This window comes from Streptomyces sp. NPDC004609, assembly GCF_042873655.1.
GTDB lineage: Bacteria > Actinomycetota > Actinomycetes > Streptomycetales > Streptomycetaceae > Streptomyces.
Map to the genome: position 1 here is coordinate 57,318 of NZ_JBIALS010000006.1, position 56,386 is coordinate 113,703.

Annotated in this window: 57 protein-coding genes (1 of these 57 running past the window's edge); 8 read left to right on the plus strand and 49 right to left on the minus strand. The window is 69.5% G+C overall.

From position 1 onward, the window contains the following. Window positions 1-138: 138 nt before the first annotated feature. Both alr and ACFYT4_RS07840 read right to left on the minus strand, forming a co-directional pair. Window positions 139-1,293 carry an alanine racemase gene (alr, locus tag ACFYT4_RS07835; RefSeq protein WP_389266378.1) on the minus strand — a complete coding sequence of 385 codons (1,155 nt, stop codon included), beginning with the start codon at window positions 1,291-1,293 and terminating at the stop codon, window positions 139-141. A 450-nt stretch (window positions 1,294-1,743) separates the two neighbouring features. Beyond that, the gene (locus tag ACFYT4_RS07840) at window positions 1,744-3,249 is read right to left on the minus strand and encodes an NAD(P)H-hydrate dehydratase (protein ID WP_389266380.1); all 1,506 of its coding nucleotides are present in this window, start codon (window positions 3,247-3,249) and stop codon (window positions 1,744-1,746) included. Between the two features lie 184 nt (window positions 3,250-3,433). Between ACFYT4_RS07840 and ACFYT4_RS07845 the strand changes: the two genes are divergently transcribed. Further along, window positions 3,434-4,036: a hypothetical protein gene (locus ACFYT4_RS07845; RefSeq protein ID WP_389266382.1), complete on the plus strand. Its 603-nt coding sequence runs from the start codon at window positions 3,434-3,436 to the stop codon at window positions 4,034-4,036. A gap of 2 nt (window positions 4,037-4,038) precedes the next feature. Beyond that, window positions 4,039-6,123 (plus strand): endoglucanase, encoded by a 2,085-nt coding sequence (locus ACFYT4_RS07850; protein WP_389266384.1) that lies wholly within the window; start codon window positions 4,039-4,041, stop codon window positions 6,121-6,123. Between the two features lie 320 nt (window positions 6,124-6,443). Here the strand turns inward: ACFYT4_RS07850 and ACFYT4_RS07855 are convergent, their stop codons facing one another. Both ACFYT4_RS07855 and glmS read right to left on the minus strand, forming a co-directional pair. Continuing rightward, the gene (locus ACFYT4_RS07855; protein WP_389266386.1) at window positions 6,444-6,812 is read right to left on the minus strand and encodes a holo-ACP synthase; all 369 of its coding nucleotides are present in this window, start codon (window positions 6,810-6,812) and stop codon (window positions 6,444-6,446) included. Between the two features lie 107 nt (window positions 6,813-6,919). Further along, a complete protein-coding gene (glmS, locus tag ACFYT4_RS07860; RefSeq protein WP_389266388.1) occupies window positions 6,920-8,767 on the minus strand; it encodes a glutamine--fructose-6-phosphate transaminase (isomerizing) in 1,848 nt (615 codons plus the stop codon). A gap of 143 nt (window positions 8,768-8,910) precedes the next feature. Between glmS and coaA the strand changes: the two genes are divergently transcribed. Both coaA and ACFYT4_RS07870 read left to right on the plus strand, forming a co-directional pair. Then, on the plus strand, window positions 8,911-9,906 hold the full coding sequence (coaA, locus tag ACFYT4_RS07865) for a type I pantothenate kinase (RefSeq protein ID WP_389266390.1): 996 nt from the start codon (window positions 8,911-8,913) through the stop codon (window positions 9,904-9,906). A gap of 22 nt (window positions 9,907-9,928) precedes the next feature. Beyond that, window positions 9,929-10,876, plus strand: coding sequence for a DUF389 domain-containing protein (locus tag ACFYT4_RS07870; RefSeq protein WP_389266391.1), 948 nt, complete (start codon window positions 9,929-9,931; stop codon window positions 10,874-10,876). A gap of 274 nt (window positions 10,877-11,150) precedes the next feature. Here ACFYT4_RS07870 and glmM read toward each other — a convergent pair whose 3' ends face one another. The 4 genes from glmM to ACFYT4_RS07890 all read right to left on the minus strand — a co-directional run bounded on the left by glmM (window position 11,151) and on the right by ACFYT4_RS07890 (window position 15,829). Beyond that, complete coding sequence (gene glmM / locus ACFYT4_RS07875; RefSeq protein WP_389266393.1) at window positions 11,151-12,509, minus strand: phosphoglucosamine mutase; 1,359 nt, start codon at window positions 12,507-12,509, stop codon at window positions 11,151-11,153. Between the two features lie 160 nt (window positions 12,510-12,669). Further along, a complete protein-coding gene (rpsI, locus tag ACFYT4_RS07880; RefSeq protein WP_389266395.1) occupies window positions 12,670-13,188 on the minus strand; it encodes a 30S ribosomal protein S9 in 519 nt (172 codons plus the stop codon). A 41-nt stretch (window positions 13,189-13,229) separates the two neighbouring features. Continuing rightward, window positions 13,230-13,673, minus strand: coding sequence for a 50S ribosomal protein L13 (gene rplM / locus ACFYT4_RS07885; RefSeq protein ID WP_389266397.1), 444 nt, complete (start codon window positions 13,671-13,673; stop codon window positions 13,230-13,232). Between the two features lie 437 nt (window positions 13,674-14,110). Then, window positions 14,111-15,829, minus strand: a complete 1,719-nt coding sequence (locus ACFYT4_RS07890; protein WP_389266399.1) for an ATP-binding cassette domain-containing protein — start codon at window positions 15,827-15,829, stop codon at window positions 14,111-14,113. 55 nt (window positions 15,830-15,884) lie between these two features. Here ACFYT4_RS07890 and ACFYT4_RS07895 point away from each other — a divergent pair, with 55 nt between their 5' ends. Further along, the gene (locus tag ACFYT4_RS07895) at window positions 15,885-16,823 is read left to right on the plus strand and encodes a hypothetical protein (RefSeq protein ID WP_389266401.1); all 939 of its coding nucleotides are present in this window, start codon (window positions 15,885-15,887) and stop codon (window positions 16,821-16,823) included. Here ACFYT4_RS07895 and truA read toward each other — a convergent pair. From truA to rpsJ, 31 genes are all read right to left on the minus strand, one after another. After that, on the minus strand, window positions 16,794-17,669 hold the full coding sequence (gene truA / locus ACFYT4_RS07900; protein WP_389266403.1) for a tRNA pseudouridine(38-40) synthase TruA: 876 nt from the start codon (window positions 17,667-17,669) through the stop codon (window positions 16,794-16,796). The genes ACFYT4_RS07895 and truA overlap by 30 nt on opposite strands. 73 nt (window positions 17,670-17,742) lie before the next feature. Continuing rightward, a complete protein-coding gene (gene rplQ, locus ACFYT4_RS07905) occupies window positions 17,743-18,258 on the minus strand; it encodes a 50S ribosomal protein L17 (protein ID WP_389266405.1) in 516 nt (171 codons plus the stop codon). A gap of 241 nt (window positions 18,259-18,499) precedes the next feature. Next, window positions 18,500-19,522, minus strand: a complete 1,023-nt coding sequence (locus tag ACFYT4_RS07910; protein ID WP_010473911.1) for a DNA-directed RNA polymerase subunit alpha — start codon at window positions 19,520-19,522, stop codon at window positions 18,500-18,502. Between the two features lie 222 nt (window positions 19,523-19,744). Next, window positions 19,745-20,149 (minus strand): 30S ribosomal protein S11, encoded by a 405-nt coding sequence (gene rpsK, locus ACFYT4_RS07915; protein WP_003956432.1) that lies wholly within the window; start codon window positions 20,147-20,149, stop codon window positions 19,745-19,747. A gap of 97 nt (window positions 20,150-20,246) precedes the next feature. Then, complete coding sequence (rpsM, locus tag ACFYT4_RS07920) at window positions 20,247-20,627, minus strand: 30S ribosomal protein S13 (protein WP_389266408.1); 381 nt, start codon at window positions 20,625-20,627, stop codon at window positions 20,247-20,249. A gap of 196 nt (window positions 20,628-20,823) precedes the next feature. Beyond that, window positions 20,824-20,937 carry a 50S ribosomal protein L36 gene (gene rpmJ, locus ACFYT4_RS07925; protein WP_003956441.1) on the minus strand — a complete coding sequence of 38 codons (114 nt, stop codon included), beginning with the start codon at window positions 20,935-20,937 and terminating at the stop codon, window positions 20,824-20,826. Between the two features lie 66 nt (window positions 20,938-21,003). Further along, the gene (gene infA / locus ACFYT4_RS07930) at window positions 21,004-21,225 is read right to left on the minus strand and encodes a translation initiation factor IF-1 (protein WP_003956442.1); all 222 of its coding nucleotides are present in this window, start codon (window positions 21,223-21,225) and stop codon (window positions 21,004-21,006) included. Between the two features lie 223 nt (window positions 21,226-21,448). Next, window positions 21,449-22,285, minus strand: coding sequence for a type I methionyl aminopeptidase (map, locus tag ACFYT4_RS07935; RefSeq protein WP_389266410.1), 837 nt, complete (start codon window positions 22,283-22,285; stop codon window positions 21,449-21,451). 159 nt (window positions 22,286-22,444) lie between these two features. Continuing rightward, entirely contained in the window at window positions 22,445-23,098 is a 654-nt protein-coding gene (locus ACFYT4_RS07940) for an adenylate kinase (RefSeq protein ID WP_389266412.1), read from the minus strand. Then, window positions 23,098-24,417 carry a preprotein translocase subunit SecY gene (secY, locus tag ACFYT4_RS07945; protein WP_389266414.1) on the minus strand — a complete coding sequence of 440 codons (1,320 nt, stop codon included), beginning with the start codon at window positions 24,415-24,417 and terminating at the stop codon, window positions 23,098-23,100. The genes ACFYT4_RS07940 and secY overlap by 1 nt, the downstream gene beginning before the upstream one ends. A gap of 233 nt (window positions 24,418-24,650) precedes the next feature. Next, a complete protein-coding gene (gene rplO, locus ACFYT4_RS07950) occupies window positions 24,651-25,106 on the minus strand; it encodes a 50S ribosomal protein L15 (RefSeq protein ID WP_389266416.1) in 456 nt (151 codons plus the stop codon). Between the two features lies 1 nt (window position 25,107). Beyond that, entirely contained in the window at window positions 25,108-25,290 is a 183-nt protein-coding gene (gene rpmD / locus ACFYT4_RS07955) for a 50S ribosomal protein L30 (RefSeq protein WP_006347219.1), read from the minus strand. Further along, a complete protein-coding gene (rpsE, locus tag ACFYT4_RS07960; protein WP_016645168.1) occupies window positions 25,290-25,895 on the minus strand; it encodes a 30S ribosomal protein S5 in 606 nt (201 codons plus the stop codon). The genes rpmD and rpsE overlap by 1 nt, the downstream gene beginning before the upstream one ends. 46 nt (window positions 25,896-25,941) lie before the next feature. Beyond that, on the minus strand, window positions 25,942-26,325 hold the full coding sequence (rplR, locus tag ACFYT4_RS07965) for a 50S ribosomal protein L18 (protein ID WP_389266419.1): 384 nt from the start codon (window positions 26,323-26,325) through the stop codon (window positions 25,942-25,944). Window positions 26,326-26,328: 3 nt separating this feature from the next. Continuing rightward, window positions 26,329-26,868: a 50S ribosomal protein L6 gene (gene rplF, locus ACFYT4_RS07970; protein WP_389266421.1), complete on the minus strand. Its 540-nt coding sequence runs from the start codon at window positions 26,866-26,868 to the stop codon at window positions 26,329-26,331. 20 nt (window positions 26,869-26,888) lie between these two features. Beyond that, the gene (rpsH, locus tag ACFYT4_RS07975) at window positions 26,889-27,287 is read right to left on the minus strand and encodes a 30S ribosomal protein S8 (RefSeq protein ID WP_005313538.1); all 399 of its coding nucleotides are present in this window, start codon (window positions 27,285-27,287) and stop codon (window positions 26,889-26,891) included. A gap of 263 nt (window positions 27,288-27,550) precedes the next feature. Beyond that, window positions 27,551-27,736, minus strand: coding sequence for a type Z 30S ribosomal protein S14 (locus ACFYT4_RS07980; protein ID WP_003956452.1), 186 nt, complete (start codon window positions 27,734-27,736; stop codon window positions 27,551-27,553). Between the two features lie 5 nt (window positions 27,737-27,741). Next, complete coding sequence (gene rplE / locus ACFYT4_RS07985; protein WP_389266423.1) at window positions 27,742-28,299, minus strand: 50S ribosomal protein L5; 558 nt, start codon at window positions 28,297-28,299, stop codon at window positions 27,742-27,744. Further along, entirely contained in the window at window positions 28,299-28,622 is a 324-nt protein-coding gene (gene rplX / locus ACFYT4_RS07990; protein WP_389266425.1) for a 50S ribosomal protein L24, read from the minus strand. The genes rplE and rplX overlap by 1 nt, the downstream gene beginning before the upstream one ends. Before the next feature lie 2 nt (window positions 28,623-28,624). Continuing rightward, window positions 28,625-28,993, minus strand: coding sequence for a 50S ribosomal protein L14 (rplN, locus tag ACFYT4_RS07995; protein ID WP_003956455.1), 369 nt, complete (start codon window positions 28,991-28,993; stop codon window positions 28,625-28,627). Window positions 28,994-29,090: 97 nt separating this feature from the next. Continuing rightward, window positions 29,091-29,375: a 30S ribosomal protein S17 gene (rpsQ, locus tag ACFYT4_RS08000; protein ID WP_389266427.1), complete on the minus strand. Its 285-nt coding sequence runs from the start codon at window positions 29,373-29,375 to the stop codon at window positions 29,091-29,093. Further along, window positions 29,372-29,599 carry a 50S ribosomal protein L29 gene (rpmC, locus tag ACFYT4_RS08005; RefSeq protein ID WP_389266429.1) on the minus strand — a complete coding sequence of 76 codons (228 nt, stop codon included), beginning with the start codon at window positions 29,597-29,599 and terminating at the stop codon, window positions 29,372-29,374. The genes rpsQ and rpmC overlap by 4 nt, the downstream gene beginning before the upstream one ends. After that, window positions 29,599-30,018, minus strand: a complete 420-nt coding sequence (rplP, locus tag ACFYT4_RS08010; RefSeq protein ID WP_389266431.1) for a 50S ribosomal protein L16 — start codon at window positions 30,016-30,018, stop codon at window positions 29,599-29,601. The genes rpmC and rplP overlap by 1 nt, the downstream gene beginning before the upstream one ends. Window positions 30,019-30,023: 5 nt before the next feature. Next, window positions 30,024-30,860, minus strand: a complete 837-nt coding sequence (gene rpsC, locus ACFYT4_RS08015; protein ID WP_389266433.1) for a 30S ribosomal protein S3 — start codon at window positions 30,858-30,860, stop codon at window positions 30,024-30,026. Further along, window positions 30,860-31,207, minus strand: coding sequence for a 50S ribosomal protein L22 (gene rplV, locus ACFYT4_RS08020; protein ID WP_016645177.1), 348 nt, complete (start codon window positions 31,205-31,207; stop codon window positions 30,860-30,862). The genes rpsC and rplV overlap by 1 nt, the downstream gene beginning before the upstream one ends. A gap of 43 nt (window positions 31,208-31,250) precedes the next feature. Continuing rightward, window positions 31,251-31,532, minus strand: a complete 282-nt coding sequence (gene rpsS / locus ACFYT4_RS08025; protein WP_109295548.1) for a 30S ribosomal protein S19 — start codon at window positions 31,530-31,532, stop codon at window positions 31,251-31,253. A gap of 12 nt (window positions 31,533-31,544) precedes the next feature. Further along, window positions 31,545-32,381, minus strand: a complete 837-nt coding sequence (gene rplB, locus ACFYT4_RS08030; protein WP_389266436.1) for a 50S ribosomal protein L2 — start codon at window positions 32,379-32,381, stop codon at window positions 31,545-31,547. A gap of 49 nt (window positions 32,382-32,430) precedes the next feature. Then, window positions 32,431-32,754, minus strand: coding sequence for a 50S ribosomal protein L23 (gene rplW / locus ACFYT4_RS08035; protein WP_389266438.1), 324 nt, complete (start codon window positions 32,752-32,754; stop codon window positions 32,431-32,433). Further along, window positions 32,754-33,404 carry a 50S ribosomal protein L4 gene (gene rplD / locus ACFYT4_RS08040; RefSeq protein ID WP_389266440.1) on the minus strand — a complete coding sequence of 217 codons (651 nt, stop codon included), beginning with the start codon at window positions 33,402-33,404 and terminating at the stop codon, window positions 32,754-32,756. The genes rplW and rplD overlap by 1 nt, the downstream gene beginning before the upstream one ends. A 5-nt stretch (window positions 33,405-33,409) precedes the next feature. Next, entirely contained in the window at window positions 33,410-34,054 is a 645-nt protein-coding gene (rplC, locus tag ACFYT4_RS08045) for a 50S ribosomal protein L3 (protein ID WP_313944689.1), read from the minus strand. A 14-nt stretch (window positions 34,055-34,068) separates the two neighbouring features. Then, window positions 34,069-34,377, minus strand: a complete 309-nt coding sequence (gene rpsJ, locus ACFYT4_RS08050) for a 30S ribosomal protein S10 (RefSeq protein ID WP_003948644.1) — start codon at window positions 34,375-34,377, stop codon at window positions 34,069-34,071. Window positions 34,378-35,270: 893 nt separating this feature from the next. Between rpsJ and ACFYT4_RS08055 the strand changes: the two genes are divergently transcribed. Beyond that, the gene (locus tag ACFYT4_RS08055) at window positions 35,271-35,714 is read left to right on the plus strand and encodes a hypothetical protein (protein WP_389266443.1); all 444 of its coding nucleotides are present in this window, start codon (window positions 35,271-35,273) and stop codon (window positions 35,712-35,714) included. Between the two features lie 660 nt (window positions 35,715-36,374). Then, entirely contained in the window at window positions 36,375-38,408 is a 2,034-nt protein-coding gene (locus ACFYT4_RS08060; protein ID WP_389266776.1) for a PIG-L family deacetylase, read from the plus strand. A gap of 237 nt (window positions 38,409-38,645) precedes the next feature. On the opposite strand, the gene tuf is transcribed toward ACFYT4_RS08060, so the two are convergent. The 10 genes from tuf to ACFYT4_RS08110 all read right to left on the minus strand — a co-directional run bounded on the left by tuf (window position 38,646) and on the right by ACFYT4_RS08110 (window position 55,181). After that, a complete protein-coding gene (tuf, locus tag ACFYT4_RS08065) occupies window positions 38,646-39,839 on the minus strand; it encodes an elongation factor Tu (RefSeq protein WP_389266445.1) in 1,194 nt (397 codons plus the stop codon). 151 nt (window positions 39,840-39,990) lie between these two features. Next, window positions 39,991-42,117, minus strand: a complete 2,127-nt coding sequence (gene fusA, locus ACFYT4_RS08070; RefSeq protein WP_389266447.1) for an elongation factor G — start codon at window positions 42,115-42,117, stop codon at window positions 39,991-39,993. 38 nt (window positions 42,118-42,155) lie between these two features. Then, on the minus strand, window positions 42,156-42,626 hold the full coding sequence (gene rpsG, locus ACFYT4_RS08075) for a 30S ribosomal protein S7 (RefSeq protein ID WP_100108597.1): 471 nt from the start codon (window positions 42,624-42,626) through the stop codon (window positions 42,156-42,158). Between the two features lie 2 nt (window positions 42,627-42,628). After that, window positions 42,629-43,000 carry a 30S ribosomal protein S12 gene (gene rpsL / locus ACFYT4_RS08080; protein WP_003948652.1) on the minus strand — a complete coding sequence of 124 codons (372 nt, stop codon included), beginning with the start codon at window positions 42,998-43,000 and terminating at the stop codon, window positions 42,629-42,631. Window positions 43,001-43,825: 825 nt separating this feature from the next. After that, entirely contained in the window at window positions 43,826-44,278 is a 453-nt protein-coding gene (locus tag ACFYT4_RS08085) for a transcriptional regulator (RefSeq protein ID WP_389266449.1), read from the minus strand. Window positions 44,279-45,001: 723 nt separating this feature from the next. Next, window positions 45,002-48,919, minus strand: coding sequence for a DNA-directed RNA polymerase subunit beta' (locus tag ACFYT4_RS08090; RefSeq protein WP_389266451.1), 3,918 nt, complete (start codon window positions 48,917-48,919; stop codon window positions 45,002-45,004). Between the two features lie 97 nt (window positions 48,920-49,016). Continuing rightward, entirely contained in the window at window positions 49,017-52,499 is a 3,483-nt protein-coding gene (gene rpoB, locus ACFYT4_RS08095) for a DNA-directed RNA polymerase subunit beta (RefSeq protein WP_389266453.1), read from the minus strand. Window positions 52,500-53,102: 603 nt separating this feature from the next. Further along, window positions 53,103-53,486, minus strand: a complete 384-nt coding sequence (rplL, locus tag ACFYT4_RS08100; RefSeq protein ID WP_389266455.1) for a 50S ribosomal protein L7/L12 — start codon at window positions 53,484-53,486, stop codon at window positions 53,103-53,105. 110 nt (window positions 53,487-53,596) lie between these two features. Continuing rightward, window positions 53,597-54,127, minus strand: coding sequence for a 50S ribosomal protein L10 (gene rplJ, locus ACFYT4_RS08105; protein WP_389266457.1), 531 nt, complete (start codon window positions 54,125-54,127; stop codon window positions 53,597-53,599). A 454-nt stretch (window positions 54,128-54,581) separates the two neighbouring features. Beyond that, window positions 54,582-55,181 carry a TetR/AcrR family transcriptional regulator gene (locus ACFYT4_RS08110; protein ID WP_389266459.1) on the minus strand — a complete coding sequence of 200 codons (600 nt, stop codon included), beginning with the start codon at window positions 55,179-55,181 and terminating at the stop codon, window positions 54,582-54,584. Window positions 55,182-55,253: 72 nt separating this feature from the next. On the opposite strand from ACFYT4_RS08110, the gene ACFYT4_RS08115 reads away from it, so the two are divergent. Continuing rightward, window positions 55,254-56,386, plus strand: partial view of an MFS transporter gene (locus ACFYT4_RS08115; RefSeq protein ID WP_389266461.1) — the 5' portion only. 172 nt of this gene lie beyond the right edge of the window; only the first 1,133 of its 1,305 coding nucleotides appear in the window; its start codon is at window positions 55,254-55,256; its stop codon lies beyond the right edge, outside the window.

The window sequence follows — 56,386 nt, forward strand, 5'->3', positions numbered from 1 at the left end:
GCTCAGGGTTTCCCCCCGGTGTTCCCGCTCGGTGTTCCCGCTCGGCGTTTCCCTTCAGGGCAACCCGCTCAGGGCCTTCCCCGCCAGGGCCTTCCCCCTCAGGGCTTCCGCCGCGCCTTTCCGCTCACAGCTTCCCGTTCACGGCTTCTCGTTCAGATAGACGCGCGGGACCCGCTTGCCGATCCGGGTGACGATCTCGTACGCGATGGTGCCCGCCGCCTCCGCCCAGTCCTCGGCGCTCGGTTCGCCCCGGTCGCCCGGTCCGAACAGCACCGCCTCGGCGCCCTCCTGGACTTTCCGCCCGCCGAGATCGACGACGAACTGGTCCATCGCGACCCGCCCGGCGACCGTGCACCGCTCGCCGCCGACGAGGACCGGGCCCCGGCCGGAGGCGTGGCGCGGGACGCCGTCCGCGTAACCGATGGGGATCAGGCCCAGGACGGTCTCGTCGGGGGTGATGTAGTGGTGGCCGTAGCTGACGCCGTGACCGGCGGGAACGTTCTTGACCAGGGCGACGGACGCGGCGAGCGTCATGACGGGCCGCAGGCCCAGCTCGGCGTGGGTGCCCAGTTCGGGTGCCGGTGAGATGCCGTAGACCGCGATCCCGGTCCGTACGAGATCGAAGTGGGTCTCGGGGAGGGTGAGCGCCGCCGGGGAGTTGGCCATATGGCGCACCTCGGGGTCGAGGCCCGCCTTCTCGGCGTACGCGAGCATCTCGCGGAACGCGTCGAGCTGGAGGGGAATCGAGGGGTGCCCCGGTTCGTCGGCGCAGGCGAAGTGCGACCACAGTCCGGTGACCTTCACCGTGCCCTCGGCCTCGGCGGCGAGCGCGGCGGCGACGAGTTCCGGCCAGTCGGCGGGCTGGCAGCCGTTGCGGCCGAGGCCGGTGTCGGCCTTGAGCTGGATACGGGCGGGGCCGCGGCCGGCCTCGCGGGCGGCGGCGATGACCTCGGAGAGCGCCCACATCCCGCTGACCGACATGTCGAGTCCCGCCTCGATGCCCTCGCGCCAGGGGCCGCCGGGCGTCCAGAGCCAGCACAGCAGCGGCGCGTCGATACCGGCCTCGCGCAGCGCGAGCGCCTCGTGCGGGGTGGCGGTCCCGATCCAGGTCGCCCCCGCCTGAAGGGCGGCACGGGCGCAGGGCACGGCGCCGTGGCCGTAACCGTCGGCCTTCACCACGGCCATCACCGCGGCACCGGGCGTACGGGCGTCCAGCGCCCGCACATTGGCGCGCAGTGCGGCGAGGTCGATCTCGGCACGGGCTCGAAAGGGTGTGACGGGTGTCCGATTCATCGCGCCCAGTCTCTCAGAGGGCTCCGCCGGCGCCCGCGCAACAGGTCCCGTTTTCAACGAGCCCGGTTCTGTGCGCTTCCTCACGGCCGGGCCGGTTCGGCCGCCGTACGGCGGGATCGGCCCACCGGGGTGGCGGTCCGCCGGCCCGGGCGGGACGGCGGAGGGATCCGGCCATTCGGGTGCACGTGTCCGGGCCGCCGCCCGCCGGGCCCGTACCCCGCGGGTGCTCTGCCGGGGAGCCCCGCGGGCCCCTCCGCACGCCCGCACCCGGTCGCCCCGCCCCGGGGCACGGGCGGTACGGCGGGGCGGCTCGGCCCGCGCGCCCCCACATCAAGTCCCGCGCTGGCGCCGCCCACGATCATCACGTCCGTCGCCGTCGCAACCTCAGCCCCGCGCGTCCGTACGCGCCCCCGCCTCCAGCCCGCGCGCTCAGCCGCGCGCGTGCGTCGCTCACGCCCGCGCGTCCCGTATGCCCCGCCCGCTCGCACCCGGTGCGTCCCGTGCTCCCCGTACCTCCCGTGCGTCGCGTACGTCCCGCCATGCCTCGCCCAACACCTCCGCCACCTCGTACGACGTGATCGGCACGGCCCTGGCCGCCGCGTGGCGGGCCGCGAGCCCGTGGAGATAGGCCGCGGCGGAGCCGGCGTCGCGGGGAGCGAGGCCCGTGGCGAGGAGGGAGCCCGCGAGGCCGGAGAGGACGTCGCCGCTGCCCGCCGTGGCGAGCCAGGAGCTGCCCATGGCGTTCACGCGCACGGGTGAGCGGGTGTCGGGGGCCGCCACCAGCGTGGTGGAGCCCTTGAGCAGGACCGTCGCCCCGTAGTGCGCGGCCAGGTTGCGCACCGAGACGAGGCGGGCCGACTCGACCTCGTCGCGGGAGACCCCGAGCAGGGCGGCGGCCTCTCCGGCGTGCGGGGTCAGCAGGGTGGGCGCCCGCCGGTCGCGGACGGCCGCCGGGTCCAGCCCGCGCAGCCCGTCCGCGTCGACCAGCACCGGGACGTCGGAGGCCAGCACCTCCCGTACGGCGCCGAAGTCGTCGGCGAGGCCGGGGCCGATGACCCACGCCTGCACCCGCCCCGCCTTCCCGGGCGGTCCCGCGTGGACCAGGGTCTCCGGGAAGCGGGCGATCACGGCGTCCGCCGCGTGGCCGACGTACCGGACCGCGCCCGCGCCGCCGCGCAGGGCGCCCGCGACCGCGAGGACGGCCGCGCCCGGATAGCGGGCGGACCCGGCGACGACGCCCACGACCCCGCGCCGGTACTTGTCGCTCTCCGCCGTCGGCTCCGGCAGCAGCGCGGCCACGTCCGCGTGCTGGAGCGCCTCCACTCCGGGCACGGACGGCAGCCGGTCCTCGATGCCGATGGGGATCAGCCGGACCGTGCCCGCGTACTGGCGCGCGGGGTCGATGAGCAGCCCCGGCTTGTACGTGCCGAAGGTGACCGTCGCGTCCGCGCGCAGGGCCTCGCCCTGCACCTCCCCGCTGTCCGCCTCGACACCGCTCGGCAGATCGACGGCGACGACCACGGCGTCCGAGCCGCGCGCGGCGCGGGCGAAGGGGACCGCGTCCGCCCTCAGTCCGCCCCGGCCGCCGATGCCGGTGATGCCGTCGAGGACCAGATCGGCGGCGGCCAGCGTCTCGAAGGGGTCGTCGGCGACGCGCCCGCCCGCGCCGGTCAGGGCCGCGAGCCCGCCCGGATGCGTACGGTCGGGGGCGAGCAGGACGGCGCTGACCCCCGCGCCCCGGCGGGCGAGCCGCGCACCCGCGTAGAGCGCGTCGCCCCCGTTGTCCCCGCTGCCGACGAGGAGGACGACCCTCGATCCGTACACCCGGCCGAGCAGATCCGCGCAGGCGGCGGCGAGTCCGGCGGCGGCCCGCTGCATCAGCGCGCCCTCCGGGAGGCGTGCCATCAGCTCGGTCTCGGCGCTTCTGACGGTGTCCACGCTGTGAGCGGTACGCATGATCCCGAGTCTGCCCCAGCACCGGCGCCCGCGCCCCATCTGATCCAAATGTGCCCGAAGAGGTCGGAGTTGCCCGGTGCCTTCCGGGTGCGGGCAGGGTTGACGGAGCCTCAAGTCAAACTTAGGTTTGCCTTACCTAACTCGGTCGCGCTCTGCGGCCGTTCTGCGAAAGGTGTCCTCACCCATGCGCTCTGCCGCTCGCACCGCCACGCGCCCACGACGCACCACCGCCCGTGCCACCGCCGCCCGCGCAGGTGTCGCCCTGCTCGGCGCCGCGGCCCTCACCATGGGGCTCGCCTCGTCCGCCTCCGCGGGCACCGGCAGCCGTACGGTGGTCGACGGCCCCACGTTCAACCTGTCCCTCACCGCGCCGGGCACCGCCGCCGCGGCCGGTCAGAACGTCACCGTCAGCGGCAGCGGCTACAACCCCGACCAGGGCGTCTACGTCGGCCTGTGCGCGATACCCGCGGGCGTCGACGTCACCGACCCCACCACCTGGACGGCCAAGCCGACCCCCTGTCTCGGCGGCCAGGACCAGGCGGGCACCACCGGTGCGTCCCACTGGGTCAACAGCGACTGGTGGTGGCTGGCCCCGAACAGCTCCTCCCCGTACACCGAGTCGGGCGGCCGGGGCGCCTTCTCCGTGCAGATCCACGTCAAGGCGCAGCTCTCCGCCGGCGTCACCTGCGGCCAGGGGGGCGTGACCTGTGCGATCGTCACCCGCGCCGACCACCTGGACAGCAATGACCGCAAGTACGACGTCTACGTCCCGGTGACGTTCTCCTGACCATGAACACGCGTACCGAGAGACCAGCGGGAAGACGAGGGTTCGCGGCCGCCGCGCTGCTCCTGCTCGTGGCGGCCCTGACCGCCCCGGGCACGGCGCGGGCGGCCACCCCCGGCGAGGCCACCGGCCCCACCGGGCAGAAACTGACCGTCTCCGAAACGGAGAACATCGACCCGGCCGGCCAGAAGGTCACCGTGACCGGCACGGGCTATGACGTGTCCAAGGGCATCTACCTGGCCGTCTGCGCCGTCCCCGAGCAGGGCGAGGCGCCGAGCCCCTGCCTCGGGGGCGCCGACATGTCCGGCGCGTCCGGGACCTCGTACTGGATCAACAACAGTCCGTACGGGGAGGGGCTGGCCAAGAAGTTCACCGTCGGGAGCGACGGCAAGGGCAGCTTCACGCTGGAGCTGACCATCAAGGTCAAGGACGGCAGCGCCGACTGCTCGCAGGTCGCCTGCGCCGTCGTCACCCGCGCCGACCACACGCACATCTCCGACCGGGACCAGGACGTCATCGTCCCGTTCACCTTCGGCACCGGCGCGGAGCCGAACCCCGAGGTCCCGCCCGGGACCGTACGCCACCAGACCGTCCGCACCATCCAGCCGGCGGACGGCGCCGCGAAGGACGCCGCCGTGGACCCCGCGGCCGGGCGGCTCTACGTCAGCAGCAGCGGCGCCAAGAACCGGTTGACGGTGTACGACACGGCGACGGGACAGCCCGTCGGGGCCCCCGTCGACCTGCCCGGACACGCTTCGGCCCTGGCCCTCGACGCGCCGGCGAACACCCTGTACCTCGCGATGGACGACCGGATCGCGACCTACGACACCAGGAAGGGGACCGTCACCGACAACCGGGTGAAGGCGGACGGCAACATCAGCCTGCTGGCCGCCGATCCGGGCACCGGCCGGATCTTCGTGGGCGTCCAGGCGACCAGGTCGGTATCGGTGTACGACACCCGGCGGTGGGAGCGCGTCGGCGAGCCGGCCGTCTTCCCGGTGCACCCGTCCGGGCTCGTCGTCGACACCGCCGCGCACATCGGTTACGCCACCTATGTCGGCCCCAACCGGACCACCACCCCGCCCAGCATCTACAACATGCTGAACGCGATCGACGGTTCCACCGGCGAACTGGTCGGCACGCTCAGCCTCGGCACCGGCCCGCTGGGCAGCATGGGCGTGACCGTCGACCCCACCACCCGTACGGGCTATGTCGCCAACATCGGGGCGGGCACGGTCTCCGTGGTGGACCTGAAGGCGAACAAGGTCACCGCCACGCTGAGTGTGGGCGCCGGCCCGAAGTCCCTGGCGTACGACCCCGGAACGCGCACGCTCTACGCGGCCCAGACCACCGATCTCACGGTCGCCGCGGTGGACCCGGCGAAGAACGAGATCATCCAGCTGCTGGAGACCGGCAGGCAGCCGGAGGAACTGGTGCTGGACACCCGGACCCACACGCTCTACACCGTCCTCGCCGAAGGCAAGATCGTCCAGACGCAGCGCCGGGTCTCGCCGAAGGCGACCAAGGCGCCGAAGCCGGTGTCGGTCGCGGCCGGGGCGCAGGCGCGGTTCACGGCGACGGCGACGGGCACGCCCGAGCCCACCACGAGCTGGGAGGTCAGCACCGACGACGGCACGTCCTGGCAGCCGGTCGCCGGGGCCACGACGGCGTCACTCGCCTTCAAGGCGACCGAGGAGCAGGACGGCAACCAGTACCGGGCCGTCTTCTCCAACCCGGTCGGCAGCCTGCGCACGGCGGCCGTGATGCTCTCGGTCACCGCCCCGGGCGGCGAGACCGGCGGTGGGTCCGGCGCGGGCGGCTCGGACACGGGCGGCTCCTCCGCCGGAGGGTCCGATTCCGGCGGTTCGGCCGCAGGCGGCTCCGATACGGGCGGCTCCGGCGCGGGCGGTTCGGCGGCCGGGGGCCACGACCCCCAGTCCGTCGGCGGCGGGAGCGTCGGGGGTTCGTCCGACGGCAAGCTCGCCTCCACCGGGACGAACGTGCTGCTCCCGCTCGGCATCACGGCCGCGGCGCTCACCGCGCTGGGTGCGGCGGCCTTCGTCCTGCGCCGCAGGGTCGGGGCGCGGTAACCGGACCCTGGCACCGGCCGTGGCACCGGCGGGCGGTCGCACCGGACATGGACCGCAGCTCGCGCCGGACACCGGCCGCCCACCCCGGCACGGGCACCGGCACCGGGTGAGAGCGGAGAGACCCGAGAGACCGGAGTGAGAGCGTCCGGCACCGGACGCCGCCTCGCCGGAGCAACGGAGACGGCCCGGCCCCTCGATCGCTGATCGAGGGGCCGGGCCGACCCGCATGACCGCGTGACGTCATCACCGCCGGGCGGGACCCGGCCATGACGTCATCACCGCCGGGAGGGGCGCAGGAACCCGGGGCACGCCCGCGCCGGTCACCCCTCCGCGATCACCACCGCCGAGGCGACCCCCGCGTCATGGCTCAGCGAGATGTGCCAGGACCGCACCCCGAGCGCCACGGCCCGTGCCGCGACGGTGCCGTGGACGCGCAGCCGGGGCCGGCCGCTGTCCTCCACGTACACCTCGGCATCCGTCCACAGCAGACCGCCGGGCGCGCCGAGTGCCTTGGCGACGGCCTCCTTCGCGGCGAACCGGGCCGCGAGAGAGGCGTCACCCCGGCGCTCACCGCTGGGGAGCAGCAGCTCACGGTCCAGAAAGAGCCGCCGGGCCAGGCTCGGGGTCCGCCGCAGGGACACCGCGAACCGTTCGATCTCGGCGACGTCGATCCCCACCCCGATGATCATCCGACGGTGACCGCCTCACTCATCGACCGACTCCTTCTGCTCCGTTTCCCCCGGCCCCCGCGGCCGCGGGCACCTTCCCCCGGCCTTCCGGGGGCCCACCCCGCCGATCATTCCACCGTCACGGACTTCGCGAGGTTGCGCGGCTGGTCGACCTCGTTGCCCCGGGCCGTGGCCAGTTCGCAGGCGAAGACCTGGAGCGGCACCGTCGCCACCAGCGGCTGGAGCAGCGTGGGCGTGGCCGGGACACGGATGAGATGGTCCGCGTACGGCACGACCGCCTCGTCGCCCTCCTCCGCGATCACGATCGTCCGCGCACCGCGTGCCCGGATCTCCTGGATATTGGAGACGATCTTGTCGTGGAGCACCGAGCGCCCGCGCGGCGACGGCACCACGACGACCACCGGCAGATCCTCCTCGATGAGCGCGATCGGCCCGTGCTTCAGCTCGCCCGCCGCGAAGCCCTCCGCGTGCATGTACGCCAGTTCCTTCAGCTTCAGCGCGCCCTCCAGCGCCACGGGGTAGCCCACGTGCCGCCCGAGGAACAGCACCGTGTCCTTGCCCGCGAGCGAGCGCGCCAGCTCCCGTACCGGCTCCATCGTCTCCAGCACCCGGTCGACCTCGCCGGAGATCTTCGCCAGATCCCTGATGACGGCCTGCACCTCGTCGCCCCACTGGGTACCGCGGACCTGGCCCAGATAGAGGGCGACCAGATAGCAGGCGACCAGCTGGGTCAGAAACGCCTTCGTGGACGCGACGGCGACCTCGGGGCCCGCGTGGGTGTAGAGCACGGCGTCCGACTCGCGCGGGATGGTCGAGCCGTTGGTATTGCAGATGGCCAGCACCCGGGCGCCCTGCTCGCGCGCGTGCCGCAGTGCCATCAGGGTGTCCATCGTCTCGCCGGACTGGGAGATCGCGATCACCAGCGACCGCTGGTCCAGGATCGGGTCCCGGTAGCGGAACTCACTGGCCAGCTCCACCTCGCACGGGATCCGGGTCCAGTGCTCGATGGCGTACTTCGCGATCAGCCCGGCGTGGAACGCGGTGCCGCACGCGACGATGACGACCTTCTCGGCCGCGCGGAGCACGGAGGCCGGGATACGGACCTCGTCGAGCATCAGCGAACCGGCGGCGTCGATCCGGCCGAGGAGCGTATCGGCCACGGCCTTGGGCTGCTCGGCGATCTCCTTGAGCATGAAGTAGTCGTAGCCGCCCTTCTCGGCGGCCGACGCGTCCCAGTCCACGTGGTACGACCGCACCTCCCCCGGAGCCCCGTCGAAACCGGTCACCGTCACCCCGTCCCGCCGCAGCTCCACGACCTGGTCCTGGCCAAGCTCGATCGCGGAGCGCGTATGGGCGATGAACGCGGCCACGTCCGACGCGAGGAAGGACTCACCCTCTCCGACGCCCACCACCAGCGGGGAGTTCCGCCGCGCGCCGACCACCACATCCGGTTCGTCCGCGTGCACCGCGACCAGGGTGAAGGCGCCCTCCAGCCGCCGGCACACCTGGCGCATCGCCTCGGCGAGGTCCCCGCAGGAGGAGAACGACTCCGCGAGCAGATGCGCCACCACCTCGGTGTCCGTCTCGGACGCCAGATCGTGGCCGCGCTCGGTCAGCTCCGCGCGCAGGGCGGCGAAGTTCTCGATGATTCCGTTGTGGACGACCGCGACCCGCCCGGCGTTGTCCAGATGGGGGTGCGCGTTGGCGTCGGTCGGGCCGCCGTGCGTCGCCCACCGGGTGTGCCCGATCCCGGTGGCACCGCTCGGCAGCGGCCGGTACGCCAGCTCCTTGTCCAGATTGACGAGCTTGCCCGCCTTCTTCGCGGCGGCGAGCCCGCCGTCGGCGAGAACGGCGACCCCGGCCGAGTCGTAGCCCCGGTACTCCAGCCGCTTCAGGCCCGCGATGACCACATCCAGCGCCGACTGCCCGCCGACGTAACCCACGATTCCGCACATGGTCGGCAGCCTACGACGGAGCCCGCGGCACACCGGCCAGGCTCGCGTCCGGGCCGGTGCGCATCCCCCGGAGGCGGGGGTCCGGGGGCGGGCGTGACCTAGCACACCCTTCGCGATCGGCCGGGAACGCCGACAATGGCCCTGTGATCACTTCGCCGCCACGAAGCGCCCACCGCCGGGCCGAGCACGCGTCGACGCCGTACGTCGACCTCACCCGCGCGGAGTGGAGCGCCCTGCGCGACAAGACACCCCTGCCCCTCACCGCCGACGAGGTCGAGCGGCTGCGGGGGCTCGGCGACGTCATCGACCTCGACGAGGTACGGGAGGTCTATCTGCCGCTCTCCCGGCTGCTGAATCTGTACGTCCGGGCCACGGGCGAGCTGAGGGGCGCGCTCAACACCTTCCTCGGGGACGCGGGCGGCGGCCAGGGCTCACAGCGCGGCACCCCCTTCGTCATAGGGGTCGCCGGGTCGGTGGCCGTGGGCAAGTCCACCGTCGCCCGCCTCCTCCAGGCCCTGCTGGCCCGCTGGCCGGAGCACCCGCGCGTGGAGCGGGTGACCACGGACGGGTTCCTGCTCCCCATGAAGGAGCTCCAGGCGCGCGGGCTGATGTCGCGGAAAGGTTTCCCCGAGTCGTACGACCGCCGTGCGCTGACCCGTTTCGTCGCCGACATCAAGGCGGGCAAGGACGAGGTCACCGCCCCCGTCTACTCCCATCTGATCTACGACATCGTCCCCGGCGAGCGCCTGACCGTCAGCCGTCCCGACATCCTCATCGTCGAGGGCCTCAATGTGCTCCAGCCCGCGCTGCCGGGCCAGGACGGGCGGACACGCGTGGGACTCGCGGACTACTTCGACTTCTCCGTGTACGTCGACGCGCGGGCCGAGGACATCGAGCAGTGGTACCTCAACCGCTTCCGCAAGCTGCGCGAGACGGCGTTCCAGGACCCCTCCTCGTACTTCCGTAAGTACACCCAGGTCTCCGAGGAGGAGGCCATGGACTACGCCCGGACCATGTGGCGCACCGTCAACAAGCCCAACCTGACGGAGAACGTCGCTCCCACGCGCGGCCGTGCCACGCTGGTGGTGCGCAAGGGACCGGACCACAAGGTCCAGCGTCTGTCGCTGCGCAAGCTCTGACGTCTTCCGAGGAGACGGCCGCGTGCTGCATCTGCGTCTGATCACTCCGTCCGACCGGACCGCCGAAGCGGTCGCTCTCATCGAACGGACCGTGGGCGCCACGCATGTCGCCGTCATTCCGGGGGCGGCCCGCAATCCGCGGGGCGATCTGGTGATGTGTGATGTGGCCCGGGAGGCGGGCGACGAGCTGATCGGGGCACTGCGGGGCCTGGGCATCGACGAATGCGGCTCCATCGCCGTCGAGGACATCGATCTGTCCCTGTCCAGACGGGCCGACAAGGCCGAGGAGGAGGCGCCGGGCGAGGGCGCGGACGCGGTCCTCTGGGAACACCTGGCGGATGCCACACACGAGGAGTCGAAGCTCTCCGCGACCTATATCGCGTTCATGACCCTCGCGACGATGATCGCCGCCTGCGGTGTGGTGCTCGACAACGCGATCCTGATCGTGGGCGCGATGGCGGTGGGTCCCGAGTTCGGTCCGCTGGCCGGGTTCAGTACCGCGCTGGTACGGCGCTCACCCCGGCTCGCCTGGCGCTCGCTCCTGGCGCTGATCGTGGGGTTCGCGGTCGCCATGCTGGTCACGGTCTGGTTCAGCCAGGTCATGACCTGGCTGGATCTCTTCAGCGAGGCGGCCCTGGACGCCACGCGCCCGAACACCAGCTTCATCTACCAGCCGGACGCCTTCTCCTTCGTCGTCGCGGTGCTGGCGGGCATCGCGGGCACCCTGTCGCTGACCTCGGCGAAGTCCGGCGCGCTCGTCGGCGTCGCCATCTCCGTCACCACGGTCCCGGCCGCCGCGAACGCGGCCGTCGCCTTCTCGTACGCCGAGTACCGCCAGGCATGGGGCTCCACCGAGCAGCTCCTCCTGAACCTCCTCGGCATCGTGGTGGCGGGCACGCTGACCCTGCTGGCCCAGAAACTCTTCTGGGCCCGCCACAAGTCCAGGTCCAACGCCGAGGCGCGCGCCTAGGGCTCTCCGCGATCACGGCGTAGTACTTCCCCACCCGAGCCGGTCTCCACCTGGTGACCCGGACGCCGCGTCACCACCGCCACCGGTCCACAGGGCACACGGCGGAACAGGGCCGTCGATCGTGACGCCGTCCCCGGTCACCGACTGCGGCACAACGCGCCGCGGCGGAGCCCCCGGATGCGGCCGAGCCCCGTACGACACCTGTCGTACGGGGCTCACCGGCTCCCCGGGCCGGGCCGGGGCCGCATGGGACCACGCCGCCCCGGGAAAAACGTCAGCCCAAGGTCGACTTCACCGCGTCGGCCAGCCGCTCCGCCACCGCACGCGCCTGCTCGATGTCCGCGGCCTCCACCATCACCCGTACCAGGGGCTCCGTGCCCGAGGGGCGCAGCAGCACCCGGCCGGTCGCACCGAGCTCCCGCTCCGCCTCCGCCACCGCGCTCGCGAGGTCCGCCGAGGTGTGGACCCGGGATTTGTCGACGTCGGGGACATTGATCAGAACCTGCGGCAGCCGCTCCATCACGGCCGCCAGCTCCGCCAGGGGCTTGCGGGTGGCCGCGACACGCGACGCCAGCAGCAGACCGGTCAGCGTGCCGTCACCGGTCGTCGCGTGGTCGAGGACGATCACATGACCGGACTGCTCACCGCCGAGCGCGTACCCGTTCTCCTTCATCGACTCCAGGACGTAGCGGTCACCGACCGCCGTCTGGACCAGTTCCACCCCCGCCCGCTCCATGGCGAGCTTGAAGCCGAGGTTGGACATCACGGTCGCGACGACGGTGTTGCCCCGCAGCGTGCCCGCCTCCCGCATCGCGAGCGCCAGCACCGCGAGGATCTGGTCGCCGTCGACCTCCTCGCCGGCCGCGTCGACGGCCAGACAGCGGTCCGCGTCACCGTCGTGGGCGATCCCGAAGTCCGCGCCGTGCTCGACGACCGCGGCCTTCAGCAGCTCCAGGTGCGTCGACCCGCACCCCGCGTTGATGTTGAGCCCGTCCGGCTCGGCGCCGATCGTGACGACCTCCGCCCCGGCCCGCGTGAACGCCTCCGGCGACACCCGTGCCGCCGCGCCGTGCGCCTCGTCGAGGACGACCTTCAGCCCGTCGAGCCGGTGGGGCAGCACACCGACGAGGTGGGCGACGTACTTCTCGAAGCCCTCGTCGTAGTCCGTCACCCGGCCGACCCCGGCCCCCGTCGGCCGCGCCCACGGCTCACCGGTGCGGTGCTGCTCGTACACCGCCTCGATCCGCTCCTCCAGCTCGTCGGCGAGCTTGTGCCCACCGCGCGCCAGGAACTTGACGCCGTTGTCCGGCATGGCGTTGTGACTCGCGGAGAGCATCACTCCGAGGTCGGCGCCCAGCTCGGCGGTGAGATACGCGACCGCCGGGGTGGGCAGCACCCCCACCCGCAGGACGTCCACGCCCGCGCTTGCGAGACCCGCCACGACGGCGGCCTCCAGGAACTCTCCCGACGCACGCGGATCTCGCCCGACCACGGCGGTCGGCCGATGCCCTTCAAAGCTCCCCGCCTCGGCGAGCACATGTGCCGCGGCGACCGAGAGGCCGAGCGCCAGCTCCGCCGTCAGATCCGCGTTGGCGACACCGCGCACGCCGTCCGTGCCGAAGAGTCGTCCCACAACCGTCCTCCGAAAATGTTCCGTGATGCTCCGAAAATGCAAGCCCGTGAATGGCTCATGCCCGGTCCACGACCAAATCCTGTTGTGGAAAAACGTACGCCCCGGCAGCACGGAACAGTGCCGCCGGGGCGTACGTACAGAGCAGAACCTCGCAGGCGATTTAGCGCTTGCTGTACTGCGGGGCCTTGCGGGCCTTCTTCAGACCGGCCTTCTTGCGCTCGACCGCACGGTCGTCGCGGCTCAGGAAGCCGGCCTTCTTCAGCGGGCCGCGGTTGTTGTCCACGTCCGCCTCGTTCAGCGCGCGGGCCACGCCGAGGCGCAGGGCGCCGGCCTGGCCGGAGACGCCGCCACCCGCGATACGGGCGATGACGTCGTAACGGTTGTCGAGCTCCAGCACCTTGAAGGGCTCGTTGACTTCCTGCTGGTGCACCTTGTTGGGGAAGTAGTCCTCAAGGGTGCGACCGTTGATCTTCCACTTGCCGGTGCCCGGAACGATCCGGACGCGGGCGATGGCGTTCTTGCGGCGGCCCAGGCCGGCGGCCGGCTGGGGGTCGCCGAAGCGGGACGCGAGGGACTCGGAGGTGTACTCGCCCTCGACGGGCGTCTCCGACTCGAAGGTGGTGACCTCCGCGTAGGTCTCTTCGCCCTCGACAGGGATCTCGGTGGTGGTCTCGGCCACGATGCTCCTCAGATTCTTTTCGTCTTAGGGGGTGGCCGGACTTACTGCGCGACCTGGGTGATCTCGAACGGAACCGGCTGCTGGGCAGCGTGCGGGTGGTTCTCGCCCGCGTAGACCTTCAGCTTCGAGAGCATCTGACGGCCCAGGCTGTTCTTGGGGAGCATGCCCTTGACGGCCTTCTCCACGGCCTTCTCGGGGCTCTTGGCGAGCAGCTCGTCGTAGCGGACGGAACGCAGACCACCCGGGTAGCCGGAGTGGCGGTACGCCATCTTCTGGGTCCGCTTGTTGCCGGACAGGTGCACCTTCTCCGCGTTGATGATGATGACGAAGTCACCAGCGTCGACGTGAGGGGCGTAGATCGGCTTGTGCTTGCCCCTCAGAAGGGTGGCGGCGGTCGTCGCCAGACGGCCCAGGACGATGTCCTGCGCGTCGATGATGTGCCACTGGCGCGTCACATCGCCGGGCTTGGGGCTGTACGTACGCACGGTCGTAGCCTTCGCTTCTTCAGTGAGTGGGACTCCCCCTGCCCGTACGGACATGGGAAGCGGGTCCTGACAAGGCCACCCGGACGATCACGACAGCCCTGGCCGTGCATCGGGGACGCAACCCGTGCACCTGCCGCTGGTCATCGGCCCGGTGGACCGGCGTAAGGGCCCCTCACGTGAGATAGAGCAAGCCAATACGCATAACGAAGCAGCAGCTTACCCGGGCCGCGCCGGGCGGGTCAAAAAAGGCCCGGGACAGCGCCCTCCCCGGCCCCGTATCCCGTCCGGGCCCTGTCCGGAACCCGCCGCCACCCGGTCCCGGGCACTCCGGCCGGGGGACCGTCCGAAACCCGCCACCGTCCGCCCCCGGGGCGCTCCGGCCGGTCCGCCCGGGTGATCCACGGCGCGGCGGGCGGCCGGGGCTCCGACGACACGGCCTAACGGGCCCGCACCACCCTCCGCTCGTCCCAGACCGGCTCCGCGCTCTCCCGTACGACACCGTCCGAGCCGAAGACGAGGTACCGGTCGAAGGAGCGGGCGAACCAGCGGTCGTGGGTCACCGCGAGAACCGTGCCCTCATAGGCTTCCAGGCCGTCCTGGAGCGCCTCCGCGGACTCCAGGTCGAGGTTGTCCGTGGGCTCGTCCAGAAGCAGCGCCGTGGTGCCCCGGAGCTCCAGCAGCAGGATCTGGAAGCGCGCCTGCTGGCCGCCGGACAGCCTGTCGAAGCGCTGGTCGCCCTGGCGCTCCAGCTCGTAGCGGCGCAGCACCGACATCGCCCCGCCCCGGTCCTTCGCGTGCTCGGTCCACAGGATGTCGACGAGGGTGCGGCCCAGCAGCTCGGGGTGGGCGAGGGCACCTCCTGTGCCCGGAGGGCCATGGGTGGGATCTTCCACGCCCGGAGGACTATGGGTGGGGGCACCTCCCATGCCCGGAGGGCTATGGGGGAGGGTCTGCGCGAAGTGCCCGGGAACCACCCGCGCGCCCAGCTTCCAGGACCCGGTCGCGGCGACCGACCCGTCCCCCGCCAGCAGCCGGAGGAAGTGTGACTTCCCGGAGCCGTTGGACCCGAGGACGGCGACCCGCTCGCCGTAGAAGACCTCCAGGTCGAACGGTTTCATCAGACCGGTCAGCTCAAGCTTCTCGCAGGTCAGCGCCCGCACCCCGGTACGCCCGCCGCGCAGCCGCATCCGGATGTCCTGCTTGCGGGGCGGCTCCGGGGGCGGCCCCGCCTCGTCGAACTTCCGCAGCCGGGTCTTCGCGGCCTGATAGCGCGATGCCATCTCGTCGCTGCGGGCCGCGTACTGCTGCATGTCCAGCACCAGCCGCTTGAGCTGGGCCCGCTTCTCGTCCCAGCGCCGCCGCAGCTCCTCGAAGCGCTCGAACCGCTCCGCGCGCGCCGCGTGATACGTACCGAAACCGGCTCCGTGCACCCAGACGTCCGACCCGGCCGGGCTCGGCTCCACGCTGACGATCTTCTCGGCCACCCGTGCGAGCAGCTCCCGGTCGTGGGAGACGAAGAGCACGGTCTTACGGGTCTCCTTGAGCCGCTCCTCCAGCCACCGCTTGCCGGGCACGTCCAGAAAGTTGTCCGGCTCGTCGAGCAGCAGCACCTCGTCCGGGCCGCGCAGCAGCGCCTCCAGCGCCAGCCGCTTCTGCTCACCCCCGGACAGCGTCTGCAGCCCGCGCCACTGCGCCTTCTCGTACGGCACACCCAGCGCGGCCGTGGTGCACATGTCCCAGAGCGTCTCCGCCTCGTAACCGCGCGCCTCCGCCCAGTCACTCAGCGCCTGCGCGTACCGCATCTGCGCGGCCTCGTCGTCCACCGTCATGATCAGATGCTCGGCCTCGTCCACGGCCCGGGCGGCCTCCCGCACCCGGGCCGGGGCCAGCGAGACCAGCAGGTCCCGTACGGTCCGCTCGTCCCGCACCGAGCCGATGAACTGGCGCATGACCCCGAGACCGCCGCTGGACGACACCGAGCCGCCGTGCGGCCGCAACTCCCCCGCGATCAGCCGCAGCAGCGTGGTCTTGCCCGCGCCGTTGGCCCCCACCAGGGCGACCACGGCGCCTTCGCCCACCCGGAACGAGACATCGCCGAGCAGCACCCGCCCGTCCGGCAGGTAGTACTCAAGATGTGCGGCTTCGAGGTGTCCCATATTCCGATTCTGACGGCCGGGGCCGCCCGGGCCCAACAGGTTTAGGATTCGCGGCATGAGCTTTGGGCAGGGGGGACCTCAGTGGGGGTCCGGAGGTGGCCAGAACCATGACCCGTACGGGCGGGACCCGTACAGCTCCCGTCAGGGCGGAGGCGGCTGGGATCCCTTCGGCCCGCCGGGCGGGCCGTCGGGCGACACCCCCGACTGGGCGGCCCTCGCGGACGCCTCCGCCGCCCGCGCCCGCCGCAAGCGCTGGCTGATGCTGGGCGGCGGCGCGCTCGCGACCGCCGCGATAGCGGGGATCGTCGCGACGGCGATCGTCTACTCCAACAGCGACGACGACCCCCAGGGCTCCCGGAACGCGGCGAACGAGCTGCCCGGCCCCCTGCCCAGCGGCTCCGGCGCGCCCGAGCCGTCGTTCTCCTCGGTCGCGCCGCTGCCCCCGCCGAACCCGAAGGACTTCATCTCCGACGAGAAGAAGGACACCGCGCCCCTGAGCGTCGACACCCTCTTCCCCGGCAAGACGCTCACCCTGGGCGACCGGGTCTACGCCAAGGGCGCGACCTCCCGTACCGGCACCTGCTCGTCGGCGGCCCAGGGACGGCTGTCCACGGTCCTGGAGAGCAACGGCTGCGACCAGGTCTTCCGCGCCACCTACAGCAAGGGCGGCCTCGCGGTCACCGTCGGCGTCGCGCTCTTCGGCACCGAACCCCAGGCGAAGAAGGCCGCGCGGACGTCCCGGAACATCGCCCCGCTCACCGGCGCGGGCGTCCCCTCGTTCTGCAAGGGCGGCCCGGTCTGCCGTTTCACGGCCAACTCCTACGGCCGGTACGCCTACTTCACCGCCACCGGCTACACCACGGCCACGTCGGTCACCACCAACGACACCAAGGCGTTCCAGATCGGCGACGACGTCGCGGAGTTCACCTTCCGTCAGATCGTGCGCCGCGGCGAGGCCCAGGCGTCAGCAGCAGCCACCGCCCCCGCCGGCTGACCCGGCCACCGGCAGCGACCGCTTGTTGCGCGCCTCCAGATTCCGCGCCGCCAGCAACTCGTCCGCGGGATAACCGACTTCCTCCAGCGTGAGCCCGTGCGGCCGGACGACGTGGACGGCCGAGTCCCGGACCCCCGCGGCCAGCACCTTCGCGGGCCACTCCACCGGGCGGTGCCCGTCCCCCACGAACAACAGCGCGCCCACGAGCGAGCGCACCATGTTGTGGCAGAAGGCGTCGGCCCGCACGGTCGCCGTGATGACCCCGGCCGCGTCCCGCTCCCACGAGAACCGCTGGAGCGTACGGATGGTCGTGGCGCCCTCGCGCTTCTTGCAGTACGCGGCGAAGTCGTGCTCCCCCACCAGACGCCCGGCCGCCGCGTTCATCGCGTCGACGTCCAACGGCCAGTCGTGCCACAGGACATGGCGCCGCAGCAGCGGGTCGACCCCACCGGGGTCGTCGCTCACGCGGTACGCGTAGCGCCGCCAGATCGCCGAGAAACGCGCGTCGAACCCGTCGGGCGCCGGTGCCACCCGCCAGATCCGCACATCGCGCGACAGCCGCCCGGCGAGCCGCTTCAGCAGCTTCTCCCGGTGCTCGGCCCAGACCTCGCCCGGCAGATCGACGTGCGCCACCTGGCCGCGCGCGTGGACGCCCGCGTCGGTGCGGCCGGCGACGGTCAGCTCATACGTCCGCGACGACCTCGTCACCGTACGCAGGGCGTCCTCGATCTCCCCCTGGACGGTGCGCCGCCCGCCGGCCTGCTTGGCCCAGCCGGAGAAGTCCCGCCCGTCGTACGACAGATCCAGCCGCAGCCTCACCGTGCCCGGCTCCACGTCATCACTCATGTACCGATCCCTATCAGCACAACGGGCCCGCTCCCCAGGGGAGCGGGCCCGTCCACCAGCCTTGCGAACGCGATCAGGCGTTCTTGGACTCCTCGGCGGCCTCGGCGGCCGGCTTGGCGTCCTCGGTGGGAGCCGCGTCCTCGACGGGCGCGGCCTCCTTCTTGAGGGCGTCCTCCTTGACCGCGCGCTTCGCGGCGGCCTCGGCCTCGGCGACGGTGGCCTTCTTGGCGATCTCGCCCTCGACCAGCTCGATCACGGCCATCCGGGCGTTGTCACCACGGCGGTTGCCGATCTTGGTGATACGGGTGTAGCCACCCGGACGCTCGGCGTACCGCGGGGCGATCTCGGTGAAGAGCGTGTGAACGATGCCCTTGTCCGTGATCGTCTGAAGGACCAGGCGACGGTTGTGGATGTCGCCCTTCTTCGCCTTGGTGATCAGGCGCTCGGCGACCGGACGCAGGCGGCGGGCCTTGGCCTCGGTCGTGGTGATGCGGCCGTGCTCGAACAGCGACTTCGCGAGGTTCGCGAGAAGCAGCCGCTCGTGCGCGGCGCTGCCGCCCAGTCGGGCACCCTTGGCGGGCTTCGGCATGGTGTTTCTCCTTGTGTGCTGCACCGGCCGTACCAGGTACCGGTGTCAGTTCCCCCGGAGCGGCTGCCCCGGGAAAGTCATTGAGTCCGCGCCGCGGCCAATCCCAGCCCGGGCCCGGGAAACCCAGCCCAAGCCCGGGAAACCCAGCCCAAGCCCGGGAAACCCAGCCCGTCCGGCGCTTGAGGACAAAACCTCGCGCCCGGCCGGGGCGAACTCACCGCCCACCCCAGCCGGAGGCGCCTCAGTACTGCTCGGTCTCCACGAATCCCGCATCCGCGTCGTCGTCCGCGCCGAACGCGTCCGCCGCGGCGGTGGGGTCGAATCCGGGCGGGCTGTCCTTGAGGGCCAGGCCCATGCCGGCCAGCTTCGCCTTGACCTCGTCGATCGACTTGGCACCGAAGTTGCGGATGTCGAGCAGGTCCGCCTCGGAGCGGGCCACCAGCTCGCCCACCGAGTGGATGCCCTCGCGCTTGAGGCAGTTGTAGGAGCGGACCGTGAGCTCCAGCTCCTCGATCGGCAGCGCCAGATCCGCGGCCAGCGCGGCGTCCGTCGGGGACGGGCCCATGTCGATGCCCTCGGCGTCGATGTTCAGCTCGCGCGCGAGACCGAACAGCTCGACCAGGGTCTTTCCGGCGGAGGCCATGGCGTCACGGGGACGCATCGCCTGCTTGGTCTCGACGTCGACGATCAGCTTGTCGAAGTCGGTGCGCTGCTCGACACGGGTCGCCTCGACCTTGTACGTGACCTTGAGCACCGGGGAGTAGATGGAGTCGACCGGGATCCGGCCGATCTCCTGGCCCAGCTGCTTGTTCTGCACGGCGGAGACGTAGCCGCGACCGCGCTCGACGGTCAGCTCCATCTCCAGCTTGCCCTTGCCGTTGAGCGTGGCGAGGACGAGGTCGGGGTTGTGCACCTCGACACCGGCCGGGGGCGCGATGTCGGCTGCGGTGACCAGGCCCGGGCCCTGCTTGCGCAGGTACATCACGACCGGCTCGTCGTGCTCCGAGGAGACGACCAGCTGCTTGATGTTCAGGATCAGGTCGGTGACGTCCTCCTTGACGCCCGGCACGGTGGTGAACTCGTGCAGGACGCCGTCGATACGGATGGACGTGACCGCCGCACCCGGGATCGAGGACAGGAGGGTACGGCGGAGAGAGTTGCCGAGGGTGTAGCCGAAGCCCGGCTCCAGCGGCTCGATGACGAACCGGGAGCGGTACTCGTCGACTACCTCTTCGGTCAGCGAGGGACGCTGAGCGATCAGCATGCGAAGAATCCTTCAGTCGGGGGCGCCCGCTATTTGACGCCCGACATATGTCTTACAAGGGTACGGGCGGTACGTCCCGAATGGGGCCGCACCGCCCGAATACTGTGGAGCCGAGCGAACGTCAGACGCGACGGCGCTTCGGCGGACGGCAGCCGTGCTGCGACATGTGGGGGACAACCCCCACACCCCCAGCAGGTCAGCCGCCCCGTGCCCAGCCCTGCCTCAGACGCGACGGCGCTTCGGCGGACGGCAGCCGTTGTGCGGCGTGGGGGTGACGTCCTGGATCGAACCGACCTCAAGGCCCGTGGCCTGGAGGGAGCGGATCGCGGTCTCACGGCCGGAGCCGGGACCCTTGACGAAGACGTCGACCTTGCGCATGCCGTGCTCCTGCGCGCGACGCGCGGCCGACTCGGCGGCCATCTGCGCGGCGAAGGGGGTGGACTTGCGCGAGCCCTTGAAGCCGACGTGGCCGGCGGAGGCCCAGGAGATCACGTTGCCGGAGGGGTCGGTGATCGAAACGATGGTGTTGTTGAACGTGCTCTTGATGTGCGCGTGGCCGTGAGCGACGTTCTTCTTTTCCTTGCGGCGCACCTTCTTGGCAGCGCCCTGACGACCCTTGGGGGGCATCTATATCTCCTACGGGAGGTGGTCGGTCCTACAGCGAAGACCGCTGGCTGTGCGGGCCCGGGGTCGCCCCCGGCATTCCCGCAGCGTCCGCTGAGGACTACTTCTTGCCCGGCTTCTTCTTACCGGCGATGGCGCGACGCGGGCCCTTGCGGGTACGGGCGTTCGTGCTGGTGCGCTGACCGTGGACGGGCAGACCGCGACGGTGCCGCAGACCCTGGTAGCAGCCGATCTCGACCTTGCGGCGGATGTCGGCCTGGATCTCGCGGCGGAGGTCACCCTCGGTGCGGAGGTTGGCGTCCACGTACTCGCGGATCTTGACCAGGTCCTCTTCGGCCAGGTCACGAACGCGGGTGTCGGGGTTCACGCCGGTCGAGGCGAGGATCTCCTTGGACCGGGTACGCCCGATACCGAAGACGTAGGTGAGTGCGATCTCCACACGCTTTTCGCGCGGGATGTCGACACCGGAAACGCGTGCCATGCAATGGCTCCTGTGTGTTCGGGGGTCTTCAGCAGAACCGTTCCCGACCGCCGACCGCTCGGGAAGCGGTGGTACGTCCGGGTCCCCGGCCCCCGCCGGAGGTGTCGCCGGCCCTTGCGGGCTGGGCGGGCTCTGCGTATGTACGTATGCGTTGCTTGCGTCGCGCGAAGTACTGCGAGGTGCAGGTCGGCGTGCGTCAGCCCTGGCGCTGCTTGTGGCGCAGGTTGTCGCAGATGACCATGACCCGGCCGTGGCGGCGGATCACCTTGCACTTGTCGCAGATCTTCTTGACGCTCGGCTTGACCTTCATGGGATGTGAGGTTCTCCGGGTCAGTGCCAACGCCCGTCCGCGGACCGCGGGGGGCGTGGACAAGATCTACTTGTACCGGTAGACGATCCGGCCACGCGTCAGGTCGTACGGAGACAGCTCCACGACGACCCTGTCGTCCGGGAGGATCCGGATGTAGTGCATCCGCATCTTGCCGGAGATGTGCGCGAGGACCTTGTGACCGTTCTGAAGCTCCACCTTGAACATGGCGTTCGGGAGGGACTCGATCACGGTGCCCTCGATTTCGATGGCACCTTGCTTCTTGGCCACGCTTCGCCCTTCGAATCGGCTACCTTGATCGACTCTCGTCACTGTGCGCCACTTAAATACGGACACACGGGTACACGAGAGCCGACGCATCAGTCTACGTCAGGCCATCCGAAAAGACGAATCCAGCAAGTCTGCCCCATCGGGAAGATCGTTACGCCCCGGACATACGGAGAGGCCCCCGGGATCGGCCGGCCGGCGGGCGCGCCCACGCGCCCGCGCGGGGCTACGCGAGCGGATCGGGGGCCGCCGTGACACCGAGCTCGGCGAGCTTCGCCCGGCCGCAGTCGGGCGAGGTGAGGACCAGCGGGCCCTCCTCGGTGAGGGCGACCGAGTGCTCCCAGTGCGAGGACCACGTGCCGTCGGTGGTGATGACGGTCCACTCGTCCTCCAGCACCTTGGTCTTCGGCGTACCGAGGGAGACCATCGGCTCGATCGCGAGGCAGAAGCCGGGGACCAGCCGGGGGCCCTTGCCGCGCTTGCGGGAGACGTAGTTCAGCAGGTGGGGTTCCATGTGCATCTCGGTGCCGATGCCATGGCCGCCGTACTCCTCGATGATCCCGTACCGGCCGCCGCCGGGCTTCGGCTGGCGGCGGATGTACGTCTCGATGGCGCGGGAGACGTCCACCAGCCGGTTGCCCGCCTTCATGGCGGCGATCCCGGCCCACATGGACTCCTCGGTCACCCGGGACAGCTCGACCAGCTCCGGAGCGTGCCCCCCGCCGACGAAGACCGTGTACGCCGCGTCCCCGTGCCAGCCGTCGATGACCGCGCCCGCGTCGACGGAGATGATGTCACCGTCCGTGAGGACGGTCGCCTCGTCCGGGATGCCGTGGACGACGACATCGTTCACGGAGGTGCAGATCGTGGCGGGGAACCCGCCGTATCCGAGGAAGTTCGACTTGGCGCCATGCTCGGCGATCACCTTGCGGGCGACCTCGTCGAGGTCCTTCGTGGTGGCGCCGGGTACGGCGGCCGCGCGGGTCGCCGCGTGGATCGCGGCGACGACCAGCCCGGCCTCGCGCATCTTCGCGATCTGCTCCGGGGTCTTGATCTGCACCATGGCCCTGCCTGCCCCTCTTCGCGGCTCGCCCGCCGCCGCTCTCACGCAGGAGGTCGCCCTCCGCTGTCGTTCTCGATTATCCGCTGCCGGGACGGGCCCGCCTCACGCGGACGGCCGCGATGTCCGGGAGGACACCGCGGCCGTACTCGGTCCGGGGTACTACTTCTGCACCTTCAGCGCTGCCATCGCGCGCCCGGTGACGTCCTCCACCTTGCCGAGCGCGGAGATCGTGACCACGAGGCCCTGGCCCCGGTAGTAGTCGATGATCGGCTCGGTCTGGGTGTGGTAGACCTCCAGGCGCTTGCGCACGGTCGCCTCGGAGTCGTCGTCGCGCTGGTACAGATCGCCGCCGCAGGTGTCGCAGACACCCTCCGTCTTCGGCGGCGCGTACGTCATGTGGAAGACATGACTGGAGTCGTTCCGGCAGATGCGGCGGCCCGCGATCCGCTTCACGACCTCGTCCTCGGGGACCTCCAGGTCGAGAACCGCGTCCAGCGTCATGCCCTCGGCCTTCAGCGTCGCGTCGAGCGCCTCGGCCTGCGAGACGTTGCGCGGGAAACCGTCCAGCAGGAAGCCGTTCACGGCGTCCGGCCGTTCCATCCGGTCCTTCGCCATCGCGATCGTGACCTCGTCCGGAACCAGCTCACCGGCGTCCATGTAGGACTTGGCCTTCCGACCGAGGTCGGTGCCTTTGCTGATGTTGGCGCGGAAGAGGTCGCCCGTGGAGATGTGGGGGATCGAGAGGTTCTCGGCAAGGTACGCGGCCTGCGTTCCCTTGCCGGCACCGGGTGGACCGACGAGGACGATTCTCATCAGCGGAGGAACCCTTCGTAATTGCGCTGCTGGAGCTGGCTCTCGATCTGCTTCACGGTCTCCAGACCCACACCCACGATGATGAGGATGCTCGTCCCGCCGAACGGGAAGTTCTGGTTCGCGCCTCCGAAGCCCGCCAACGCCATCGTCGGAACAAGAGCAATCAGACCCAGGTACAGCGAGCCCGGCCAAGTGATCCTGTTGAGCACGTAGCTCAGATACTCGGCTGTAGGACGACCAGCCCGGATACCCGGGATGAAGCCACCATACTTCTTCATGTTGTCCGCGACTTCCTCGGGGTTGAACGAGATGGCCACGTAGAAGAAGGCGAAGAAAACGATGAGGAGGAAGTAGGTGATGATGTAGTAAGGGTGATCGCCCTTGACCAGGTAGTCGTTGATCCACGTCTTCCACGTCGAGGTGCCGCTGGAGAACTGCGCCACCAGTGCCGGGATGTAGAGCAGCGACGAAGCGAAGATGACCGGGATCACACCCGCCTGGTTCACCTTCAGCGGGATGTACGTGGAGGTGCCGCCGTACGACCGGCGCCCGATCATCCGCTTCGCGTACTGCACCGGAATACGGCGCTGGGCCTGCTCGACGAAGACGACGAGGGCCACCATCACGAAGCCGATGAGAATGACGGTGCCGAACTCGATCCAGCCCTTGGCGAGCGTGCCGCTCTCCTTGATGGCCCACAGGGCGCCGGGGAAGCCGGCGGCGATCGAGATGAACATCAGGATCGACATTCCGTTGCCGATGCCGCGGTCGGTGATCAGCTCACCGAGCCACATGACGGCGGCGGTGCCCGCGGTCATCGTGACGACCATCACGACGGTGGTGAAGATCGACTGATCCGGCACGATCTGGTTGCCGACCGAGCAGCCCTGGAACAGCATGCCGCTGCGGGCCGTCGCCACCAGGCCGGTGCCCTGGAGCACCGCGAGCGCGACCGTCAGATACCGGGTGTACTGGGTGATCTTCGCGGTGCCGGACTGACCCTCCTTCTTGAGGGCCTCCAGCCTCGGGATGACGACGGTCAGCAGCTGCAGGATGATGCTCGCCGTGATGTACGGCATGATGCCGAGCGCGAAGATGGTGATCTGCAGCAGCGCGCCACCGCTGAACATGTTCACGAGGCCGAACAGGCTGTTGTTGCTCTTCGACGCCTGGTCGACACAGATCTGCACATTCCCGTAGTCGATTCCCGGAACCGGGATGTGCGACCCGAGTCGGTAGAGCACGATGATGGCGAGCGTGAAGAGCAGCTTCTTGCGCAGGTCGGGCGTCTTGAACGCTCGGGCGAACGCGGTGAGCACGGTGCCTCCTGCGACCCCCGCGCTACTGCGTCAGAGGTGACGGTCTTGAGGTTCGACGAATAGGTAATCAGCAAACCGCGCGGTCCCGGTGGAAGCGGACCGGACGGGGTCGTTCACAGCAGTGGACGCCACCTTACCGGCGACGGTGCCACCCTTGGAACGACCAACCGGGGATGCCCCTTTTGGGAGGCATCCCCGGTCGGTTGTTTCAGCCTTCAGCCACTGAACTCGTCTCAGACCAGCTCGGTGACGGTGCCGCCGGCGGCGGCGATCTTCTCCTTGGCGGAGCCGGAGACGGCGTCGACCGTCACCTGCAGCGCCACGGAGACCTCGCCCTGGCCGAGGACCTTGACAAGGTGGTTCTTGCGCACCGCACCCTTGGCGACCAGATCGGCCACCGTGACCTCGCCACCCTCGGGGTAGAGCGCGGCCAGCTTGTCCAGGTTCACGACCTGGTACTCGGTACGGAACGGGTTCTTGAAGCCCTTGAGCTTCGGGAGACGCATGTGGAGGGGCATCTGCCCGCCCTCGAAGCGCTCCGGAACCTGGTAGCGGGCCTTGGTGCCCTTGGTGCCACGACCAGCGGTCTTACCCTTGGACGCCTCACCACGACCCACACGGGTCTTGGCGGTCTTGGCGCCCGGGGCAGGACGGAGGTTGTGGACCCTCAGCGGCTTGTTCTCCGCCATGTCAGTCGACCTCCTCGACCGTGACGAGGTGGCGGACGGTGTGCACCATGCCGCGGAACTCGGGACGGTCCTCCTTGACAACCACGTCGTTGAGCTTCTTCAGCCCGAGCGAACGCAGGGTGTCGCGGTGGTTCTGCTTGCTGCCGATGTACGACTTCGTCTGCGTGATCTTGAGGCGGGCCATTACGCACCCGCTCCCGCACGCGCACGGAGCAGGGCCGCGGGGGCCACGTCCTCCAGAGGCAGACCGCGGCGGGCCGCGATCTCCTCGGGACGCTGGAGGCCCTTGAGGGCCGCCACGGTCGCGTGCACGATGTTGATCGCGTTGTCGGAGCCGAGCGACTTCGACAGGATGTCGTGAACGCCGGCGCACTCCAGGACGGCGCGCACCGGGCCACCGGCGATCACGCCGGTACCGGGGGAAGCAGGCTTGAGCAGAACGACGCCTGCGGCCTTCTCGCCCTGGATGGGGTGCGGGATGGTGCCCTGGATACGGGGGACCTTGAAGAAGTGCTTCTTGGCCTCCTCAACACCCTTGGCGATGGCGGCCGGCACCTCCTTGGCCTTGCCGTAACCGACACCCACGGTGCCGTCACCGTCGCCCACCACGACCAGCGCGGTGAAGCTGAAGCGACGACCACCCTTCACTACCTTGGCGACGCGGTTGATCGCGACGACGCGCTCGACGTACGCGGTCTTCTCGGCGGCGGCTGCGCCACCGTCACGGCCCTTCCGGTCCCGCCGCTCGCCGCCACCGGCACCGCCTCCGCGGCGCTGGGGTCCAGCCATTGGAATTACCTCTCTCTGTTACGTCCGCTAGCTCCGGAACCGGGGCTTAGAACTTCAGCCCGGCTTCGCGGGCGGCGTCGGCCAGAGCGGCAATCCGCCCGGCGTACTGGTTGCCACCGCGGTCGAACACGACGGCCTCGACACCAGCGGCCCTGGCGCGCTCGGCGACGAGGGCGCCGACCTGCTTGGCCTGGGCGCTCTTGTCACCCTCGCCACCGCGGATCGAGGTGTCCAGGGTCGACGCCGACGCGAGCGTGTGGCCCGCGATGTCGTCGATGACCTGCGCCACGATGTGGCGGTTGGAACGCGTCACGACCAGGCGCGGACGCTCCGGCGTACCGGAGATGCGCTTGCGGACGCGGATGTGGCGGCGCTTGATGGCGGCGCGCTTGTACGCGTCGCCCTTGGCGATCTTCACACCGTATGCCATGGCTTACTTGCCCGCCTTTCCGACCTTGCGGCGGATGACCTCGCCCGCGTACTTGACGCCCTTGGCCTTGTACGGGTCGGGCTTGCGCAGCTTGCGGATGTTCGCGGCGACCTCGCCGACCTTCTGCTTGTCGATGCCCTCGACCGAGAACTTGGTCGGCGACTCGACCTTGAAGGAGATGCCCTCGGGCGCCTCCACCAGGATCGAGTGGCTGTAACCGAGCTGGAACTCCAGGTTGGAGCCCTTCGCGGCGACGCGGTAACCGACACCGCTGATTTCGAGCGCCTTGGTGTATCCCTGGGTCACACCGGTGATCATGTTCGCCACCAGCGTGCGGGACAGGCCGTGCAGGGCCTTGTTCTGACGCTCGTCGTTGGGACGGGTGACGTTGAGAACGCCGTCGTCGCCCTTCACGATCTCGATCGGAGCCGCGACGGTGTGGGTGAGGGAGCCCTTGGGACCCTTCACCGCGACCGTGCGGCCGTCGATGGTGACGTCCACACCGGCGGGAACCTGGATGGGGAGCTTGCCGATACGCGACATTGCTTTTCCTCCGTTCCCGACTACCAGACGTAGGCGAGGACTTCCCCACCCACGCCCTTCTTCTGTGCCTGCTGGCCGGTCAGGAGGCCGTGGGACGTGGAGATGATCGCCACGCCGAGGCCGCCGAGAACCTTGGGCAGGTTGGTGGACTTCGCGTACACACGCAGACCCGGCTTCGAGATCCGCTTGATGCCCGCGATGGAGCGCTCACGGTTCGGCCCGAACTTGAGCTCCAGGACGAGGTTCTTGCCGACCTCGGCGTCCTCGACCTTCCAGCCCGTGATGAAGCCCTCCTGCTGGAGGATCTCCGCGATATGCGACTTGATCTTGCTGTGCGGCATCACCACGGAGTCGTGGTACGCCGAGTTCGCGTTACGCAGACGCGTCAGCATGTCTGCGATGGGATCAGTCATGGTCATGAATTGGCCTTCGGCCTCTCTCGCCGGGGTTTCCTGTATGCGCCATCCCTCTCCCCACACAGGGGCGGGACGGGTGCGGCGCGGGGACCTACGGCGTAGTAAGTCGTCTGGGCGGCGGGGGCCCAACCCTCCAAGCCTAAGCCATGGAGCGCCGGGCTCCCGCCAACCCTCTGCTTACCGAGAGCTTCGGGTAATCCCCGATCCGACACGGTCACCCGGAGGCCGCCCGCGAGGGGCGGTGACCGGGTGACGAGTGGAAGGGACTACCAGGAGCTCTTGGTCACGCCCGGCAGCTCGCCGCGGTGAGCCATCTCACGAAGGCACACGCGGCACAGGCCGAACTTGCGGTACACGGAGTGGGGACGGCCGCAGCGCTGGCAGCGGGTGTACGCGCGCACACCGAACTTGGGCTTGCGGGCGGCCTTGGCAATGAGAGCCTTCTTCGCCATCTCGTTCACGCCTCCTTGAAGGGGAAGCCGAGGTGACGAAGGAGCGCACGGCCCTCAGCGTCGTTGGTCGCCGTGGTGACCACGGTGATGTCCATACCCCGGACGCGGTCGATCTTGTCCTGGTCGATCTCGTGGAACATGACCTGCTCCGTGAGACCGAAGGTGTAGTTGCCACGGCCGTCGAACTGCTTGGGGGACAGACCGCGGAAGTCGCGGATGCGCGGGAGCGCGAGCGACAGGGTGCGGTCCAGGAACTCCCACATGCGGTCGCCACGGAGGGTGACGTGGGCACCGATCGGCTGACCCTCGCGCAGCTTGAACTGCGCGATGGACTTGCGGGCCTTGGTGACGGCCGGCTTCTGACCGGTGATCGTGGTGAGGTCCTTGATGGCACCCTCGATCAGCTTGGAGTCGCGGGCGGCGTCGCCCACACCCATGTTGACCACGATCTTGACGAGGCCGGGGACCTGCATGACGTTCTCGTACGAGAACTCCTCACGCAGCTTGCCCTTGATCTCCTCGCGGTACTTCGTCTTCAGACGCGGAGTGGTGGTGGTAGCCATCAGATGTCCTCACCCGTCCGCTTGGCAACGCGGATCTTGTTGCCCTCGTCGTCGAAGCGGAAACCGACGCGGGTCACGACCTTCTTGCCGTCCTTCTCCACGACGAGCTGAACGTTGCTCACGTGGATGGGGGCCTCGGTGATGACGATCCCGCCGGTCTGCGAACCACGAGCGGTCTGACCCGCCTTGGTGTGCTTCTTGACCCGGTTGACACCCTCGACCAGGACCCGGTCCTCGCGGGGGAAGGCCTGGATGACCTTGCCCTGCTTGCCCTTGTCCTTACCGGTGATGACCTGGACCAGGTCGCCCTTCTTGATCTTCATGCTTACAGCACCTCCGGCGCGAGCGAGATGATCTTCATGAACTTCTTCTCGCGCAGCTCACGGCCCACGGGGCCGAAGATACGGGTGCCGCGAGGGTCGCCGTCGTTCTTCAGAATGACGGCGGCGTTCTCGTCGAAGCGGATGTACGAGCCGTCCTGGCGGCGGCGCTCCTTGACGGTGCGAACGATGACCGCCTTGACGACGTCACCCTTCTTCACGTTGCCACCGGGGATCGCGTCCTTGACGGTGGCGACGATGACGTCACCGATGCCCGCGTAGCGGCGGCCGGAGCCACCGAGAACACGGATGCAAAGGATCTCCTTGGCACCAGTGTTGTCGGCGACACGCAGCCGCGACTCCTGCTGGATCACGTCTTATCTCCTGTTTGTCTGCCGGTTCCCCGGGGGCCACCTGAATGGCCCCCGGAGCCTGGCGGAACTGACCTGTGGGGAAAGCCCCGCAGGTTGATTACTTGGCCTTCTCGAGGATCTCGACGACGCGCCAGTGCTTGGTGGCGGACAGCCTCCGGGTCTCCATCAGGAGAACACGGTCGCCGATGCCGGCAGCGTTCTGCTCGTCGTGGGCCTTGAGCTTGTTCGTACGGCGGATGACCTTGCCGTACAGCGCGTGCTTGACGCGGTCTTCGACGGCGACGACGACGGTCTTGTCCATCTTGTCGCTGACGACGAGACCCTCACGGGTCTTGCGCGCGTTGCGCTCGGTCTTGGGGTCAGTCACATTGTTCTCGCTCATGAGGCGTTCTCCACCGTCTCGATGCCCAGCTCGCGCTCGCGCATCAGGGTGTAGATCCGCGCGATGTCCTTCCGGACGGCCTTCAGCCGACCGTGGTTCTCGAGCTGGCCCGTCGCCGCCTGAAAGCGGAGGTTGAACAGCTCTTCCTTGGCCTCGCGGAGCTTGCCGACAAGCTCCTCGTTGCCCAGCTCGCGCAGCTCGGACGCCTTGGTTCCGGCCGACATCACGCCTCACCTGCCTCGCGCCGAACGATGCGGCACTTCATCGGAAGCTTGTGAGCAGCGCGGGTGAGCGCCTCACGAGCAATCTTCTCGTTCGGGTAGGACAGCTCGAACATCACCCGACCGGGCTTGACGTTCGCGACCCACCACTCCGGGGAACCCTTACCGGAACCCATGCGGGTCTCGGCGGGCTTCTTGGTCAGCGGACGGTCCGGGTAGATGTTGATCCAGACCTTGCCGCCACGCTTGATGTGGCGGGTCATCGCGATACGAGCCGCCTCGATCTGGCGGTTGGTCACATACGCCGGCGTGAGGGCCTGGATGCCGTACTCGCCGAACGCAACCGTCGTACCACCCTTGGACATACCGCTGCGCTTCGGGTGGTGCTGCTTGCGGTGCTTGACCCTACGGGGGATCAGCATGGCGGTCAGGCCTCCGTTCCGGTGCTCTCAGCAGCCGGAGCAGCGGCAGCGGGAGCCTCGGCCTTGGGGGCCTCGGCGGCTGCGCTCTGCTGCGGCTTGCGGCCGCGACCGCCACGCTCGCCACCGCGGCCACCACGGCCGGCGGGGCGGTCGGCACCGCCACGGGCCGGGCGGTTGCCGGCGCGGGCGGCGGCGTTCTCGGCGCGGACCTCGGCGATGTTCTTGACGTCGCCCTTGTAGATCCAGACCTTCACGCCGATGCGGCCGAAGGTGGTCTTGGCCTCGAAGAAGCCGTACTCGACGTTCGCGCGGAGCGTGTGCAGGGGCACCCGGCCCTCGCGGTAGAACTCCGAGCGGGACATCTCGGCGCCGCCGAGACGGCCGCCACACTGGATCTTGATGCCCTTGGCGCCCGCCTTCATCGCCGACTGCATGCTCTTGCGCATGGCACGGCGGAAGGAGACGCGGGAGGACAGCTGCTCGGCAACGGCCTGGGCCACGAGCTGAGCGTCGACCTCGGGGTTCTTGACCTCAAGGATGTTCAGCTGGACCTGCTTGCCCGTGAGCTTCTCCAGGTCGCCGCGGATGCGGTCGGCCTCGGCGCCACGGCGGCCGATGACGATGCCGGGACGCGCGGTGTGGATGTCCACCCGCACACGGTCACGGGTGCGCTCGATCTCCACCTTCGAGATGCCGGCGCGCTCCATGCCGGACGTCATCATCCTGCGGATGGCGACGTCTTCCTTGACGTAGTCCTTGTACAGCTTGTCGGCGTACCAACGGGACTTGAAGTCCGTGGTGATACCGAGCCGGAACCCGTGCGGGTTAACCTTCTGGCCCATTACCGGGTTCCTTCCTTGCTGCTGACGACCACGGTGATGTGGCTGGTCCGCTTACGGATCCGGTAGGCACGGCCCTGGGCGCGCGGCCGGAACCGCTTCAGGGTCGGGCCCTCGTCCACGTACGCCTCGCTGATGACCAGCGAAGAGGCGTCACTGTGGTCGTAGTTGTGCGCGGCGTTGGCGATGGCGCTGTCCAGCACCTTGCCGACCGGCACGCTCGCGGCCTGCGGGGCGAAACGCAGGACCGCCTGAGCCTCCGTGGCATCCATGCCACGGATGAGGTCCACCACGCGGCGGGCCTTCATGGGCGTGACGCGGATGTACCGCGCCTGGGCCCTGGCTTCCATGGTTGTCCCTTCAGTGTCTGTCATGATCGATCACACCCCGCGATTAGCGGCGCTTCGACTTCCGGTCGTCCTTGACGTGGCCGCGGAAGGTGCGAGTCGGCGCGAACTCGCCGAGCTTGTGGCCGACCATCGACTCGGTGACGAACACCGGGACGTGGGTCTTGCCGTTGTGCACCGCGATCGTGTGGCCCAGCATCGCCGGGACGATCATCGAGCGACGGGACCAGGTCTTGATGACGTTCTTGGTGCCTGCCTCGTTCTGTACGTCCACCTTCTTGATCAGGTGGTCGTCGACGAAGGGCCCCTTCTTGAGACTGCGCGGCATCTGAACCCGCTCCTAGCGCTTCTTGTTCGTCTTGCGGCGGCGGACGATGTACTTGCTGCTCGCCTTCTTGGGAGAGCGCGTACGACCCTCCTTCTGACCCCACGGGCTGACCGGGTGGCGGCCACCGGAGGTCTTGCCCTCACCACCACCGTGCGGGTGGTCGACCGGGTTCATCGCGACACCGCGGACGGTCGGGCGGACGCCCTTCCAGCGCATCCGGCCGGCCTTGCCCCAGTTGATGTTCGACTGCTCGGCGTTGCCGACCTCGCCGATGGTGGCGCGGCAGCGGACGTCGACCAGCCGGATCTCACCGGAGGGCATGCGCAGGTGGGCCATGGTGCCCTCCTTCGCCAGCAGCTGCACGGAGGCACCCGCGGAGCGGGCGAACTTCGCGCCGCCGCCGGGCCGCAGCTCGATGGCGTGGATGGTCGTACCGACCGGGATGTTGCGCAGGGCCAGGTTGTTGCCCGGCTTGATGTCGGCACCCGGACCGTTCTCGATCCGGTCGCCCTGGCTCAGGCCACGGGGGGCGATGATGTAGCGCTTCTCGCCGTCCGCGTAGTGCAGGAGCGCGATGCGCGCGGTGCGGTTGGGGTCGTACTCGATGTGCGCGACCTTCGCCGGCACGCCGTCCTTGTCGTGGCGACGGAAGTCGATCACCCGGTAGGCGCGCTTGTGGCCACCGCCCTGGTGGCGGACGGTCACACGACCGGTGTTGTTACGGCCGCCCTTGCTGTGCAGCGGGCGGACCAGCGACTTCTCCGGCGTGGACCGCGTGATCTCGACGAAGTCGGCGACGCTGGAGCCACGGCGGCCCGGAGTCGTCGGCTTGTACTTGCGGATACCCATTGTCTCTCAGTCCTCGGAAATCCGGACTATCTGGACGTCTCGACCCCCGTCAGGAGGTCGGGCCGCCGAAGATGTCGATACGGTCGCCCTCGGCAAGGGTCACGATGGCGCGCTTGGTGTTGGCGCGCTTGCCGAAACCGGTGCGGGTGCGCTTGCGCTTGCCCTGGCGGTTGATCGTGTTGACCCCGGTGACCTTGACCGAGAAGACCGCCTCGACGGCCTGCTTGATCTGGGTCTTGTTGGCACGCGGGTCGACGATGAACGTGTACTTGTTCTCGTCCAGCAGCGCGTAGCTCTTCTCGGAAACGACCGGCTTGACGAGAATGTCACGCGGGTCCGAGTACGTCTTGCTGGTAACGGTCGCCTCAGTCATCAGGCGTCGCTCCCTTCGGTCTCGGCGGCCTGGGGGCCAGACACGAAGGACTCGAAGGCGGCCTGGGTGAAGACCACGTCCTCGGAGCGGATCACGTCGTACGTGTTCAGCTGGCCCGGCTCCAGGATGTGCACCTGGGGCAGGTTGCGGGCGGACAGCCACGCGGCCTCGTCCGAGCGCTCGACGACCAGGAGCAGGTTCTTGCGCTCCGAGATCTTGCCGAACAGCGTCTTGGCGGCCTTGGTGGAGATACCACCCTCGACCACGCCGGTGACGACGTGGATGCGGGAGTTGCGGGCCCGGTCGGTGAGGGCACCGCGCAGGGCGGCGGCCTTCATCTTCTTCGGGGTCCGCTGCGAGTAGTCACGCGGCACGGGACCGTGCACGACGCCACCGCCGGCGAACTGCGGGGCGCGCGTCGAACCCTGGCGGGCGCGGCCGGTGCCCTTCTGGCGGTACGGCTTCTTGCCACCACCGCGGACCTCGCCACGCGTCTTGACCTTGTGCGTGCCCTGACGGGCGGCGGCCAGCTGCGCGACGACGACCTGGTGGATCAGCGGGATGCTGACCTTGGCGTCGAAGATCTCGGCCGGGAGCTCGACGGTCCCGGACTTGTCGCCCGCGGGCGACAGAATGTCAATGGTGCTCATAGTCCTCAGGCCCCCTTGGCCGCAGTGCGGACCAGGACCAGGCCGCCGTTGGGACCGGGAACCGCGCCCTTGATGAGCAGCAGGCCCTTCTCCGCGTCAACGGCGTGAACGGTCAGGTTCTGGGTGGTGACCCGCTCGTTGCCCATACGGCCCGCCATGCGGAGGCCCTTGAACACACGGCCCGGGGTGGCGCAGCCACCGATGGAGCCGGGAGAGCGGTGCTTGCGCTGGGTGCCGTGACCGGCGCCGAGGCCCTTGAAGTTGTGACGCTTCATGACACCGGCGAAGCCCTTGCCCTTGCTCTTGCCCGTGACGTCGACCTTGACGCCGGACTCGAACACCTCGGCGGTGATCTCCTGGCCGAGCGTGTACTCGGCGGCGTCGGAGGTGCGGAGCTCCACCAGGTGGCGGCGGGGGGTCACGTCGGCCTTGGCGAAGTGGCCCTTGAGGGGCTTGTTCACCTTGCGAGGGTCGATCTCGCCGAAGGCGATCTGGACCGACTCGTAGCCGTCGGAGTCATTCGTACGGACCTGGGTAACGACGCAGGGCCCGGCCTTGACGACGGTCACCGGGACGACACGGTTGTTCTCGTCCCAGACCTGGGTCATGCCGAGCTTCTCGCCCAGGACGCCCTTGATCTGCTTAGCCATCTCTTCCGCGCCTCTCAGAGCTTGATCTCGATGTCGACGCCGGCCGGAAGGTCCAGGCGCATCAACGAGTCAACGGTCTTGGGCGTCGGGTCGAGGATGTCGATCAGGCGCTTGTGCGTACGCATCTCGAAGTGCTCGCGCGAGTCCTTGTACTTGTGCGGCGACTTGATGACGCAGTACACGTTCTTCTCTGTGGGCAGCGGCACCGGGCCCGCGACCGACGCACCAGTACGCGTCACCGTCTCGACGATCTTCTTCGCCGATGAATCGATGACCTCGTGGTCGTAGGCCTTGAGCCGGATGCGGATCTTCTGTCCCGCCATGGCTACTTCGTAGTCCTGTCTCTTCGTACGCTCTGGAACCCGGTGGGCTCTGGTCGTCTTCTCCGACCCACGCGGTCGGGCGTGTCGCAACCCCTCTACGCAGATATCCCGAAGGATTTCCCAACCAAGGGGGTGCGGGCCGAGGCCGCGCGTCGGGGGAAGACACCCACCGAATGCCTGGCAGGTACCCCGCTGACGCTTCCCGGAAGATTCCCGTACGTCCGCCCCAGCGCTGCCGATACGGCAGTTGGGACGACGAGTACTGTGGGACTCGCTTCCGGTCCTCCCGGCGGGAGGCGCGCAGCATCGGCACTCAACCGAGCAACCCGGACAGTCTGCCACACGGGGTCGGGGCCTGGCCAATCGTGGCCAGGAAGGGTACCTCAGGGCGTGCGCGGGGGCGGAGGAGGCTCACCGGGGGCGGGCGCTCACCCGAGCGCGACCGCCTCCGCGAGCCGGGGCGGGAGGCGACCGCCTTCCGAGCCCGGACGATGCCGGATGCACCCCGCTGCCGACGTACTCCACCCGGATTCGGGGCGGCCGGCCCCGGCGCGATTCCGAGGAGATTCCTGTCGCCCACCGCCATAGATTCACCCCAGTGTTCCGCCGATCCCGGTCCGGTGCCGCTCCCTGCGGGGGCGCGGTCGCGCGGGATTCCGCGGGCCCCGGCCCGGGTCAGGTCCGGGTGACGGTGCCGCATTCCTCGGGGAGGGTTCCGAGGTCCTTGCTGCGGTCGTAGGGGTCGACGGCGGGGCCGGAGGGCCCGGGGGCCGGGCCGGTCAGGTCCTCCTGGAACGCCGGGCTCGGGATCCCGGTGCCGCGGGCGCTGTGGCGCGGGGTCTTCGACGAGCGGGCCGGGCGCGGTGTCCCGTACGGGCGCTCCCGTCACGATCATGACGCCCGCCGAGCCGGTCCGGTCCTGTACGGAACAGGTGGGCGCGAGCGGGCACGATCTCCTGGTCCAGGAGCTGTACCGCGCCTGGGAGCTGCTGGAGGCCGCCGCGGACTCGGGCGCCGACCCCTGGGCCGGGCTGCTGTCCCCTCCCCCGCTGGCCCGGCGGCACACGGCCTGGGCGGTGGTGACGGTGCCGCCGGTGATGGCGGGCCGGGTACGGGGCCGTATGCGGGCGTTGCTGGCGGCCCTTGAGGCGGCGGGGGTCACGGGCCTCCACGCCTGGCCCCGTCCCTTCGGCACCGGCCCGGTCCGCTACGCCGTCGGCCTGGGGCCGGGGCGGGTGGACCGGGGGCTGGTGTCGACGCTCGCGGGTGAGTGGGCGGCGGGGCTGGGCGGCACGATGGTCACGCTGGAGCCGTGGCCCGGTCCGCGGCCCCAGTAGGAACCGCTCGCGGCCGCTCCCCCGCCACCCCGGTCATGCCGGGCACCCCCACCCGGGGCACGGGTGCGTCCTCGGACACCGGCGGTCCGGCCCACGCCACGTACAAGCCCCACGGCGAAGGCTGACGGCCGACCGGGCGGGCCCCGCCGGCGATCGGGAACCTCGGGGAGGAAACCGGGGAGGAAACCGGGCGCGGGCCGGGGCGTCGCCCCGCCCCGAGGGCCGTCCGGCTGTCGGCCCGACGCCCCACCCCGAGGGCCGCCCCGAGGCCCGCCGCGACGCCCGCTCCGGGCCCGGGCGCGGCGCCCGGGCCGACGCCTCCCAGGGCCCACGACACGCATTCCGTCGCGCCCGGAACAAACGTCCGCGCCGGAGGCAACCCTGATCGCCGATTATCCGTCTAGATGATCGCGGACGCGGCCTGACCAGCCAATTCAGCGCGTCGCTCGATCACAGCAAGCAGACGGGGGCAGGCCTGCCCGCTACCGGGGAAGCGGACGGAGCACACACCACATGTACGACACACCTGTTCATGCTCCGCGCATGTCCACGCGCACCGGCGGCACCCCGGACGAGGGCCCGGACACCGGTGGCCCGCAGGGCGGCACCCACCGGGACGGCGGGCGCGCCGCCCCCCGCCGGAGGTCCGTGCTCGCCGCGATGTCCGCGCTCATCGGTGCGGGCGTCGTCAGCGGCTGCACCGTGCCCGCCGCGCAGCACGCCGTACCGACGGCGGACCCGGCACCGGGCATGCCGATCGCGAGTTCGCGGCGGGCCCGGCTGATGCAGATACTCGCGCACCCGGACGACGACCTGTACTTCATGAATCCGGACACCCGGCTGATGCTGGACGCGGGAGTGCCCCTGGTCTGCGTGTATGTGACCGCGGGCGAGCACAACGGCCAGAACCGGATACCCGGGCGGCACGGCGAGGTCCACTCGGACCGCGCCGCGTACTCGTCCGCGCGCCACCAGGGGCTCCGGCAGGCGTACGCGGAACTCCTCGGGCTGGACACGTTCACCCCCTGGACCAGGGGTGTCGCGTCCCTGCGCGGGGACCGGCTCGCCGAGGTCGACACGCTGAGCCACGGCAACCGCCGGGTCGAGCTCGTCTTCCTCAATCTGCCGATGAACACCGCCCGGCAGCGGTCCGCGCTCCCCGCGCTCTGGCGGGACCGCGGTCTCGGCGTGCAGACGGTGATAGCGAAGGACTCGCCGCTGCGCAGGACGGTTCCGTACGACTACGACGGGCTGATCGACGTACTCGTGGGGCTGATGGAGCAGTACCGGCCCACGGTGATACAGACCCTGGACCCGGACCCGGACATCCAGCACAGCGACGAGACGACCCGCAGGAAGGACAGCGAGCAGCCGGGGTACTCGGACCACGCCGACCACACCGCCGCCGCCTGTTTCAGCTGGGCGGCCATGGTGCGCTGGGTCCGGGACGCGACCGCGGACGGCGGGCAGGTGCCGGGGTTCGTGGCGACGGCGTTCCGGGGCTACTACAACCGGCACTGGCCCAAGAACCTGCCGCCGCGGGTCCTGAAGGAGAAGGCGTCCCATCTGGTCCCGTACGGCGGCGATCCGCGGTGGCAGTGCGGCAACCCGTCGGGCTGCGGCGACTACGCCGTGGGCGGGGTGCGCCCGCTGAGGAACAGGAAGGGGTGGGTGCGTTCGACGCACCACCGCTACCCGGGGGCCCGGCCCGTCGCCGTCACCGGTCCGGACGGGCGGATCGCCGCGTACGGGGTGCTGGGGCTGCGCGCGGTCCGCTGGCGCGAGACCCGGCCCGGCAGCGGCCTGTGGGGCGCCCCGGACGACCTGGGCGGCGGCCCGCTCGCACCGACGCTGGGGGCGGCGGCGCTCCAGGACGGCCGGCAGCTCCTGTTCGCCCTGCGGTTCGCCGCGATAGGCGGCCGGGGCGCGTCGAACCGCCGGGAGATCGTGGTGCTCGAACAGCGCGCGCCCGGCGGGGAGTTCCTCGCCTGGGACGGGCTCGGCAGCCCCGAGGACACGGACGACGGGAGCCGCCGGATCGGCGTCCCGGTGGCGGTGACCGCCGCCGACGGCCGGGTGCATCTGTTCGTACGCAATGCGGCGAGGGGGCTCAGTACCCGCGTACGGGAGACGGACGGGACCTGGGGCCACTGGCGGGACCTCGGCGGTGAGGACGTCCAGGACGGCCTGTCGGCGGTCGTCGACGGCGCGGGACTGGTCCATGTCTTCGCCGCGGGCCGCGCGCGTGTGCACCACTGGGCCCAGGGATCGGCCGACGGGCCGGTGGTGTTCCGGGAGGGCGACCTGGACTCCCTGCCGCTGCCCGGCGGACCGGTCTCGGCCCTGCCGTCCGGGGACGACGGCATCGAGCTGTACTACCGGGCGCCCGCGTCCGCTCATCTGCTGTCCGTACGGGCTATCGGCACACCCGCCCGTACGCGCCGGATCAGGAACCTGGACGGTTACGGCCCGGTGAGCGTGGCCGCGGTGCCCGGGGGGCGGGCGTTCCTCGGCCGGGACCAGCGCGGCCGGATCGAGCTGGTGACCCCCGCGGGCCGGATGCGGCGGCCGGACGCGCTGGGCTCCCCCGCCCTCGTCGTCCACCGGTCCGGGGTCACGGCGGTCGGCCTGGAGGCGAACGCCCAGCCCTGGATGCTGCGGCCGGGGCGGGTCGGGGCCGGGGTCGCGGGCTGACGCGGCGGGGTGCCGCCACCGCGGCGGGGAACCGCGCCACCGCCGGACGGGCACCCGGCATCCGGCATCCGGAAGCGCCACCACGGCCGGATACGGCACCCCGCCGTATCCGGCGGCGGGGTGGACGGCGGCACGGCGCCACGGCCCGTAGAGCGCGAAGAGGCCCCGCACCTTCCGGTGCGGGGCCTCTCCCCTTGGTGCTCGTTCAGGAGCTACCAGGTCGGACCGACAAGTGACTTACTTGTTGATCTTGGTGACCTGGCCGGCGCCCACGGTCCGGCCACCCTCACGGATGGCGAACTTCAGGCCCTCCTCCATGGCGACCGGCTGGATCAGCTGGACCGACATGACGGTGTTGTCGCCCGGCATGACCATCTCGGTGCCCTCGGGGAGGGTCACGACGCCGGTCACGTCCGTGGTACGGAAGTAGAACTGCGGGCGGTAGTTGTTGAAGAACGGGGTGTGACGGCCACCCTCGTCCTTCGACAGGATGTACGCCTGCGCCTCGAACTCCGTGTGCGGGGTGACCGAGCCGGGCTTGATGATGACCTGGCCGCGCTCGACGTCCTCGCGCTTGATGCCACGGAGGAGCAGACCGACGTTCTCACCGGCCTGGCCCTCGTCGAGCAGCTTGCGGAACATCTCGATGCCGGTGACCGTGGTGGTGGTCTTCTCGGTCTTGATGCCGACGATGTCGACGGTCTCGTTGACCTTGAGGACACCACGCTCGATACGGCCGGTGACGACGGTGCCACGACCGGTGATCGTGAAGACGTCCTCGATCGGCATCAGGAACGGCTTGTCGACGTCACGCTCGGGCTGCGGGATCGACTCGTCGACGGCGGCCATCAGGTTCAGGACCGACTGGCCCCACTCCTTGTCGCCCTCAAGAGCCTTGAGCGCCGAGACACGCACGACCGGAAGGTCGTCGCCCGGGAACTCGTACTCGGAGAGGAGCTCACGGACCTCGAGCTCGACGAGCTCCATGATCTCCTCGTCGTCCACCATGTCGGCCTTGTTCAGGGCGACGACGATGTACGGAACGCCGACCTGGCGGGCCAGGAGCACGTGCTCCTTGGTCTGCGGCATCGGGCCGTCGGTCGCGGCGACCACGAGGATGGCGCCGTCCATCTGCGCCGCACCCGTGATCATGTTCTTGATGTAGTCCGCGTGACCGGGGCAGTCGACGTGCGCGTAGTGACGCGACTCCGTCTGGTACTCGACGTGCGCGATGGAGATGGTGATACCACGCTGGCGCTCTTCGGGCGCCTTGTCGATCTGGTCGAAGGCCGAGGCCTCGTTGATGTCCGGGAACGCGTCGTGCAGCACCTTGGTAATGGCGGCCGTGAGGGTCGTCTTACCGTGGTCGATGTGACCGATGGTGCCGATGTTGACGTGCGGCTTAGTCCGCTCGAACTTCGCCTTCGCCACTGGGGTCCTCCTGTGGAGTGGTTCTGTACGCCTTACTCATCGGCGCCAGGTGATCTTTGCTGGGATGCCGGGCCCGGTGCATTCTCTCCGTTTTGAGAGGGAATGCCCCCGCAGGCTCCGGTGACAAGCCTAAAGCGTGAACTCGGGTGAGTTACTCGCCCTTGGCCTTCGCGATGATCTCCTCGGCGACGTTCCGGGGAACCTCGGCGTAGGAGTCGAACTGCATCGAGTAGCTTGCGCGACCCGAGGTCTTGCTGCGGAGGTCTCCGACGTAGCCGAACATCTCCGAGAGCGGCACCAGGCCCTTGACGACCCGGGCACCGGCCCGCTCCTCCATGGCCTGGATCTGGCCACGGCGGGAGTTGATGTCACCGATGACATCGCCCATGTAGTCCTCGGGCGTGGTGACCTCGACGGCCATCATCGGCTCCAGCAGCACGGGGCTGGCCTTGCGCGCGGCCTCCTTGAACGCCTGCGAACCGGCGATCTTGAAGGCGAGCTCGGAGGAGTCGACCTCGTGGTAGCCACCGTCGATGAGCGTGACGCGGACGCCCGTCATCTCGTAGCCGGCCAGGATGCCGAACTGCATGGCCTCCTGCGCGCCCGCGTCCACCGAAGGGATGTATTCCTTGGGGATGCGGCCACCGGTGACCTTGTTCACGAACTCGTAGGAGGCGTCGCCGCCCTCGATCGGCTCGATCGCGATCTGCACCTTGGCGAACTGACCGGTACCACCGGTCTGCTTCTTGTGGGTGTAGTCCACGCGCTCGACGGCCTTGCGGATCGTCTCGCGGTACGCGACCTGGGGCTTGCCGACGTTCGCCTCGACCTTGAACTCGCGGCGCATGCGGTCCACGAGCACTTCGAGGTGAAGCTCGCCCATACCGCCGATGACGGTCTGGCCGGTCTCCTCGTTGGTGTGCACCTGGAAGGAGGGGTCCTCCTCCGCGAGACGCTGGATGGCGACACCCAGCTTCTCCTGGTCACCCTTGGACTTGGGCTCGATCGCGACCTCGATGACCGGCGCCGGGAAGTCCATGGACTCCAGGATCACCGGGTTCTTCTCGTCGCTGAGCGTCTCACCGGTGGTGGTCTGCTTCAGGCCCATGACGGCGACGATGTCGCCGGCGCCCACGGCGTCGATCTCCTCACGCTTGTTCGCGTGCATACGGTAGATCTTGCCGATGCGCTCCTTGCGGCCCTTCACGGAGTTCAGCACCGCGGTGCCGGACTCCAGACGGCCGGAGTAGATGCGCACGAAGGTGAGCTTGCCGAGGTGCGGGTCGCTCATGATCTTGAACGCCAGCGCCGACAGCGGCTCGTCCTCGGACGGCTTGCGCTTGACGACCACCTCGGGGTCCTTGACGTCGTGGCCCTCGATGGCCTCGACGTCCAGGGGGGAGGGGAGGTAGCGCACGACCGCGTCGAGCAGGGGCTGAACACCCTTGTTCTTGAACGCGGTTCCGCAGAACACCGGGGTGATGGTGATGTCCTGGGACTTGCCGGACGCGATGGTGATACGGCGGATCGCGGCGTGCAGCTGCTCCACGGAAGGCTCCTGGCCCTCCAGATACAGCTCCATGATCTCTTCGTCGTTCTCGGCGACGGCTTCGAGGAGCTTGCCGCGCCATTCCTCGGCGGCCTCGGCGTGCGTGGCCGGGATGTCGACGATGTCGTACATCTCGCCCTTGGCCGCCTCGGCGGACCAGACGAACGCCTTCATCGTCACGAGGTCGACGACGCCCTTGAAGTCGGCCTCGGCGCCGATCGGCAGCTGCATCACGATCGGCGTCGCGCCCAGGCGGTCGCTGATCATGTCGACACAGCGGTGGAACTCGGCACCGGTGCGGTCGAGCTTGTTGACGAAGCAGATACGCGGCACGCCGTAGCGGTCCGCCTGGCGCCAGACGGTCTCGGACTGCGGCTCCACACCGGCGACACCGTCGAACACCGTGACAGCGCCGTCGAGGACGCGGAGCGAACGCTCCACCTCGACGGTGAAGTCGACGTGGCCCGGGGTGTCGATGATGTTGATGGTGTGATCGACGTCCTCGAGCGGCCAGTGACAGGTCGTCGCGGCGGACGTGATCGTGATGCCGCGCTCCTGCTCCTGCTCCATCCAGTCCATCGTGGCAGCGCCGTCGTGGACCTCACCGATCTTGTAGCTCACACCGGTGTAGAAGAGGATGCGCTCGGTGGTCGTCGTCTTGCCCGCGTCGATGTGGGCCATGATCCCAATGTTGCGGACCCTGGCCAGGTCAAGCGAAGTGGTGGCCATTTGGCTCAGTCTTCTCTCGGTCTCGATGTGGGTAGCGACTACCAGCGGTAGTGCGCGAAGGCCTTGTTGGACTCGGCCATCTTGTGCGTGTCCTCACGCTTCTTGACCGAAGCGCCGAGGCCGTTGGAGGCGTCGAGCAGTTCGTTCATGAGGCGCTCGGTCATGGTCTTCTCACGGCGGGCGCGCGAGTAGCCGACGAGCCAGCGCAGCGCGAGAGTGGAGGCGCGGCCGGGCTTGACCTCGACCGGCACCTGGTAGGTCGCGCCACCGACACGGCGGGACTTGACCTCAAGCGCGGGCTTCACGTTCTCCAGGGCGCGCTTCAGCGTGATGACGGGGTCGTTGCCCGTCTTCTCGCGGAGGCCCTCCATGGCGCCGTACACGATGCGCTCGGCGGTGGAACGCTTGCCGTTCAGCAGAATCTTGTTGATGAGCGACGTCACCAGAGGAGAACCGTAGACCGGGTCGATGATGACCGGGCGCTTCGGGGCGGGGCCCTTACGAGGCATGCTTACTTCTCCTTCTTGGCGCCGTAGCGGCTGCGGGCCTGCTTGCGGTTCTTGACACCCTGGGTGTCCAGCGAACCGCGGATGATCTTGTAACGAACACCCGGCAGGTCCTTCACACGGCCACCACGCACGAGCACGATGGAGTGCTCCTGCAGGTTGTGTCCCTCACCCGGAATGTAGGCCGTGACCTCGATGCCCGAGGTCAGGCGCACACGCGCGACCTTACGGAGAGCCGAGTTGGGCTTCTTCGGGGTGGTCGTGAACACACGCGTGCAGACGCCCCGGCGCTGAGGGGAACCCTCAAGGGCAGGCGTCTTGTTCTTCTCGACCTTGTCCTGCCGGCCCTTGCGGACCAGCTGCTGGATCGTAGGCACTACTTCTCCGGTTTCTGTGTGCCGTTCAGTGAAACTAACCTGGAACCCACCGACCCACGCGGTCGGGTGTGTCGAGCCTGCGGGGCTCCGCCGCGAAGGCGGAGGAGGCGCAGAATGCGGTGGCCGGTCAGAGGCTCGCCATGCGGTTGAGGACACGCACACGAGCCCAGGCACACCCCAGGCACAAGGTCTGAGCGTACCTACCGCATGGACTCCGGTCAAAACAAATGCCCACGCGCACGAAGGACGAGGCGACCTCGGAGAACGGACGGTTCGGGGCGGGTGGACGCACCGCCTTCCCCGCGTCACTGTCCGGTGCGGCACGGGCACGGTCCGCCGTGCCGTACGGGGCCGGGTGGGGGTCGCACGCATGTGCCCGTACGGGCACAGACGGATTGTACGCGGGTGCCCCGCACGGGCCACCACGGGGTGCTGCGGAGTGCCGCGCGCCACGGTTCCGGGCCGCGCGCGCCTGGGTTCCGGGCCGTGCGTGCGACGTCCTGGCGGTGCGCGCGACGGTTCCGGGCGGTGGGTGCCCGGGTGCGGGGCGTACGCCGGAGCCGCCGGGGCCCGGGCGTGTGCTGCGGCGGGCGGCACCGGGTCGCCGGGCGGGCTCGCGGTCCGGGGCGGGCGGTCGGGTGGTGGCGCGGGTCGCCGTGGGCGGCCACCTCGGCGGTCACGGACGGGAGGGCCCGAGGCCGGAGCGGGCCCGCCCGGCGCGTCGTCGCCAGGGCGTGCGGCACCCGGTCCCCGTCGGGCAGCAGGGCAGCAGGGCGGCACGGCAGCGGACCGCGGGCGCGGGGCGGCCCAGGAGGGCGGCGCCGTTCAGCCCCGGGCGGTCCGGCCGCCGCCCTCGGCCGGACGAACGCCCTCGCCGGGCGTGTCGTCGGGCTCCAGGAACTGGTTCACCACTCTGACGAACACATCCAGCCGGTCGTCCGGGACCCCGAGCCGGCGCGCGAAGTCCTCCAGCGACGGCTGCCAGTCGTCCGGCGGCAGCGGGTCCGCCGCCGCCGGCAGCTCCTCCGGGGTGACCCGGCCGGACCGGATCAGCATGTCGCGCAGGGACACCCCGAGAGGCGGCGCGATTCTGCGCATGGTCTCCAGGTCGGGCATCCCCCGCCGCTGCAGCAGCCGGGTCACGGCAGCCCGGTGCACCCCGGCCTCGTCCGCGATCCGGGACTTCCCACCGCCACGCGGACTGTCGATGTCGTAGCCGCGCTCACGCATCAGGCCCTCGACCCACTCTGCGAACGCGTCCAGCTCGCGAGTTGTCATGTACCGCCCCTCGGTATTTCGGCCATTCCACTCCCCCAGCGTGCTTGCGCGCGCAGAATTACGTGCTTTCGCGCGCGCAATCACAGGGTATCCAAGAAGTCCCCAGGGATGAGCATGTTGCGCGTGAGCGCGCACCATGCCACTCCGGGCGGCTGTACGACCCGTCGGCCTCCCGCACCCCCAGGGACCTCCGGGCTCCGGCACGCGGAGCAGCCCCGGACCTCGGAGGATCCCTCTGCTCCGGAAGGCCGCCACCGCAGGCTCCCACCTCTCCCCGCCTCCGCCCGACGGCCCGGGGCAGCCGCCCCCGCACCCGGGCCTGCGCCACCTGCCTCGTACAACACGAGTACGAGCGGGCCATGACACACGGCCGGCGGGACCCGTGGCACCGGTGGACCGGGGGCCGACCCCCTGCCGCCCGCCCCACCCGGCCTCCCCCGCAGCCTGGCACCACCCTTGCCCGTCGTGCCGTACCCGGTCCCGAGGCACCTGCCCCGGGCCGGGTCACGGCAGAGCCCAACTGGTTGCGCGCGCGCACGCTCTCTGTCCGCATCGGCCGACGGCGGCTCCCGCTCCCCGCCCAGCACGGCGACCAGACCGACAGGCAGCTCGCCGACACACAGGCCCGCTCGCTCCCGGGAGCCGACCGGCCGCCGAGCCGGGGAACGCCGAAGGGCGGCCACCCCGTGTGCACGGGGTGGCCGCCCTCAGCGGACGTTCGCCTTACTGGTTGTACGGACCGTAGTCGTAGTCCTCCAGCGGGACGGCCTGGCCGGAGCCGGTGCCGAACGGCGAGTAGTCGATGTCGTCGTAGCCGACGGCCGAGTACATCGCGGCCTTAGCCTCCTCGGTGGGCTCCACCCGGATGTTGCGGTAGCGGGACAGGCCCGTACCGGCCGGGATGAGCTTACCGATGATGACGTTCTCCTTGAGGCCGATCAGGGAGTCCGACTTGGCGTTGATCGCCGCGTCGGTCAGGACCCTGGTCGTCTCCTGGAAGGACGCCGCCGACAGCCACGACTCGGTGGCCAGCGACGCCTTGGTGATACCCATCAGCTGCGGACGGCCGGAGGCGGGGTGACCGCCCTCGGTGACCACACGACGGTTCTCGGTCTCGAACTTCGAGCGCTCGACCAGCTCGCCCGGCAGCAGCTCCGCGTCGCCGGACTCGATGATCGTCACCCGGCGCAGCATCTGCCGGATGATGATCTCGATGTGCTTGTCGTGGATCGACACACCCTGCGAGTTGTAGACCTTCTGGACCTCGCCGACCAGGTGGACCTGCACGGCCCGCTGGCCGAGGATGCGGAGCACGTCGTGCGGGTTGGTGGCACCGAAGGTCAGCGCCTGGCCCACCTCGACGTGGTCGCCCTCGCGCACCAGGACCTTGGCACGCTTCGAGATCGGGAACGCCGTCTCGTCGCTGCCGTCGTCCGGGGTGACGACGAGCTTCTTGGTCTTCTCGGTCTCCTCGATCCGGACGCGGCCGGCCGCCTCCGAGATCGGGGCGACACCCTTGGGCGTACGCGCCTCGAACAGCTCGACGACACGCGGCAGACCCTGGGTGATGTCGTCACCGGCCACACCACCGGTGTGGAAGGTACGCATCGTCAGCTGGGTGCCGGGCTCACCGATGGACTGGGCGGCGATGATGCCGACCGCCTCACCGATGTCGACGAGCTTGCCGGTGGCGAGCGAACGGCCGTAGCAGTACGCACAGGTGCCGACCGCGGACTCACAGGTCAGGACCGAGCGGGTCTTGACCTCCTCCACGCCCGCGCCGACGAGCGCGTCGATGAGCACATCGCCGAGGTCGACGTTGGCGGGCGCGATGACCTTGCCGTCGACGACGACGTCCTCGGCGAGCATCCGCGCGTACACCGACGTCTCGACGTCGTCGGCCTTGCGGAGCCTGCCCTCGGTGTCCTTCTGCGCGATCCGCAGCTTGAGGCCGCGGTCGGTGCCGCAGTCCTCCTCGCGGATGATGACGTCCTGCGAGACGTCCACCAGACGACGGGTCAGGTAACCCGAGTCGGCGGTACGCAGGGCGGTGTCGGCCAGACCCTTTCGGGCACCGTGCGTGGAGATGAAGTACTCCAGCACGGACAGGCCCTCACGGAAGGACGCCTTGATGGGACGGGGGATCGTCTCGTTCTTGGCGTTGGACACCAGACCACGCATACCGGCGATCTGACGCATCTGCATCATGTTTCCGCGAGCGCCCGAGTTCACCATCATGAAGATGGGGTTGGTCTTGGGGAAGTTCGCGTTCATCGCCTCGGCGACCTCGTTGGTCGCGCGGGTCCAGTTGTCGATCAGCTCGTTCGTGCGCTCCTGCTTGGTGATCAGGCCGCGCTCGTACTGCTTCTGGATCTTCTCGTCCTTGGCCTCGTACGAGGCGACGATCTCCTTCTTCGCCTCCGGGACGACGACGTCCGAGATGGCGACGGTGACGCCGGAACGGGTCGCCCAGTAGAAGCCCGCCGCCTTCAGGTTGTCGAGCGTCGCCGCCACGATGACCTTGGGGTAGCGCTCGGCGAGGTCGTTGACGATCTCGGAGAGCTGCTTCTTGCCGACGGAGTAGTCGACGAAGGGGTAGTCCTCGGGCAGCAGCTCGTTGAAGAGCGCGCGGCCCAGGGTCGTACGCAGCCGGAAGCTGTCGCCCTGCTGCCAGGAGCCGCCGAGGCCCGTGACGGCGCTGTCGTCCTCGTCGGCCGGCGGGGTCCAGCCGCGCGGCGGGATGGTGCCCACCGGGAAGCGGATGTCGACCTTGGCCTGGAGGGACAGCTCACGGGCGTCGAACGCCATGATCGCCTCGGCGGTGGAGCCGAAGGACCGGCCCTCGCCCTTGACCTCGCGCTCCTCCTCACCCGTGGTGAGGAAGAAGAGGCCCAGCACCATGTCCTGGGTCGGCATGGTGACGGGACGGCCGTCGGCCGGCTTGAGGATGTTGTTCGAGGAGAGCATCAGGATGCGCGCCTCGGCCTGCGCCTCCGCGGAGAGCGGCAGGTGGACGGCCATCTGGTCACCGTCGAAGTCCGCGTTGAACGCGGTGCAGACGAGCGGGTGGATCTGGATGGCCTTGCCCTCGACGAGCTGGGGCTCGAACGCCTGGATGCCGAGGCGGTGCAGCGTGGGCGCACGGTTCAGCAGCACCGGGTGCTCGGCGATGACCTCTTCGAGGACGTCGTACACGACGGTGCGGCCGCGCTCGACCATGCGCTTGGCCGACTTGATGTTCTGCGCGTGGTTCAGGTCGACCAGGCGCTTCATCACGAACGGCTTGAACAGCTCCAGCGCCATCGCCTTGGGCAGACCGCACTGGTGCAGCTTGAGCTGCGGGCCGACGACGATCACGGAACGGGCCGAGTAGTCGACGCGCTTGCCCAGCAGGTTCTGGCGGAAGCGGCCCTGCTTGCCCTTGAGCATGTCGCTCAGGGACTTCAGCGGACGGTTGCCCGGACCGGTGACCGGACGGCCGCGGCGGCCGTTGTCGAACAGCGCGTCGACGGCCTCCTGGAGCATCCGCTTCTCGTTGTTCACGATGATCTCGGGGGCACCGAGGTCGAGCAGACGCTTCAGACGGTTGTTCCGGTTGATGACCCGGCGGTACAGGTCGTTCAGGTCGGAGGTCGCGAAGCGGCCACCGTCCAGCTGCACCATCGGACGCAGGTCCGGCGGGATGACCGGGACGCAGTCCAGCACCATGCCCTTGGGGCTGTTGCTGGTCTGGAGGAACGCGGAGACGACCTTGAGGCGCTTGAGCGCACGGGTCTTCTTCTGCCCCTTGCCGGTACGGATGATGTCGCGGAGGCGCTCGGCCTCCTCTTCCAGGTCGAAGGACTCCAGGCGCTTCTGCAGCGCGGCGGCGCCCATCGAGCCGTCGAAGTACGTGCCGAAGCGGTCGCGCAGCTCGCGGTAGAGCAGCTCGTCGCCCTCCAGGTCCTGGACCTTGAGGTTCTTGAAGCGGTTCCACACCTCGTCGAGACGGTCGATCTCGCGCTGGGCGCGGTCGCGCAGCTGCTTCATCTCACGGTCGGCGCCCTCGCGCACCTTGCGGCGCACATCCGCCTTGGCGCCCTCGGCCTCCAGCTCGGCCAGGTCGGTCTCAAGCTTCTTGGCACGGGCCTCGACATCGGCGTCCCGGCGGTTCTCGACCTGCTGGCGCTCGACGGAGACGTGCGCCTCCAGCGACGGCAGATCGCGGGTCCGGCGCTCCTCGTCCACGAACGTGATCATGTACGCGGCGAAGTAGATGACCTTTTCCAGGTCCTTCGGCGCGAGGTCGAGCAGGTAGCCGAGGCGTGAGGGAACGCCCTTGAAGTACCAGATGTGGGTGACGGGCGCGGCCAGCTCGATGTGGCCCATCCGCTCACGGCGCACCTTGGCGCGGGTGACCTCGACGCCACAGCGCTCACAGATGATGCCCTTGAAGCGGACGCGCTTGTACTTGCCGCAGTAGCACTCCCAGTCCCGGGTGGGGCCGAAGATCTTCTCGCAGAAGAGTCCGTCCTTCTCGGGCTTGAGGGTGCGGTAGTTGATGGTCTCGGGCTTCTTGACCTCTCCGTGGGACCACTGGCGAATGTCGTCAGCGGTGGCCAGGCCGATCCGAAGCTCGTCGAAGAAGTTGACGTCGAGCACTATGCGTCAATCCCTCTCAGGGTTGTGTCTCAAGGTGGTCTGTACGGGGTCCGGGGCAGCGGCCGGGATCACCTGCGGGCGATCCCGGCCGGACCCGTCAGACCTCTTCGACGCTGCTCGGCTCGCGCCGGGACAGGTCGATGCCGAGCTCTTCCGCAGCACGGAAGACGTCCTCGTCGGTGTCGCGCATCTCGATGGACATGCCGTCCGAGGACAGCACCTCCACGTTGAGGCACAGGGACTGCATCTCCTTGATGAGCACCTTGAAGGACTCGGGGATGCCGGGCTCGGGGATGTTCTCGCCCTTGACGATGGCCTCGTAGACCTTCACGCGGCCGGTGACGTCGTCGGACTTGATGGTCAGCAGTTCCTGGAGGGCGTACGCGGCGCCGTAAGCCTCCAGCGCCCACACCTCCATCTCACCGAAGCGCTGGCCACCGAACTGGGCCTTACCACCCAGCGGCTGCTGGGTGATCATCGAGTACGGGCCGGTCGACCGGGCGTGCAGCTTGTCGTCGACCAGGTGGTGGAGCTTGAGGATGTACATGTACCCGATCGAGATCGGGTCCGGGAACGGCTCACCGGAGCGGCCGTCGAACAGCCTCGCCTTGCCGGACGGCAGGACCATGCGGTCGCCGTCGCGGTTGGGGATCGTGGACTCGAAGAGTCCGGAGATCTCGTCCTCGCGGGCGCCGTCGAAGACCGGGGTCGCGACATTGGTGCTGGGGGCGACGTCGTCGGCGCCGATCGCCTTCAGCCGCTCCATCCAGTCCTCGCTGCCCTCGACCTTCCAGCCCTGGCTGGCGAGCCAGCCGAGATGGATTTCGAGGACCTGTCCCGGGTTCATCCGGGACGGGACGCCCAGCGGGTTGAGGATGATGTCGACCGGGGTGCCGTCCTCCAGGAAGGGCATGTCCTCGATCGGCAGGATCTTGGAGATGACGCCCTTGTTGCCGTGACGGCCGGCGAGCTTGTCACCGTCGGTGATCTTGCGCTTCTGGGCGACGTACACCCGGACGAGCTGGTTGACGCCGGGCGGCAGCTCGTCGCCCTCCTCGCGGTCGAAGACGCGTACGCCGATGACCTTGCCGGTCTCGCCGTGCGGCACCTTCAGCGAGGTGTCACGGACCTCACGGGCCTTCTCGCCGAAGATCGCGCGCAGCAGGCGCTCCTCCGGGGTCAGCTCGGTCTCACCCTTGGGCGTGACCTTGCCGACCAGGATGTCCCCGGCGATGACCTCGGCGCCGATGCGGATGATGCCGCGCTCGTCGAGGTCGGCGAGGACCTCCTCGGAGACGTTCGGGATGTCCCGGGTGATCTCCTCGGGGCCGAGCTTGGTGTCACGGGCGTCGACCTCGTGCTCCTCGATGTGGATCGAGGAGAGGACGTCGTCCTGCACGAGGCGCTGCGACAGGATGATCGCGTCCTCGTAGTTGTGGCCCTCCCACGGCATGAACGCGACGAGCAGGTTCTTGCCGAGCGCCATCTCGCCCTGCTCGGTCGCCGGGCCGTCGGCGAGGACCTGGGCCTCGATGACCCGGTCGCCCTCGGAGACGATGACCTTCTGGTTGACCGAGGTGCCCTGGTTGGAACGGGAGAACTTGGCGACGCGGTAGGTGGTGTAGGTGCCGTCGTCGTTGGCGACGGTGACGTAGTCCGCGGAGACCTCCTGGACCACACCGTCCTTCTCCGCCTTGATGACGTCACCGGCGTCGACGGCGCAGCGGTACTCCATGCCGGTGCCGACCAGCGGCGCCTCGGCCGTGATCAGCGGAACGGCCTGGCGCATCATGTTCGCGCCCATGAGGGCGCGGTTGGCGTCGTCGTGCTCCAGGAAGGGGATCATGGCGGTCGCGACCGACACCATCTGGCGCGGCGAGACGTCCATGTAGTCGACGTCCGTGCCGGGCACGTAGTCGACCTCGCCGCCGCGGCGGCGGACGAGCACACGGGACTCGGCGAACCGGAACTCGTCGGTCAGCGGCGCGTTGGCCTGCGCGATGACGAAGCGGTCCTCCTCGTCGGCGGTCAGGTAGTCCACCTCGTCGGTGACCCGGCCGTCGACGACCTTGCGGTACGGCGTCTCGATGAAGCCGAACGCGTTGACCCGGCCGTACGAGGCCAGCGAGCCGATCAGACCGATGTTCGGGCCTTCCGGCGTCTCGATCGGGCACATGCGGCCGTAGTGCGACGGGTGCACGTCACGGACCTCGAAGCCGGCCCGCTCACGGGAGAGACCACCCGGGCCGAGGGCGTTGAGACGGCGCTTGTGCGTCAGGCCCGACAGCGGGTTGTTCTGGTCCATGAACTGGGACAGCTGGCTGGTGCCGAAGAACTCCTTGATGGAGGCGACGACCGGCCGGATGTTGATCAGGGTCTGCGGCGTGATCGCCTCGACGTCCTGGGTGGTCATGCGCTCGCGCACGACGCGCTCCATACGGGCGAGACCCGTACGGACCTGGTTCTGGATCAGCTCGCCGACGTTGCGGATGCGGCGGTTGCCGAAGTGGTCGATGTCGTCGGTCTCGACCATGATCGAGCGGCCGGACTCGCCGACCGTCTCGGTCTCACCGGCGTGCAGCTTGACCAGGTACTTGATGGTCGCGATGACGTCGTCGGTGGTGAGGACGCCGGCGTCCAGCGGCTCGTCCGCGCCGAGCTTCTTGTTCACCTTGTAGCGGCCGACCTTGGCGAGGTCGTAGCGCTTGGGGTTGAAGTAGAGGTTCTCCAGCAGCGTCTGGGCGGCCTCGCGCGTGGGCGGCTCGCCCGGACGGAGCTTGCGGTAGATGTCGAGCAGCGCGTCGTCCTGACCCTGGGTGTGGTCCTTCTCCAGGGTGGCGCGCATGGACTCGTACTCGCCGAACTCCTGGAGGATCTGCTCGGTCGTCCAGCCGAGGGCCTTGAGGAGGACGGTCACGGACTGCTTGCGCTTGCGGTCGATACGCACACCGACCATGTCGCGCTTGTCGATCTCCATCTCCAGCCAGGCACCCCGGGAGGGGATGATCTTGGCGGTGAAGATGTCCTTGTCGGACGTCTTGTCGATGGAGGAGTCGAAGTAGACGCCCGGCGAGCGGACCAGCTGGGACACCACGACACGCTCGGTGCCGTTGATGACGAAGGTGCCCTTGTTGGTCATGAGCGGGAAGTCGCCCATGAAGACCGTCTGAGACTTGATCTCGCCGGTCTCGTTGTTGGTGAACTCGGCCGTGACGAAGAGAGGCGCGGCATACGTGAAGTCGCGCTCCTTGCACTCGTCGATCGAGTTCTTCGGAGGCTCGAAACGGTGATCGCGGAAGGTCAGGGACATCGACCCGCTGAAGTCCTCGATCGGGGAGATCTCCTCGAAGATCTCCTCCAGACCGGACTTGGTGGGGACGTCCTGTCCGCTGTCCAGAGCCGCCTCGACGCGAGCCTTCCAAGCGGCATTGCCGAGCAGCCAGTCAAAGCTCTCGGTCTGGAGCGCGAGGAGGTTCGGAACCTCAAGGGGCTCTTTGATCTTTGCAAAGGAGATGCGCAGCGGGGCGGTGCTGGCGCCGTTGTTCGTATTCGCGGTCGAGGCGTTGCGCGAGGCGGCCAAGAGGGGGTCCTTCCGAGGGCTCGGACTCACTACGCGCGTACCGGTCCCAAGCCGGGCAGGGGAGCCGAAATCCCAGGTCAGGGAGTGATCGGTCCACAGTGCTCGTGCGAGGGGATGCCCCTGGTGACGGGCAGGGAGCAGTTAACAGGCAGCGCAAAGGGTCAGTGTAGCCACTTGGCACACTGATGTCCAGTGCGGGCTTTTCGAAACCCTCGCTGCCCTCGTTGTACTCAACTCCGCGAACCCTCGCGCCATGAGGCGCACATCGATACTGCCCACTCGGTCGCCGATCCATGCCTCGGATCCGGATCGTTGTGACGACGCGTCCTGAGAATTGCGCGCTGCGTGCGGTTCGTCAAGGCCCCCTGCTCCGAACTGGCTGCTGAGATCGTCACTGACCAGGCACTGAGAGCGAACGAGGCGCACGGCGAAGATCACCATACTCGGCACCCCCCGAAGCGCAACGCAGCCCTGGCGGGACGCCGAAGGGCGACCACCCGGATGGGTGATCGCCCTTGGCCGTGCCCCGTCATACGGCCCGCCCGGGGCCGTATGACGAGACTCACAGAGTCACGGCGTGGTGACTCGGGGTGTCACGAGGGGTTACTTGACCTCGACCGACGCGCCGGCGGCCTTGAGGGACTCGGCGGCCTTCTCGGCGGCCTCCTTGGCGACCTTCTCCAGCACCGGCTTCGGGGTGCCGTCGACGAGGTCCTTGGCCTCCTTCAGGCCCAGGGAGGTCAGCTCACGCACGACCTTGATGACCTGGATCTTCTTCTCGCCGGCGCCGGTGAGGATGACGTCGAACTCGTCCTGCTCGACAGCGGCCTCGGCGGCCGGGGCACCCGGGCCCGCGACGACGGCGGCGGCCGGAGCGGCGGCGGTGACGTCGAACTTCTCCTCGAACGCCTTCACGAAACCGGAGAGCTCCAGGAGGGTCATCTCCTCGAACTGCGCGAGCAGGTCTTCCTGGCTGAGCTTCGCCATGATGGGCGATCCTTCCACTAAATCGGCTGGTGCCGGATGTGTATGACGGCGGGCGTACGGCCCGCTGCGATCAGCGCCTTCGGACGGCGCCGATCAGAAAGCGAGCCGAATTACTCGGCACCGCCCTGCTCTGCCTGCTTGGCACGAAGCGCCTCCGCGGTGCGGACGAACTTCGAGGGAAGCGCCTGGAAGAGCGCGGCAGCCTGGGACTGCTTGCCCTTCATGGCGCCCGCCAGCTTGGCGAGCAGAACCTCGCGGGACTCAAGGTCCGCAAGCTTCTTGATCTCATCGGCGGACAGCGCCTTGCCATCAAGGACACCGCCCTTGATGATCAGGTTCGGGTTGTCCTTGGCGAAGTCACGAAGACCCTTAGCCGACTCCACCGGGTCACCGGTGACGAAGGCAACCGCCGTCGGACCGTTGAACAGGTCGTCGAGCGTGTTGATCCCGGCCTCGTTGGCCGCAATCTTGGTCAGCGTGTTCTTCACCACGGCGTACTGGGCGTTCTCACCGAGCGAACGGCGCAGCTCCTTGAGCTGGGCCACGGTGAGACCCCGGTACTCGGTCAGCACGGCGGCGTTCGAGCTGCGGAACTTGTCCGTCAGCTCGGCCACCGCGGCAGCCTTGTCAGGCCTTGCCATGAGCGTCGGCCTCCTTCCGGGTGATGAGGACCGCGCGGGCCCGAAGGAGGGGGACTGGGCAAAACGAAACGCCCCGGCGCAGGCGCACGGGGCGTAGCTCGACCGGAACGAGTCCCGGGAGCATGTCCACGAAATCACCTGCGCAGGCCGTCCGCAGCTAGCGGTTCCTTCGGTCGCCGCACTCTCTTGCGAGCACGCGGCAACGACCAGCGGTCTTTGGCTTCCGGGGAAGCGTACGTGAGGCGCATCCGCTCAGGCAAATCGCCCTCGTCGGGCCCCGGCGGCGGTCGTGCGGCCGCCGCCGGGGCTCCTGAGACGTACGGGAAGGAAGGGGCTCAGAGGGGCCCCTGAGTCCCGTACGAGCCCTGTGAGCCTCCTGTGGCTCCAGGGGGCCGAGGGGACCCGCCAAGCCGCCGTGACGGGCCGTGACGCCGCGCGGGGCCCGTCACACGAGCTACTCCGCCGTCCCGGTCTCGTGAACTCCCTTCACCAGCCCCGTCGCCAGCTCCACGACGACACCACGGACGACCTCGGCCGAATCAGCCGACTCCAGGCGGGAGTCGAGGATCAGCCGCGTGAGCTGAGGTACCGCGTTCGGCCAGGCGGCGAGGCCGATGAGGGACAGCAGCACGACGGCCGCACGGGGGCCGGGCTCGACGCCGAGCCGGCCCGCCAGGACGTCCACCTTCAGGGCGTAGCCCTCGGCACGCCGCTGCTCACCCGGGAGTTCACCCCCGCCGCAGCTCAACGCCTCCCACAGCAGCAGCCGCAGCAGCTCGGGGCGCTCGCGGTGGAAGTCGTACACCGACCCCACCCAGGCCGCGATGTCGTCGCCCGGCTTGCCCACCTCCTCGGCGAGCTCGTCCATCGCGGCGCTCACCGTCGCCGCGAACAGCCCCTCCTTGCTCCCGAAGTGGCCATAGACCCGCTCCTTGTTGACTCCGGCCAGCTCCGCGATGCGGTCGACCCGGGCCCCCGCCACCCCCAGGGCGGCGAACTCCTGCCGCGCCGCCCCCAGGAGCTTCTGCCTCGTAACGGCTGTGTCTCTTGCCATGCCCACACCTTACCCAACCAACTAGTTGGATCTCTCTTGACATCCAACTAGTTGGTTGGTGTCATGTGTGGCATGACCACCGACTCGAACGTCACGCCACAGTCGGCTCTTCGGGTCGATGCGCCGGCCCCCGTGCCACTCGCATGTCGCGCCGCGGGCGCTTCCACCACCCCCTACACCCCGGTCCCGGTCCCGGCCTCGACCCGGGCCGGGACCGCCTCCTTCGGAAAGTCCGTGCCGGCCCTGTGTGCGGTGGGCATCCTGGTCGTCGGGCAGCTCTACACCGCGCTCCCGGTCCTGGACGACCTCGCCGACTCCTGGTCCACGACCCCGTCGGCGGCCGGCTGGGCCACCACCGCCTTCGGCTTCGGGTACGCCGCCGGATTTCTGTTCTCCGGCCCCCTCTCGGACCGCTTCGGCCGACGTCGGCTCATCGTCGCCGGGCTGCTGCTCACCGCACTGACCACGGTCACGGTCACGGTGGCGCCCGGCCTCGTGGCGGGCTGCGCCGTCCGCGCCGTGCAGGGCCTGGCGGCGGCCACCTTCGCGCCCGCCGCCTTCGCCTATATCGCCGAACGGGTCGAACCGGCCCGGCGTGTCGCCGCCATGACCTGGTTGACCAGCTCATTCCTCTCAGCCGGTGTCCTCGGCCAGGTCTTCTCGCAGTCCGTGGCCGAGATCTGGAACTGGCAGGCCGTCTTCCTGATCTGCGCCGTGGCCATGGTGGGCGGAGGGGTGCTGCTGCACACGGTGCTCCTGCCCGACCGGAGTACCGCCGCCTCCTCGGCCCTGGACGCCTACCGGGCCATGGGCCGACTGCTCACCAAGCCCTCCCTGGTCCTGTTTCTGCTGGCCACGGTCACCCTGCTGTGCGGCTTCGTCGCCGTCTACACCGCACTCCAGATCACGGGCCCCGCCTCGCTGACCGACCGGCCCGACGCGATGCTGCTCCTGCGGGCCGGTTCGCTGCCCGCCATGGTGCTGGTACCGCTGGTCACCCCCTTCCTCATCCGGGTGCCCGCCGCGCACCGGGTGGTCGGGGCCCTGCTCCTGGCGGGCACGGTGAGCGGAGCGACGGCCCTGCTCGCCGCCGGTGACGACCTCGGTCCCGTGGTCCTCGGAGCCCTGCTGTTCGTCTTCGTCTTCGGAGTCGCGGTCACCGCGCCGGCCCTCGTCGAGGCCATCGGATCCCAGGCGGGACCGGC

Coding starts and splice junctions, on each gene's coding strand:
- alr (WP_389266378.1), bottom strand. CDS start 1,293: ATGAATCGGACACCCGTCACACCCTTTCGAGCCCGTGCCGAGATCGAC.
- ACFYT4_RS07840 (WP_389266380.1), bottom strand. CDS start 3,249: ATGCGTACCGCTCACAGCGTGGACACCGTCAGAAGCGCCGAGACCGAG.
- ACFYT4_RS07845 (WP_389266382.1), top strand. CDS start 3,434: ATGCGCTCTGCCGCTCGCACCGCCACGCGCCCACGACGCACCACCGCC.
- ACFYT4_RS07850 (WP_389266384.1), top strand. CDS start 4,039: ATGAACACGCGTACCGAGAGACCAGCGGGAAGACGAGGGTTCGCGGCC.
- ACFYT4_RS07855 (WP_389266386.1), bottom strand. CDS start 6,812: ATGATCATCGGGGTGGGGATCGACGTCGCCGAGATCGAACGGTTCGCG.
- glmS (WP_389266388.1), bottom strand. CDS start 8,767: ATGTGCGGAATCGTGGGTTACGTCGGCGGGCAGTCGGCGCTGGATGTG.
- ACFYT4_RS07890 (WP_389266399.1), bottom strand. CDS start 15,829: ATGGGACACCTCGAAGCCGCACATCTTGAGTACTACCTGCCGGACGGG.
- ACFYT4_RS07895 (WP_389266401.1), top strand. CDS start 15,885: ATGAGCTTTGGGCAGGGGGGACCTCAGTGGGGGTCCGGAGGTGGCCAG.
- truA (WP_389266403.1), bottom strand. CDS start 17,669: ATGAGTGATGACGTGGAGCCGGGCACGGTGAGGCTGCGGCTGGATCTG.
- rplQ (WP_389266405.1), bottom strand. CDS start 18,258: ATGCCGAAGCCCGCCAAGGGTGCCCGACTGGGCGGCAGCGCCGCGCAC.
- ACFYT4_RS07910 (WP_010473911.1), bottom strand. CDS start 19,522: ATGCTGATCGCTCAGCGTCCCTCGCTGACCGAAGAGGTAGTCGACGAG.
- rpsK (WP_003956432.1), bottom strand. CDS start 20,149: ATGCCCCCCAAGGGTCGTCAGGGCGCTGCCAAGAAGGTGCGCCGCAAG.
- rpsM (WP_389266408.1), bottom strand. CDS start 20,627: ATGGCACGCGTTTCCGGTGTCGACATCCCGCGCGAAAAGCGTGTGGAG.
- rpmJ (WP_003956441.1), bottom strand. CDS start 20,937: ATGAAGGTCAAGCCGAGCGTCAAGAAGATCTGCGACAAGTGCAAGGTG.
- map (WP_389266410.1), bottom strand. CDS start 22,285: ATGGTGCAGATCAAGACCCCGGAGCAGATCGCGAAGATGCGCGAGGCC.
- ACFYT4_RS07940 (WP_389266412.1), bottom strand. CDS start 23,098: ATGAGAATCGTCCTCGTCGGTCCACCCGGTGCCGGCAAGGGAACGCAG.
- rplO (WP_389266416.1), bottom strand. CDS start 25,106: ATGGCGGAGAACAAGCCGCTGAGGGTCCACAACCTCCGTCCTGCCCCG.
- rpmD (WP_006347219.1), bottom strand. CDS start 25,290: ATGGCCCGCCTCAAGATCACGCAGACGAAGTCGTACATCGGCAGCAAG.
- rpsE (WP_016645168.1), bottom strand. CDS start 25,895: ATGGCTGGACCCCAGCGCCGCGGAGGCGGTGCCGGTGGCGGCGAGCGG.
- rplR (WP_389266419.1), bottom strand. CDS start 26,325: ATGGCATACGGTGTGAAGATCGCCAAGGGCGACGCGTACAAGCGCGCC.
- rplF (WP_389266421.1), bottom strand. CDS start 26,868: ATGTCGCGTATCGGCAAGCTCCCCATCCAGGTTCCCGCCGGTGTGGAC.
- rpsH (WP_005313538.1), bottom strand. CDS start 27,287: ATGACCATGACTGATCCCATCGCAGACATGCTGACGCGTCTGCGTAAC.
- ACFYT4_RS07980 (WP_003956452.1), bottom strand. CDS start 27,736: ATGGCGAAGAAGGCTCTCATTGCCAAGGCCGCCCGCAAGCCCAAGTTC.
- rplE (WP_389266423.1), bottom strand. CDS start 28,299: ATGGCTACCACCACCACTCCGCGTCTGAAGACGAAGTACCGCGAGGAG.
- rplX (WP_389266425.1), bottom strand. CDS start 28,622: ATGAAGATCAAGAAGGGCGACCTGGTCCAGGTCATCACCGGTAAGGAC.
- rpsQ (WP_389266427.1), bottom strand. CDS start 29,375: ATGAGCGAGAACAATGTGACTGACCCCAAGACCGAGCGCAACGCGCGC.
- rpmC (WP_389266429.1), bottom strand. CDS start 29,599: ATGTCGGCCGGAACCAAGGCGTCCGAGCTGCGCGAGCTGGGCAACGAG.
- rplP (WP_389266431.1), bottom strand. CDS start 30,018: ATGCTGATCCCCCGTAGGGTCAAGCACCGCAAGCAGCACCACCCGAAG.
- rpsC (WP_389266433.1), bottom strand. CDS start 30,860: ATGGGCCAGAAGGTTAACCCGCACGGGTTCCGGCTCGGTATCACCACG.
- rplV (WP_016645177.1), bottom strand. CDS start 31,207: ATGGAAGCCAGGGCCCAGGCGCGGTACATCCGCGTCACGCCCATGAAG.
- rpsS (WP_109295548.1), bottom strand. CDS start 31,532: ATGCCGCGCAGTCTCAAGAAGGGGCCCTTCGTCGACGACCACCTGATC.
- rplB (WP_389266436.1), bottom strand. CDS start 32,381: ATGGGTATCCGCAAGTACAAGCCGACGACTCCGGGCCGCCGTGGCTCC.
- rplW (WP_389266438.1), bottom strand. CDS start 32,754: ATGACTGAGGCGACCGTTACCAGCAAGACGTACTCGGACCCGCGTGAC.
- rplD (WP_389266440.1), bottom strand. CDS start 33,404: ATGAGCACCATTGACATTCTGTCGCCCGCGGGCGACAAGTCCGGGACC.
- rplC (WP_313944689.1), bottom strand. CDS start 34,054: ATGGCTAAGCAGATCAAGGGCGTCCTGGGCGAGAAGCTCGGCATGACC.
- rpsJ (WP_003948644.1), bottom strand. CDS start 34,377: ATGGCGGGACAGAAGATCCGCATCCGGCTCAAGGCCTACGACCACGAG.
- ACFYT4_RS08055 (WP_389266443.1), top strand. CDS start 35,271: ATGACGCCCGCCGAGCCGGTCCGGTCCTGTACGGAACAGGTGGGCGCG.
- ACFYT4_RS08060 (WP_389266776.1), top strand. CDS start 36,375: ATGTCCGCGCTCATCGGTGCGGGCGTCGTCAGCGGCTGCACCGTGCCC.
- fusA (WP_389266447.1), bottom strand. CDS start 42,117: ATGGCCACCACTTCGCTTGACCTGGCCAGGGTCCGCAACATTGGGATC.
- rpsG (WP_100108597.1), bottom strand. CDS start 42,626: ATGCCTCGTAAGGGCCCCGCCCCGAAGCGCCCGGTCATCATCGACCCG.
- ACFYT4_RS08085 (WP_389266449.1), bottom strand. CDS start 44,278: ATGACAACTCGCGAGCTGGACGCGTTCGCAGAGTGGGTCGAGGGCCTG.
- rplL (WP_389266455.1), bottom strand. CDS start 53,486: ATGGCGAAGCTCAGCCAGGAAGACCTGCTCGCGCAGTTCGAGGAGATG.
- rplJ (WP_389266457.1), bottom strand. CDS start 54,127: ATGGCAAGGCCTGACAAGGCTGCCGCGGTGGCCGAGCTGACGGACAAG.
- ACFYT4_RS08110 (WP_389266459.1), bottom strand. CDS start 55,181: ATGGCAAGAGACACAGCCGTTACGAGGCAGAAGCTCCTGGGGGCGGCG.